The sequence below is a fragment of the Nitrospirota bacterium genome (genome assembly GCA_040754395.1).
Lineage (GTDB): Bacteria > Nitrospirota > Thermodesulfovibrionia > Thermodesulfovibrionales > SM23-35 > JBFMCL01.
Genome location: JBFMCL010000013.1, coordinates 1 through 57,671, shown reverse-complemented (window position 1 = coordinate 57,671; position 57,671 = coordinate 1). Strand labels below are relative to the sequence as shown.

At 47.9% G+C, this 57,671-nt stretch carries 56 protein-coding genes and 1 tRNA gene (1 of these 57 running past the window's edge); 38 read left to right on the top strand and 19 right to left on the bottom strand.

The features are described from left to right. Positions 1-568, top strand: partial view of a fibronectin type III domain-containing protein gene (locus AB1552_08205; protein MEW6053755.1) — the end only. The gene continues 1,145 nt to the left of window position 1, outside the view; the window shows 568 of its 1,713 coding nt (coding positions 1,146-1,713); the start codon falls outside the window, past its left edge; the stop codon is at positions 566-568. Here the strand turns inward: AB1552_08205 and AB1552_08200 are convergent. Continuing rightward, positions 551-2,182: a glycoside hydrolase family 3 protein gene (locus tag AB1552_08200; GenBank protein MEW6053754.1), complete on the bottom strand. Its 1,632-nt coding sequence runs from the start codon at positions 2,180-2,182 to the stop codon at positions 551-553. The two genes, AB1552_08205 and AB1552_08200, sit on opposite strands and share 18 nt — an antisense overlap. Positions 2,183-2,404: 222 nt before the next feature. On the opposite strand from AB1552_08200, the gene trpB reads away from it, so the two are divergent. The 5 genes from trpB to lptD all read left to right on the top strand — a co-directional run bounded on the left by trpB (position 2,405) and on the right by lptD (position 8,848). Further along, positions 2,405-3,595 carry a tryptophan synthase subunit beta gene (trpB, locus tag AB1552_08195; protein MEW6053753.1) on the top strand — a complete coding sequence of 397 codons (1,191 nt, stop codon included), beginning with the start codon at positions 2,405-2,407 and terminating at the stop codon, positions 3,593-3,595. After that, entirely contained in the window at positions 3,595-4,371 is a 777-nt protein-coding gene (gene trpA, locus AB1552_08190; GenBank protein MEW6053752.1) for a tryptophan synthase subunit alpha, read from the top strand. The genes trpB and trpA overlap by 1 nt, the downstream gene beginning before the upstream one ends. A 110-nt stretch (positions 4,372-4,481) precedes the next feature. Next, positions 4,482-5,315, top strand: a complete 834-nt coding sequence (gene accD, locus AB1552_08185; GenBank protein ID MEW6053751.1) for an acetyl-CoA carboxylase, carboxyltransferase subunit beta — start codon at positions 4,482-4,484, stop codon at positions 5,313-5,315. Next, complete coding sequence (locus AB1552_08180; protein ID MEW6053750.1) at positions 5,312-6,718, top strand: folylpolyglutamate synthase/dihydrofolate synthase family protein; 1,407 nt, start codon at positions 5,312-5,314, stop codon at positions 6,716-6,718. Before accD ends, AB1552_08180 begins: the two co-directional genes overlap by 4 nt. Before the next feature lie 36 nt (positions 6,719-6,754). After that, a complete protein-coding gene (lptD, locus tag AB1552_08175; GenBank protein MEW6053749.1) occupies positions 6,755-8,848 on the top strand; it encodes an LPS assembly protein LptD in 2,094 nt (697 codons plus the stop codon). Between the two features lie 103 nt (positions 8,849-8,951). On the opposite strand, the gene AB1552_08170 is transcribed toward lptD, so the two are convergent. Beyond that, entirely contained in the window at positions 8,952-9,476 is a 525-nt protein-coding gene (locus tag AB1552_08170) for an adenylyl-sulfate kinase (GenBank protein ID MEW6053748.1), read from the bottom strand. Positions 9,477-9,551: 75 nt separating this feature from the next. Here AB1552_08170 and AB1552_08165 point away from each other — a divergent pair, with 75 nt between their 5' ends. The 8 genes from AB1552_08165 to AB1552_08130 all read left to right on the top strand — a co-directional run bounded on the left by AB1552_08165 (position 9,552) and on the right by AB1552_08130 (position 16,697). Continuing rightward, positions 9,552-10,025 carry a hypothetical protein gene (locus tag AB1552_08165; protein ID MEW6053747.1) on the top strand — a complete coding sequence of 158 codons (474 nt, stop codon included), beginning with the start codon at positions 9,552-9,554 and terminating at the stop codon, positions 10,023-10,025. Beyond that, positions 10,015-10,848 (top strand): transketolase, encoded by an 834-nt coding sequence (locus AB1552_08160; protein ID MEW6053746.1) that lies wholly within the window; start codon positions 10,015-10,017, stop codon positions 10,846-10,848. The genes AB1552_08165 and AB1552_08160 overlap by 11 nt, the downstream gene beginning before the upstream one ends. Then, positions 10,848-11,828: a transketolase family protein gene (locus AB1552_08155; protein ID MEW6053745.1), complete on the top strand. Its 981-nt coding sequence runs from the start codon at positions 10,848-10,850 to the stop codon at positions 11,826-11,828. The genes AB1552_08160 and AB1552_08155 overlap by 1 nt, the downstream gene beginning before the upstream one ends. A 67-nt stretch (positions 11,829-11,895) precedes the next feature. Continuing rightward, positions 11,896-12,558 (top strand): cell division ATP-binding protein FtsE, encoded by a 663-nt coding sequence (ftsE, locus tag AB1552_08150; protein MEW6053744.1) that lies wholly within the window; start codon positions 11,896-11,898, stop codon positions 12,556-12,558. Further along, positions 12,559-13,434, top strand: a complete 876-nt coding sequence (locus AB1552_08145; GenBank protein ID MEW6053743.1) for an ABC transporter permease — start codon at positions 12,559-12,561, stop codon at positions 13,432-13,434. 109 nt (positions 13,435-13,543) lie between these two features. Continuing rightward, on the top strand, positions 13,544-14,677 hold the full coding sequence (locus AB1552_08140) for a peptidoglycan DD-metalloendopeptidase family protein (protein MEW6053742.1): 1,134 nt from the start codon (positions 13,544-13,546) through the stop codon (positions 14,675-14,677). Positions 14,678-14,697: 20 nt separating this feature from the next. Beyond that, positions 14,698-16,014, top strand: a complete 1,317-nt coding sequence (locus AB1552_08135; GenBank protein ID MEW6053741.1) for a S41 family peptidase — start codon at positions 14,698-14,700, stop codon at positions 16,012-16,014. Positions 16,015-16,076: 62 nt separating this feature from the next. Beyond that, a complete protein-coding gene (locus AB1552_08130) occupies positions 16,077-16,697 on the top strand; it encodes a nitroreductase family protein (GenBank protein MEW6053740.1) in 621 nt (206 codons plus the stop codon). A gap of 127 nt (positions 16,698-16,824) precedes the next feature. On the opposite strand, the gene AB1552_08125 is transcribed toward AB1552_08130, so the two are convergent. Continuing rightward, positions 16,825-18,900 carry a DUF6600 domain-containing protein gene (locus tag AB1552_08125; GenBank protein MEW6053739.1) on the bottom strand — a complete coding sequence of 692 codons (2,076 nt, stop codon included), beginning with the start codon at positions 18,898-18,900 and terminating at the stop codon, positions 16,825-16,827. A gap of 265 nt (positions 18,901-19,165) precedes the next feature. Between AB1552_08125 and AB1552_08120 the strand changes: the two genes are divergently transcribed. Then, positions 19,166-19,840, top strand: coding sequence for a ribonuclease H-like domain-containing protein (locus AB1552_08120; protein ID MEW6053738.1), 675 nt, complete (start codon positions 19,166-19,168; stop codon positions 19,838-19,840). Positions 19,841-20,072: 232 nt separating this feature from the next. On the opposite strand, the gene AB1552_08115 is transcribed toward AB1552_08120, so the two are convergent. The 9 genes from AB1552_08115 to AB1552_08075 form a co-directional block, all read right to left on the bottom strand. Next, a complete protein-coding gene (locus tag AB1552_08115; GenBank protein MEW6053737.1) occupies positions 20,073-20,783 on the bottom strand; it encodes a response regulator in 711 nt (236 codons plus the stop codon). A 105-nt stretch (positions 20,784-20,888) separates the two neighbouring features. After that, positions 20,889-21,974 carry a phosphotransferase gene (locus AB1552_08110; GenBank protein ID MEW6053736.1) on the bottom strand — a complete coding sequence of 362 codons (1,086 nt, stop codon included), beginning with the start codon at positions 21,972-21,974 and terminating at the stop codon, positions 20,889-20,891. Between the two features lie 57 nt (positions 21,975-22,031). Next, on the bottom strand, positions 22,032-22,964 hold the full coding sequence (locus AB1552_08105) for a carbohydrate kinase family protein (GenBank protein ID MEW6053735.1): 933 nt from the start codon (positions 22,962-22,964) through the stop codon (positions 22,032-22,034). A gap of 159 nt (positions 22,965-23,123) precedes the next feature. Then, complete coding sequence (locus tag AB1552_08100) at positions 23,124-23,699, bottom strand: hypothetical protein (protein MEW6053734.1); 576 nt, start codon at positions 23,697-23,699, stop codon at positions 23,124-23,126. Further along, a complete protein-coding gene (gene uvrC, locus AB1552_08095; GenBank protein MEW6053733.1) occupies positions 23,696-25,480 on the bottom strand; it encodes an excinuclease ABC subunit UvrC in 1,785 nt (594 codons plus the stop codon). The genes AB1552_08100 and uvrC overlap by 4 nt, the downstream gene beginning before the upstream one ends. A gap of 60 nt (positions 25,481-25,540) precedes the next feature. Then, positions 25,541-27,472 (bottom strand): diguanylate cyclase, encoded by a 1,932-nt coding sequence (locus tag AB1552_08090; GenBank protein MEW6053732.1) that lies wholly within the window; start codon positions 27,470-27,472, stop codon positions 25,541-25,543. Continuing rightward, entirely contained in the window at positions 27,454-27,678 is a 225-nt protein-coding gene (locus tag AB1552_08085; GenBank protein ID MEW6053731.1) for a sulfurtransferase TusA family protein, read from the bottom strand. Before AB1552_08085 ends, AB1552_08090 begins: the two co-directional genes overlap by 19 nt. A 210-nt stretch (positions 27,679-27,888) precedes the next feature. Beyond that, positions 27,889-28,869, bottom strand: coding sequence for an acetyl-CoA carboxylase carboxyltransferase subunit alpha (locus tag AB1552_08080; GenBank protein MEW6053730.1), 981 nt, complete (start codon positions 28,867-28,869; stop codon positions 27,889-27,891). Then, positions 28,866-32,285, bottom strand: coding sequence for a DNA polymerase III subunit alpha (locus AB1552_08075; GenBank protein MEW6053729.1), 3,420 nt, complete (start codon positions 32,283-32,285; stop codon positions 28,866-28,868). The genes AB1552_08080 and AB1552_08075 overlap by 4 nt, the downstream gene beginning before the upstream one ends. A 17-nt stretch (positions 32,286-32,302) precedes the next feature. Between AB1552_08075 and AB1552_08070 the strand changes: the two genes are divergently transcribed. The 5 genes from AB1552_08070 (at position 32,303) to atpE (ending at position 36,260) form a co-directional block, all read left to right on the top strand. Further along, positions 32,303-32,437 (top strand): hypothetical protein, encoded by a 135-nt coding sequence (locus AB1552_08070; protein MEW6053728.1) that lies wholly within the window; start codon positions 32,303-32,305, stop codon positions 32,435-32,437. A 10-nt stretch (positions 32,438-32,447) separates the two neighbouring features. Beyond that, positions 32,448-34,757, top strand: coding sequence for a PBP1A family penicillin-binding protein (locus AB1552_08065; GenBank protein ID MEW6053727.1), 2,310 nt, complete (start codon positions 32,448-32,450; stop codon positions 34,755-34,757). Between the two features lie 10 nt (positions 34,758-34,767). Continuing rightward, positions 34,768-35,094: a tetratricopeptide repeat protein gene (locus AB1552_08060; GenBank protein MEW6053726.1), complete on the top strand. Its 327-nt coding sequence runs from the start codon at positions 34,768-34,770 to the stop codon at positions 35,092-35,094. Positions 35,095-35,180: 86 nt separating this feature from the next. Continuing rightward, positions 35,181-35,864 carry a F0F1 ATP synthase subunit A gene (gene atpB / locus AB1552_08055; GenBank protein ID MEW6053725.1) on the top strand — a complete coding sequence of 228 codons (684 nt, stop codon included), beginning with the start codon at positions 35,181-35,183 and terminating at the stop codon, positions 35,862-35,864. A 33-nt stretch (positions 35,865-35,897) separates the two neighbouring features. Beyond that, on the top strand, positions 35,898-36,260 hold the full coding sequence (atpE, locus tag AB1552_08050) for an ATP synthase F0 subunit C (protein ID MEW6053724.1): 363 nt from the start codon (positions 35,898-35,900) through the stop codon (positions 36,258-36,260). A gap of 83 nt (positions 36,261-36,343) precedes the next feature. Here the strand turns inward: atpE and AB1552_08045 are convergent, their stop codons facing one another. Both AB1552_08045 and AB1552_08040 read right to left on the bottom strand, forming a co-directional pair. Beyond that, complete coding sequence (locus AB1552_08045) at positions 36,344-37,495, bottom strand: NAD(P)/FAD-dependent oxidoreductase (protein ID MEW6053723.1); 1,152 nt, start codon at positions 37,493-37,495, stop codon at positions 36,344-36,346. A gap of 89 nt (positions 37,496-37,584) precedes the next feature. After that, entirely contained in the window at positions 37,585-38,127 is a 543-nt protein-coding gene (locus AB1552_08040) for a macro domain-containing protein (protein ID MEW6053722.1), read from the bottom strand. A gap of 278 nt (positions 38,128-38,405) precedes the next feature. Here AB1552_08040 and hflX point away from each other — a divergent pair, with 278 nt between their 5' ends. The 14 genes from hflX to AB1552_07970 all read left to right on the top strand — a co-directional run bounded on the left by hflX (position 38,406) and on the right by AB1552_07970 (position 52,028). Next, positions 38,406-39,848 carry a GTPase HflX gene (gene hflX / locus AB1552_08035; GenBank protein ID MEW6053721.1) on the top strand — a complete coding sequence of 481 codons (1,443 nt, stop codon included), beginning with the start codon at positions 38,406-38,408 and terminating at the stop codon, positions 39,846-39,848. Between the two features lie 169 nt (positions 39,849-40,017). Continuing rightward, positions 40,018-41,097, top strand: a complete 1,080-nt coding sequence (locus AB1552_08030) for a radical SAM protein (protein MEW6053720.1) — start codon at positions 40,018-40,020, stop codon at positions 41,095-41,097. Position 41,098: 1 nt separating this feature from the next. Then, positions 41,099-42,130, top strand: a complete 1,032-nt coding sequence (hemE, locus tag AB1552_08025; protein ID MEW6053719.1) for a uroporphyrinogen decarboxylase — start codon at positions 41,099-41,101, stop codon at positions 42,128-42,130. Continuing rightward, complete coding sequence (gene hemH / locus AB1552_08020) at positions 42,114-43,223, top strand: ferrochelatase (protein MEW6053718.1); 1,110 nt, start codon at positions 42,114-42,116, stop codon at positions 43,221-43,223. Before hemE ends, hemH begins: the two co-directional genes overlap by 17 nt. Positions 43,224-43,305: 82 nt before the next feature. Further along, positions 43,306-44,613, top strand: a complete 1,308-nt coding sequence (gene rsxC / locus AB1552_08015; GenBank protein ID MEW6053717.1) for an electron transport complex subunit RsxC — start codon at positions 43,306-43,308, stop codon at positions 44,611-44,613. A 101-nt stretch (positions 44,614-44,714) separates the two neighbouring features. Further along, positions 44,715-45,710, top strand: a complete 996-nt coding sequence (locus AB1552_08010) for an RnfABCDGE type electron transport complex subunit D (GenBank protein MEW6053716.1) — start codon at positions 44,715-44,717, stop codon at positions 45,708-45,710. Between the two features lie 14 nt (positions 45,711-45,724). After that, a complete protein-coding gene (locus AB1552_08005) occupies positions 45,725-46,315 on the top strand; it encodes an RnfABCDGE type electron transport complex subunit G (protein ID MEW6053715.1) in 591 nt (196 codons plus the stop codon). Further along, entirely contained in the window at positions 46,293-46,907 is a 615-nt protein-coding gene (rsxE, locus tag AB1552_08000; GenBank protein MEW6053714.1) for an electron transport complex subunit RsxE, read from the top strand. Before AB1552_08005 ends, rsxE begins: the two co-directional genes overlap by 23 nt. A 61-nt stretch (positions 46,908-46,968) precedes the next feature. Next, a complete protein-coding gene (locus AB1552_07995) occupies positions 46,969-47,556 on the top strand; it encodes an Rnf-Nqr domain containing protein (protein MEW6053713.1) in 588 nt (195 codons plus the stop codon). 23 nt (positions 47,557-47,579) lie between these two features. After that, complete coding sequence (locus AB1552_07990) at positions 47,580-47,852, top strand: hypothetical protein (protein ID MEW6053712.1); 273 nt, start codon at positions 47,580-47,582, stop codon at positions 47,850-47,852. A 60-nt stretch (positions 47,853-47,912) separates the two neighbouring features. Further along, entirely contained in the window at positions 47,913-48,737 is an 825-nt protein-coding gene (locus AB1552_07985) for a 4Fe-4S binding protein (protein MEW6053711.1), read from the top strand. A gap of 57 nt (positions 48,738-48,794) precedes the next feature. Beyond that, a complete protein-coding gene (locus AB1552_07980; GenBank protein MEW6053710.1) occupies positions 48,795-49,481 on the top strand; it encodes a carbonic anhydrase in 687 nt (228 codons plus the stop codon). Between the two features lie 146 nt (positions 49,482-49,627). Further along, the gene (locus tag AB1552_07975; protein ID MEW6053709.1) at positions 49,628-51,442 is read left to right on the top strand and encodes a GAF domain-containing sensor histidine kinase; all 1,815 of its coding nucleotides are present in this window, start codon (positions 49,628-49,630) and stop codon (positions 51,440-51,442) included. Between the two features lie 25 nt (positions 51,443-51,467). After that, a complete protein-coding gene (locus AB1552_07970; GenBank protein MEW6053708.1) occupies positions 51,468-52,028 on the top strand; it encodes an NUDIX hydrolase in 561 nt (186 codons plus the stop codon). Here the strand turns inward: AB1552_07970 and tyrS are convergent. Further along, the gene (gene tyrS, locus AB1552_07965) at positions 52,017-53,231 is read right to left on the bottom strand and encodes a tyrosine--tRNA ligase (GenBank protein ID MEW6053707.1); all 1,215 of its coding nucleotides are present in this window, start codon (positions 53,229-53,231) and stop codon (positions 52,017-52,019) included. The two genes, AB1552_07970 and tyrS, sit on opposite strands and share 12 nt — an antisense overlap. 48 nt (positions 53,232-53,279) lie before the next feature. Further along, positions 53,280-53,720 (bottom strand): tetratricopeptide repeat protein, encoded by a 441-nt coding sequence (locus tag AB1552_07960; protein MEW6053706.1) that lies wholly within the window; start codon positions 53,718-53,720, stop codon positions 53,280-53,282. A gap of 298 nt (positions 53,721-54,018) precedes the next feature. Between AB1552_07960 and AB1552_07955 the strand changes: the two genes are divergently transcribed. From AB1552_07955 to AB1552_07945, 3 genes are all read left to right on the top strand, one after another. Further along, the gene (locus tag AB1552_07955; GenBank protein ID MEW6053705.1) at positions 54,019-54,216 is read left to right on the top strand and encodes a hypothetical protein; all 198 of its coding nucleotides are present in this window, start codon (positions 54,019-54,021) and stop codon (positions 54,214-54,216) included. Positions 54,217-54,536: 320 nt separating this feature from the next. After that, on the top strand, positions 54,537-55,217 hold the full coding sequence (locus AB1552_07950; GenBank protein MEW6053704.1) for a TrkA C-terminal domain-containing protein: 681 nt from the start codon (positions 54,537-54,539) through the stop codon (positions 55,215-55,217). A 31-nt stretch (positions 55,218-55,248) separates the two neighbouring features. Then, the gene (locus AB1552_07945) at positions 55,249-55,605 is read left to right on the top strand and encodes a PAS domain-containing protein (protein MEW6053703.1); all 357 of its coding nucleotides are present in this window, start codon (positions 55,249-55,251) and stop codon (positions 55,603-55,605) included. A gap of 225 nt (positions 55,606-55,830) precedes the next feature. Here the strand turns inward: AB1552_07945 and AB1552_07940 are convergent. The 3 genes from AB1552_07940 to AB1552_07930 all read right to left on the bottom strand — a co-directional run bounded on the left by AB1552_07940 (position 55,831) and on the right by AB1552_07930 (position 56,757). Then, positions 55,831-55,949, bottom strand: a tRNA-OTHER gene (locus AB1552_07940). A 134-nt stretch (positions 55,950-56,083) separates the two neighbouring features. Continuing rightward, positions 56,084-56,485: a type II toxin-antitoxin system VapC family toxin gene (locus AB1552_07935; protein ID MEW6053702.1), complete on the bottom strand. Its 402-nt coding sequence runs from the start codon at positions 56,483-56,485 to the stop codon at positions 56,084-56,086. Further along, complete coding sequence (locus AB1552_07930) at positions 56,476-56,757, bottom strand: type II toxin-antitoxin system prevent-host-death family antitoxin (protein MEW6053701.1); 282 nt, start codon at positions 56,755-56,757, stop codon at positions 56,476-56,478. Before AB1552_07930 ends, AB1552_07935 begins: the two co-directional genes overlap by 10 nt. Before the next feature lie 170 nt (positions 56,758-56,927). On the opposite strand from AB1552_07930, the gene AB1552_07925 reads away from it, so the two are divergent. Then, the gene (locus tag AB1552_07925; protein ID MEW6053700.1) at positions 56,928-57,209 is read left to right on the top strand and encodes an antitoxin; all 282 of its coding nucleotides are present in this window, start codon (positions 56,928-56,930) and stop codon (positions 57,207-57,209) included. Positions 57,210-57,671 lie beyond the last annotated feature (462 nt).

Genomic DNA, 57,671 nt, shown 5'->3' with positions numbered 1-57,671 from the left:
AGACGATGTCACACCAGCATCAGATATCGCCTACTATATTTACATGTCGGCTTTTTCAAAAGGCCAGAACTTTACAATCCCGAGAGATATTGTCTTAAGTGCTGCAACCGCCACTGTCACAAGCCTCTCTCCTGCCACGACATACTATTTTGTCGTCAGGGCAGCGGACAATACCGGGAATATGGAGCAAAACACGGTCGAGAAATCCGCCACAACCTTAACACCGAGCTTTGTCGACCTCCAGCCGGTGAACGCAATAATAAACAGTTTTGATATCAGCTTCGATGTGGTAAACAACGGAACAGCCAATGCGGTCAATGCAGTGGTATTCGTGGAAAGTACCGATGCCTGCGTATTCTATGACTGCAACTCTGCGATGGTTTCAGTTCCCGCAGGCGGCAGTCAGAATGTGGTCATCACACTAAGCTATATGCCAATTGAATACAGAATCACTGTCGATCCCGACAACAACATTGCAGAATCCAATGAATCAAATAACTGTATCTCTAACATTACGAACTGGTGCGGGTCTTCGCCACCAGCTTCCTGTTCAACGGGTGGGATTTAGGTAAACATACCCGGAAGGAAGCGGAAGATCATACGGCAGCCGTCCGAGCATCTGCCTCTTGCCACTGAGTATCTCCAGTCCGGTTTCGAGATATACCCTTTCAGCCTCAAAGACGACTAACAAATGTACCGGTCTGAGTTTTTCGAGAGTATTTCTGATATCTGAAGGACGGATCTTGAGCACCAAATACGGGATTTTCAGTGCATTGCAGAAAGAGACGAGCACCGCGGCATCGGGATAGTCAGCATCGATAATCAATGCATCGAATTTTCGAAGAAAATCCTCGGGGTTCAGGGACGGATAGATCTTCAGGAAATTTCCCATGGTCGTATTCATGTTTTCAGCAGTTTTGAACATGTCAACGAGAGTCTTGTACAGCAGAAGATTATTCCCTGCATACAGGACTGTTCCCGTACCGGACAAGGGAAAATCCGGCGCCCCCTCCCTTTTGATCCCGATCACGGAATGGCCGGCAACGGTTGTTGAGATATCCCTGAGACTTTGCACACCCTTGTTTTCAGGCCCTCGTGACATCAATTTTTTCTTCGCACGCAAAATCCTTCTCAGGGAGTCATCAAGGCGCTGCATCGAAATATCCCCTTGCTCAGCAGCGTGCAGAACCGTCTGAAAGACCGACTCCTGATTTTCCCTCTCATGGCTGACCATGATGATATCAGCTCCTGCCCTCAATGACTCGACTGCCGCTTTCGGTATCGGCATCATATCCTGTATTGGTTTCATTTCGATGTTGTCCACGATAATCAACCCATCAAACCCTATTTCATCCCTCAACACGTCCTTCATCCAGTAGGATGAGAGTGATACCGGGGTTTTTCCGTCACCTGGTTCACCGACAACATGACCGACCATGATGAAATCAACACCGGATCTCACCGCACTCGTAAACGGCATCAGATCTGCCTCTCGCTCCCGGGCATTCTTCCATGTTATGGACGGCAGGGCATAATGAGAATCCACCAGCGCCCTTCCGATTCCCGGGAAATGCTTTGCCGCAGAGAGAATACCGGATTCCTGGATACCGCAGATGTACGCAACGCCCAGTTTCTCTACGGTTTCAGGTGTGCTGCTGAAACATCTCGGCGTTATCGGTGCAGAAAGGATATCATGCGGTACATCAAGCACAGGAGCAAGATTGACATTGATGCCTAGTGTTCTGAGCGCGCTGCCCACCGACAGACCCACTTCCCGTGCAATTTTCTCCGAACCGGTCGCACCGATTGTCACTGCGGAAGGAGGTTTATAGTCTTCTCCCCCAACCCTGTGGACGATGCCTCCTTCCTGATCTGTTGCAAAAAATACCGGAAAACCGGATTCTTCGATACTCTCCCGGATTTGGGCGATAAGCGGGGGGATATCTGAAGCATGACGCACATTCCTTCCATAGAATACTATGCCACCGGGGCTGATTTTCTTCAGATGCATGATTTCCTGCCTGCTGAGAGTTCTCTCCCGTATCCCTATCATGATAAGCTGCCCCACCTTCTGCCTGAGGGTCATGGAGGCAATACGATCATCAATATCATCCCCTGCACACAGAACGGACGGCGAAAAAAAGAAAAGACACACTGTTATCAGAATAATTCTTCTGTACATCACAGAAAATGTATCATGGAATGATACGTCCTGTCACGCGTAAACGGAAAATTTTCTCTCTCGCCACTGGTTTCAATGAAGTAAGGTACCGGCAACCACATGATGGCTGAAATCAGAACGCTTCCTTTCCCGCAGACAGCGTGTGACAAGTGTGTAAATATTTCGCCGAGATGAGATATAATACACACCTGAGAAAAAGCCATCACCTGGTGGGAGGTGTGCATCAAAAAAAGACCTGACAGAAGGGGATATTTCGGCATCTACGGAGGCCGTTTTGTACCTGAGACTCTCATGCCTGCTCTCCTGGAACTCGAGGAAGCCTTTTACCGCTCCAGAAAAGACCGAGAGTTTCAAAAACAGCTTGCCCATCTCCGGAAAACCTATATAGGAAGACCCACACCCCTGTATTTTGCCCGGAGACTGACTGAGCATCTGGGAGGTGCAAAAATATACCTGAAGCGTGAAGATCTGGCTCACACCGGTGCTCACAAGATCAATAATGCGGTTGGACAGGTGCTGCTTGCAAAACTGATGGGCAAGAAGCGTGTTATCGCTGAAACGGGAGCCGGACAGCATGGTGTCGCGACTGCAACAGGAGCCGCCCTTGTCGGCCTCGAATGCGGAATTTACATGGGAACGGAGGATATGAAAAGGCAGTCGCTGAATGTGTTCAGGATGCGACTGCTCGGCGCAAAAGTCACTGAAGTTCCGACCGGCTCAATGACACTGAAAGATGCGATCAATGAGGCTCTACGCGATTGGACAACCAACGTGCGCTCGACTCATTACATACTCGGCACAGTGTTCGGCCCGCACCCGTTCCCGATGATGGTGAGGGATTTCCAGTCCGTCATCGGCAGGGAAACGAAAACGCAGATCCTTGAGGCAGAGGGGAAACTCCCTGATTATCTCATCGCATGTGTCGGTGGCGGAAGCAATGCAATAGGCCTTTTCCATGAATTCCTTGACAGGGAAGTGAAAATGATCGGCGTAGAAGCAGGAGGAAGGGGCATCGAAACCGGGGAACATGCGGCGCGGTTTGCGGGTGGCTCTCTCGGTGTCTTCCAGGGATGTAAAAGCTATCTGCTGCAGGACGATGACGGGAATGTCCTCGGCACGCATTCTGTATCAGCAGGCCTTGATTATGCGTCTGTCGGGCCGGAGCATTCCTTCCTGAAAGACTCAGGACGTATTCAGTATTCTTACGCAACTGACGATGAAGCTCTTTCCGCCTTCGAAATGCTTTCTATGACCGACGGCATCATACCCGCCCTCGAATCAGCACATGCACTGGCTGAAGTCATAAAGCTTGCCCCTCTGCTTCCGCGGGATGCGGTCATTGTGGTAAACCTCTCCGGACGAGGCGACAAGGACGTTCAGCAGGTTGCAAGGATTAAGGGGATCGAACTGTAATGTCAAGAATCGGGAATACCTTCAGAACCCTGAAGCAGAAAGGGAAAAAAGCCTTTATTCCCTATATCATGGCGGGGGACCCTTCCCTTGAAATAACCGAAAAAACCGTGCATCTCCTGAAGGAATGCGGAGCGGACATTGTTGAACTGGGGGTGCCTTTTTCAGACCCCCTGGCTGACGGGCCGACAATTCAGCGCGCGTCTGAAAGGGCGCTGCTGAATGGCATCACACTGAAAAAAGTGGTATCGTTTGTTAAGACATTGCGGAATACCACAGAAGTGCCCATTGTGCTCATGACATATTTTAACCCTGTATTCAAGTATGGTCCCGGACGTTTTGTGACAGACGCAACAGACGCAGGTGTCGACGGTGTAATAATCCCCGATCTGCCGCCTGATGAGGCAGGAGATTTCATCAAGCTGTCAAGAAATGCAGGGCTCGATACCATATTCCTTATCGCACCGACATCAACTGAAGACAGAATAATAAAGGTAACAAAAGCAGCACGCGGGTTTGTCTATTATGTATCCATAACCGGCATTACAGGGTCTGTTCTGACTCTTGACGGATCAATGGATACCGTGATTTCGCATATCAGGAGGCATACTGAAAAGCCCGTTGCAGTCGGATTTGGGATATCAAGGCCTGAAGAAGCATCAGTCGTTTCAGGGATGGCAGACGGGATTATCGTTGGCAGTGCAATTGTAAGGATGCTCCATGAATCTCCTGAAGCTCTCAGGCAGTATCTGGTCAGCCTGAGAAAGGCCATCCCATGAGCACGTCTGCCAGTGCGACGGTAACGTTTTCAGTGTCTTTGTCGAGGCTTTTCAGGAGAACATGCATGCTGTCTGAACATCTGCACACAAAAACAGAAAAGGTGTAGGAAATGGCGTGGTTTAAGAAGACAAAAGATATCAAGGCTGACAAAAAGGGGAAAATACAGGAAGGCCTCTGGGTCAAATGCGAAGGCTGCAAGGAAATAATATACAAGAAGGAGATAGAAAGGAACCTGAAGATCTGTCCCAAGTGCAACTACCACTTCAGGATAAGTTCGCGGGAGCGGCTGAAACTTCTTGCTGATGAGGGAAGCTTCACGGAGATGGATGAGGGTCTCATGACAGTCGATCCCCTTCACTTCAAGGATTCCATTTCATATAAAGAAAGGATACGAGAGAATCAGAAAAAAAGCACTCTTCCTGAGGCTGTAATCTCAGGGGATGCGCTCATAAAAGGGCATCCTGTCTGTCTCATCATCATGGACTTTTCTTTTATGGGCGGAAGCATGGGATCCGTTGTTGGGGAAAAGGTCTCACGGGCCGCGGAAAGGGCAATAGAAAAAAAACAGCCTCTTATTACTGTTGCTTCTTCCGGCGGGGCAAGGATGCAGGAAGGAATCTTTTCCCTCATGCAGATGGCAAAGGTATCTGCTGCAATCGGAAAACTGAAGGATAACGGAATGCTCTACATTTCGATCCTCTGTGATCCCACATTCGGGGGGGTCACCGCAAGCTTTGCTACGCTCGGCGACATCATTATTGCCGAACCGAAAAGCCTGATCGGCTTTGCCGGTCCGAGAGTCATTGAACAGACGATAAAGCAGCCGCTTCCCGATGATTTCCAGAGGGCGGATTTCCTCCTTTCGCACGGCATGATTGACCTCGTACTTGACAGAAAAAACCTGAGAGAAACCCTCGCAAGACTGTTCGAACTTCTTTTATGATTTACAATGAAACGGTCAGCTATCTCTATAATCTCCAGAAATACGGAATCAAGTTAGGTCTGGACAATATCCGCAGGCTGGCCTCTTCCCTCGGTTCTCCCCAGCAGTCTTACCGTTGTATCCATGTGGCAGGGACAAACGGAAAGGGTTCGACATCAGCAATGATCGCGTCTATTCTGCAGGCAGCAGGCTTCAAAACCGGCCTTTTCACTTCACCCCATCTCATAAGCTTTACGGAAAGGATAAGGATAAATGATACCCAGATAACTGAGGATGAAGTTGTTGCCCTTGTGTCAGAATTAAGGGATACCATTTCACTCAGCAAAGGTTTTTCTCCCACATTTTTCGAAGTGGTGACCGCTATGGCAATGCTCTATTTCAAGAGAAAAAAAATCGACATCGCCGTCATGGAGGTCGGTATGGGAGGAAGGCTCGATGCTACCAATATCGTGTCACCGGAAGTATCGGTCATCACCAGTATCAGCATGGATCATGAGGAGTTCCTCGGCAAAACCCTCGAGGAAATTGCGGAAGAAAAGGCAGGGATTATAAAGAACAGCGTTCCTGTTGTGGTGTCCCGGCAGGATGCCGGTCCGCTTGGAGTAATTGAGAAGACCGCGGAGAAAAGGTCTGCTGACATGTATCTGTACGGAAAAGATTTTTCCTCAGAACTGAAAAGAAAAGACATCACGGGGATTTTGTTCAGATTTTCAGGAGGTCGATCATGCATTATGGACGACATGGTGCTGCCGCTGGCTGGTGAACACCAGATGCTGAATGCCTCTGTTGCCCTGGAAGCAGCAATGATCGCATTAGGCAGATGCACGTCGTACATGCAGTCCCCTCCCTGTCACCCGTTACATGAGTTCCCGGAATTGTCTCAATACTTAAGGGAAGGACTGAGAAATGTAAAATGGTCCGGGAGACTTGAATTCGTGCATGAAGACCCGCCGATCCTGATCGACGGGGCACACAATGCAGCAGCTGCGACCGCACTGTCCAGGGAACTGAAAGACTGTTTCGCCGGGATGCACCGCAGGCTCATTTTGATACTCGGCATCATGGGAGACAAGGATGTGCCCGGGATCATGGGTCCGCTGCTTCCTCTTGCATCAGATATCATCCTGACCGCTCCCTCATATGCCAGGGCTGCGAGACCTGATACGCTTGCGGATATCGCCCGTTCACTCGGCTTCCCCCGCGTCACAACCGCGCCTACAGTAAAGGATGCGATTGCGCATGCGAAAACAATGGCGTCCGGTGCCATGTATGATGGAACATCTACGAAAGGCTACCCGGAAAACGCCCTGCCCCTTATAGTGATTACCGGTTCATTCTACACAATAGGAGAAGCAAAGGAAGTGCTTGGCCAGAGGGGTGTGCTTACAGGTCTTAGGGAATAGTATCAGTTGCGGCTCCTGAACCCAAAAGTGAAAAAAATGACGGGAACACATCATACCATGAATCCGTGTGATACCGTATCAGCATCTCACAAAATCAGTGAGGTGATGCTGAATGCGGGAGTTTTTCGCGGCTCTTTATCTGCAGTCATACTGTCTCTGCAGAAAGCAATATCCCCGCACAGATCCTTCGTAATATGGTCGGCTTTTTACTCTCTTTTCTTTTTTCTGTTTGCCGCTTCCGGCCTGTTTTATGCTGGCCGCTGTTTTGCCGGAGAGCAGACGGTTATTACCTCAGACACGCTCGAATACCACAAGGATACGGCATCCTATCTTGCCAGGGGGCATGTGAAAATCCAGCAGGGCGATGCAGTAATCGAAGCCCTCGAAATACGCTATAACGAGCAGACCTCAGAGGTCGTCGCAACCGGGGATGTCATTTACAATGACAGCAAGACATCGATCCGGGCAGCCCGGATTGAGATGAACCTTGAAACCGGAACAGGGACGATCTTTGATGCACAGATACTCTACAAAAAGGACAACTATCATGTCTCCGGCCGGGAAATCAGGAAACTCGGAGACAAATATTATTTCAGCCCTGAGGCGACGTTTACGACATGCGACGGACCGGTCCCTGCCTGGTGCTTTCACGGAAAAGATATTGACGCGATGATAGGAGATCGACTGAAGGCGAAAGATGTATCTTTTCGCATCATGGATATCCCGGTCCTTTATGCCCCGTATCTGTGGGCGCCAATTCTTACCGAGAGAAAATCAGGCATTCTGATGCCTGTGATAGGGTACAGCAATTCAAGGGGTCTGCACCTGAACATACCGCTGTACTGGGCAATTTCAGAAAACCACGATGCAACATTCATCCTCGACGAATATACAAAAAGAGGGCTTGGAGAAGGTCTTGAATACAGATATATTGAGCCTGGCAATATAAAAGGAAAGTGGTGGCTGTATCATCTCAGGGATAACGAACTGCACAAGGATTTCGTTGAATTCAGGGCGTTTCACGATCAGCATTCCGCTGACGGTCCCGGTGGATATATCAATGTCAATCTTATCAATGAAAAAGATTACTACCGGGAGTTTGTCAACGATATCCAGATAAGGACTCACCGTTTTCTTGACTCCACAGGAGAGGTAACTGTTCCTTTCTCCAATTCCCGTGTCTATCTCTTGTCGCAATACTGGATTGACCTCAAGACCGGCAGTCTGGATCCCGCCCAGAAGCTTCCCGAAGCAGGATTTGTGCTGAATCCCACCAGGACAGGTCATTTCCTGGTATCCGCAACAACCGCGTTCACAAACTTCTGGAGGGATGAAGGAATCCTCGGGCAACGGGCTGATATCTATCCGCAGATATCCTACTCCTTCGGCGAAGACATCTCGGTTTTGCAGACTCTCGGTCTCAGGGAAACAGCCTATTCCCTGAGAAGAGGAGACAAAAATTCCCTTAACCGGGAATCCCTCGAGTATCGCATAACAGGGCATTCCAGGGTATCGAAACGGTACGGACCCTATACCCATATCGTCGAACCATCCATCAGCTACACCTTCATATCAAACTCTGAAAACAGCCTCCCTATCTTCGACTCAGCCGAACAGATGCAAAAGACATCGAGAATTGAAATTGCATTCCTCAACAGGTTGTTCTCAGACAAGGGAGAGTTTTTGGTATTCAGGATATCAGAGGGGTTCGATTCTTATCTTGGCGACAGACCGTTTCTGCCGCTGAAGCTCGAAATCGGGATGCGGAGGCCGGTTGCAATGCGGCTTGATTCGGAATACAATGTGCACACGGGGAGACTGGAAAACATCAACTCAGATATCCGGCTTGATTTCTCTGACATATCCCTCACTGCCGGGCAGAGATACAGCAGGTCGGACAATATCAATACCTTTGTCGCGGGTATCGGGATACATCCCTACAAATCGCTTTTTATCGACAGCCGCTTCTGGTACGATGCTGAGGAAAATGAGACAAGGGACATCGCCCTGAATATCAAATACATACGCCAGTGCTGGGGTGTCAATCTGGGGTTTGTCAAAAGGCCCGGCGATTTTTCGGTCACCGTGCTTTTTGAACTGAAGGGAATCACAAGGGCACTCAAAATATAGGAATATCGCCGCTCCTGAATCAGGTAAATATGCATAGGTATGAACGGTTATGCAGCGTTTTCTTCTTTCTGACGGATTCTCATGAATACCACAGAAACAGATTCTACCTCCGCGCTATTTTTTCCATGATTCTCGCTGCAGCCTCTTTTACGGGAGTGCTGTCCGAATCAATGATGATTTCAGGATTCAGCGGTTCCTCATAAGGCACCGTAATTCCCGGTACAGGCCAGCCTTCTGTACCCTTGCGATAAATATCCCCTGGTGCGTCATGCGCTGTTTTCCGCAGTTGCTCCCGCTGCATGCACACTTGCAACGGGCATCTGAGATACACTTCAATGTATCCGGGAATATGCTGTCTTGCGAGATCACGCCATTTTCTGAGATTTCCCGTCGCATCTATGATGACATCATGGCCGAGTTTTGTAAGATTGGCTGCAAGAAATACCAATGCCCTGTAAACAATATCCCTTTCTGATTCCGAATATGTCGGCTCGGGAGTCACGATTTTCCGCAACCGATCCATCCTGAGAACAACAATGCCGGGAAGGTTTTTTTTCACTTCATCGGCGACAGAGCTCTTTCCGCTCCCGGGAAGACCTGTCAGCCACACCGCAATTGCGATTCTCATCACCTCCCCCACTTCACTTTTTTTCCCCGGGCCATATATAATACTTTGATAAGTGTTGCATAGACCATAGAGATAATGCTTGTTGGCTATAATACTAACATATCGTACAAAGACAAGATATACCATGTGCAAACAGAGGATAGTGGAAAAAATAATCCTGTGATTGTCTCGCTTCTTTACTCAAAAGGCGCAATCCTCGCATCGAAAAAGACCAGTTATGCCCACGTAATCGGCCACCCCGACCTGAACGATAAGGTCAGAAACCTGATGAAAATACAGCACAAAACCATGATCAAGGAGCTTCTGGCCGGCAAGTATACAGTCGAATCCGCGGCAGCCGGAGATGCAACGCCGAATGATCAACCATCCACTTTTCATGACGAACTCCCGGAGAGCACTTCGGTACAGGAAGAGGTAATGGCAGAAATATCAGAAAATACTCTTGTAAAGCCGGAGCAGAAAACTGAGCCGGATGAACAGATGACGAGGAGTCTCGATGATATCCTGCTTAATTTCATATTGAAGAGGGCCAAAAAAAATGAAAACTGATGTTGCTGCTGTTGATGTACACTCACTTGAAGCCAGGGCAAAGGATCTGAGGAGAGAAATTCTCAAAATGCTTACCGAAGCAGGTTCCGGACATACAGGAGGTTCCCTTTCCGCTGCCGACATTGTGACCGCGCTCTATTTCTACAAAATGCGGCATAACCCGGCAACCCCGAAATGGGAGGAACGGGACAGGTTCATCCTTTCAAAAGGTCATGCGGCACCGGTCCTGTATGCCGCTCTTGCTCTCTCAGGCTATTTTGACATGCAGCTGCTCAGGACATTGCGCAAGCTTGGAAGTCCCCTGCAGGGGCATCCATGCTCAAAGAAACTTCCCGGCGTCGAGATCTCGACAGGTTCTCTCGGCCAGGGACTCTCCATCGCAAACGGAATCGCGATGGGACTCAAGATTGATAAATCAGGTTCTCGCGTGTATTGCCTTCTCGGAGACGGAGAGATACAGGAAGGTCAGGTCTGGGAGGCTGCCATGACCGCTGCCCATTACCGGCTCGATAATCTTTGTGCCTTCATCGACAACAACGGTCTTCAGATTGACGGCCACTGCTGCGACGTAATGCACATCGAGCCGATTGTAAGCAAATGGGAATCTTTCGGCTGGAACGTCATGGACATCAACGGACATGACATGAAGGCAATCGTTGACGCGCTGAACAGCGCAGAGGCAGTGAAGCACAAACCGACCATGATAGTTGCACGTACGATAAAAGGGAAAGGGGTATCCTTCTTTGAAGGAAAAGTTGAATACCACGGGATCGCACCAACATCTGAGGAACTCGAAATGGCAATAAAGGAGCTGGAGAACTAATGGGAGAAAGGGCACAGACAACAGCGCATGCCGTACAGACTGCTGGAAGGAAACAGGTGGCCACAAGAGATGCCTATGGAGCAGCACTGCTTGAACTCGGTAATAAAAGAAACGATCTGGTTGTCCTGGATGCAGACCTTTCCGGATCGACAAAAACCGGGAAATTTGCCAAGGCGTTTCCTGAACGGTTCTTCAATCTTGGCGTTTCTGAACAGGATATGATCGGCACTGCAGGCGGACTTTCTCTCGCAGGGAAATTGCCTTTTGCTTCAACATTTGCGGTATTTCAAACCGGTCGAGCATGGGAACAGATACGGCAGACTGTCTGTTATTCCAACCTCAATGTCAAACTGGTAGCCACTCATAGCGGGATTACCGTAGGTGAGGACGGAGCATCCCATCAGGCGATTGAAGACGTGGCCCTCATGAGGGTGCTCCCCAATATGACTGTCATTGTGCCTGCAGACGGCAATGAGACCAGGCAGGTGATCAATACTATCGCAGAGTACAAAGGGCCGGTGTATGTAAGGCTCGGAAGGGCAAAAATTCCCTTGGTCATGCCGGATGACTATGTTTTCAATATTGGGAAAGCTCACGCGTTTCATATCGGAAAGGATGTGAACATCGTAGCCATGGGAATCATGGTAGGAATGGCCCTTAACGCGGCAGCAAAGCTGCAAGAGGAAAATATCGATGCCGGAGTGATCAACATGTCCACGGTAAAACCCCTCGATGCCGATGTATTGCTGAAAGCCGCGGAAAAAAGCAGAGTGCTGATTACCGCAGAAGAGCATTCCATCATAGGAGGACTGGGAAGCGCGGTAAGCGAATTTCTCTCTGAAACCCGTCCTTCAACCGTTGTCAGGATCGGCATAAGGGATGACTTCGGATGTTCGGGGAAATCAGAAGAACTATTGACGCATTACGGGCTGACTCCCGAAAATATAGCCGAAACTGTCCGCAAGGCGCTTGGAAAATGACAGGTTCAGGTTCTGACGCAATTTTAGGTAACCTTTTTTTGGCTGTATTTCATTCTTCTTTGATGAGATGATACATTTCGAAGACGTATCAAAACACTATGAAAATCATACCGCATTAAGGAAAGTAACCTTTTCTGTCGAAAAAGGCGAAATGGTCTTCATTACCGGACCAAGCGGGTCAGGCAAATCCACTCTCCTGAAACTTATTTACATGGCGGAAAAACCCGATGAGGGAAGTGTCAGGGTTTCAGAATGGGATGTCGACAGGCTCAGGGAGTCGAGGATCCCGGAGCTGAGAAGGCAAATCGGCGTGGTATTTCAGGATTTCAGACTCCTCAAGAACAAGAATATTTTTGAGAATGTAGCCCTTGCCCTGAGAATACGACGCATGGACGAAAGAGAGATAAAAGCACGGGTTTTCGATTCTCTCAAGATGGTAAATCTGCGTCATAAAACTGAAAGTTACCCTCCGACACTCTCGGGGGGTGAACAGCAAAGGATCGCGATTGCGCGAGCGATAGTCTCTGAACCAATGATCATCCTCGCTGACGAACCGACAGGGAATGTCGACCCGGATACATCCGCCGGAATCATGAAAACATTCAAGGACATCAACGCACGGGGAGCTACAATACTTATCGCCACACACAATCAGGAGCTTTTCAGAAACAGCGGGAAACGGGTCTTTAAGCTGGATTTCGGCAATTTTGCCGGAGAGGAGATCTGCTGAATGGCTGCTCCTTATGCTTTCAGAATGGCGCTTCAGAGTATCCTCCATGAAAAGTGGATCAACCTTCTGTCGATCCTGACGATCGCAGCAGGCCTCCTGTTCACCGCGCTTACGGTTCTTTCCGTCTACAATGTTGAAATGATAACCAGGAAACTACCGGAAAAATTTTCCGTGATGCTCTATCTCAGGGATAACCTGTCAAAGGAGGAGACCGACAGCATTGTCAGTGCTGCACAAAAAGACCCCTCCGTGATAAAGGCAAGTCTTATTCCAAAAGATGAAGCACTGAGAGAACTCAAGTCAACACTGAAAGACGCTGAAATAATCCTCGGCGGAATCGGCGAAAACCCCCTCCCCGACACAATAGAGATAAAGCTGAAGCCAGATGCGGTGGGGCCTGAGAATATAAGGCGATTGACTGAAAAGTTGCGTGATTTCAGGGGAATCCAGGAAATAGAATACGGGGAGAGATTTCTTGCATCTATCTACTCGCTCAGGATGGGGATCAAAACTGCGGGGATGATCGTCGTGGTGATTATGGCTGCCGGGATGATATTCGTCTGCTACAGCACCGTGAAAATTCTTTTTTTCAGGAAAAACACTGAAATTGAAACCTATAAGCTCCTCGGAGCGACAAAGGGTTTCATCAGGGCGCCGTTTATCATAGAGGGCGCTGTAATAGGCATGGCAGGCGGTTTTCTGAGTTTCATCGGCATGCTCGCATTGTATTATTTTGTTGTGCTCAATCTGAGCCTTTCTTTTCCCATATTCAAGATGGTACATTTTCCGGTCGAAGCCTCCTTCGTCCTTATCCCGGCAGGGCTTTTTCTCGGAATAACCGGATCTGCAATAGCTATCGGGAGGATCAGATATTAGCTACCTTTTCAGCACACAAAAGGGATTTTCCGTAGGAAAAAACAGGCGGATACGGTATGCGGGAGCAATAAAATTTCACGCCCTGCTGATACTGTGTTCTGCATACTGCATGGTATTCCTCTTCCCCTTTCTCCTTCCGGCGTCTCACTGCTCTCTGGCCGAAACACCCCAGGAGGAATACAAACAGATACAGAAAGAGATCCGTTCACAAAAGAGAAAAATCGAGCAGACCAGGAAAAAAGAATCATCGGTCCTCTCAGAGATAGAAAATATCAACAAGCAGCTTAAGATAGTTGAGTCGGATCTCAGAAAATACAGAAAACGCCTTCAGGCAACCGAGTCCCAGATTGCCAGGGTAGAGAGCGAAATTGCGGAGAAGAAAAGAAAAATCGAGAGTCACAGGGAGTGGATCAAGCAGAAAATAAGGTCCATTCACAAATACGGCAATTACACAGACACCATGATGCTGTTCATGAGTGCCGAGGACATCTCTCAAGTCATGAGGAATATCAAGTATCTGCAGTTTATTGCAACCAGCGAAAACAGAGTATTGAACGATTACAAAGCGAATCTGGAGAATCTCACCATACAGGAAAAGAAACTTGTAACCCTGAAAAAAGAACTCTCCAGAAACCGGGAAAAAGTCAGCGCTGAGGAACAATCCCTTGCAGAAAAAAAAGAGGACAGAGAAATATTGCTTGTTTCAGTGAAAAAAGAAAAATCTTCCTATACAAAGATGCTGAAAGAGATGGAGCAGGCATCAAAAAAGCTCCTTGAAATCATCAGGGAATCAGAAAGGGCTGAACGGGAACGCAGGGAGATCCTCTCTGACAAAAACTTCTCAACCCTCAAGGGGAAGCTCCCCTGGCCGGTGGACGGCAGGATAGTCGTCCGTTACGGTTCTCAGAAAGACCCTCAGTTCAATACCCCTATATTCAGGAGCGGCACTTTTATTGAAGCGACACCAGACGCAATGGCCCGATCCGTGCATGGCGGCAAGGTGGTTTTCGCAGAATGGTTCAAGGGGTACGGCCAGCTCGTGATTCTTAACCATGGAGACGGGTATCATTCCCTATACGGAAGTTTATCAGAGATTTTTGCAAACGTAGGAGATATAATAAAGGAAATGCATGTCATAGGACGTGTAGGCAATTCCGGCATCGTGAATTCCGACGGCCTGTATTTTGAAATCCGGTATAAAGGCAAACCACTTGACCCGTTACAGTGGCTGCAGAGACGATAACGCTTTGGAGGATGAAACGCATGGGAAAAAGGATGTTTGACAAGAAACCGCTCCTGACGGTTTTTCTTATACTATTTGTCGCCTCAGCAGGCATCTTCATCGGAAGGTGGACACTGACCAGTGTACAGGCTGAGGTCGAAGGATATGAAGAGCTCAAGGTATTTTCAGAGGCACTTTCACTGGTAAGGAAAAATTACGTCGAGGATAGCAAACCAAAAGACCTGATTTACGGCGCTATTAAAGGAATGGTGAATTCTCTCGATCCTCATTCTGCCTTTATGACTCCAGAACAGTTCAAGGAGATGCAGGTTGATACGAAAGGCGAATTCGGAGGAATTGGAATACAGATAGGAATAAAAGAAGGCATGCTGACGGTTATCGCACCGATAGAAGATACCCCTGCATACAAGGTAGGAATCAAGGCCGCTGATAAAATCATAAAGATCAATGACGAATTCACGAAGGACATGAGTCTTCAGGATGCCGTCAGCAGGATGAGAGGCGCTCCTTCAACATCGGTCAAGATCACTATACTGAGAGAAGGCTGGAAAGAAACGAAAGACTTCACTATCTTGAGACAGATAATCAAGATCAAGAGCGTGAAATCGAAGGTTATCGAAGATACCATCGGGTATGTAAAGATAATTCAGTTTCAGGAACAGACCTCGTCTGATCTTTCGAATGCAATGCAATCTCTTGTAAAACAGAAGATCAGCTCTCTTATTCTTGACCTGAGGAACAATCCGGGGGGACTTTTGAACAGCGCTGTTGACGTCTCAAGCCAGTTCCTGCCTTCGGATAAACTGGTGGTCTACATGAAAGACAAAAAAGGTGAAAAGGTTGAGTATCGGAGCGGAAAAAACAATGCAAACACCCAGTTACCCATGGTAATACTGGTCAATCAGGGCAGTGCAAGCGCTTCCGAGATCGTTGCCGGTGCGCTGAAAGACTGGAACAGGGCTGTGCTGATCGGTTCCCAGACGTTCGGCAAGGGATCCGTCCAGTCAGTGGTCCCGCTTGCCGACGGCTCAGCGCTCAGGCTAACGACAGCCCGGTATTACACACCCAAAGGCATTTCCATACAGACAACCGGCATTACACCCGATATCATGGTGAAACAGGAATTAAAGGAAGGGGAAAAAGGGCGGCCCGTCATTAGAGAAAAAGATCTCGAAAGGCATCTGAAAAATGGTCAGCTTGATTTCGAAGACGTTCAGGAAGGGTCTGATGAAATGATACCTATCGAGATTGACGAGAAAGAGGATATTCAGCTGCAAAGGGCTATCGACCTGCTGAAGACCTGGAACGTCTTCAGGGAACTGCCAAAAGCCTCATAGCGGATTCGGACAGTGAGTGCAGGCCTCCCCGTTTCCGTGGATATCGAAAAACTCACACGGTCATGCTGCTGACGAAAGATGCAATAGAGAGAAGACGAAGCATCAGAAGATTCAAGCCTGATTCTGTACCCGATGAATGCATAACGGCTGTCCTCGATGCTGCGCGACTTGCTCCGTCAGGATGTAATGCCCAGCCATGGCGATTCAAAATTGTCACTGACAGCAATACCAAAACAGCTCTGTCTGAAGCAGCTTTCGGACAGATGTTTATCGCAAATGCTCCGGCAGTATTTGTATGCTGCGCTGATATAAGAGGCTATCTGGAAGGCATGGTGTCGGGAATCCAGGATCTCGGCAGAACAGGTGCCGTCCAGAACAGAATTATCAAAATACTCCTCAGCCGGGCAGAACAGATGGATTCCCAGTTGAACCTCATGAGCAAAGAACAGCTTGGGTCCAGGATTGCTTTCAATGTTGCCATTGCGGTTGAACACATGGTTCTGAGGGCACTTGACTTCGGTCTTGGCAGTTGCTGGGTCCGGCTGATCGACGAACAGAAGATTCGTGATATTTTTGGCTGGGACGAGAATATATTTGTTGTAGCCCTGCTCCCGCTGGGATACCCGGATGAGTCTCCTCGACCGAGGAAAAGGCTGAGGCTTGAAGATCTCATACTGGAATAGCTGCATGCCTGCATGGTATGCAGGCAAAGGGGCTGCAGATATGCACGGGGGATGATACCCCGTGCACATGGTTTTTACTATGCGTTTTCACGTTATCACAATACCTTTTATTCCGTACGAGTGTCTCTCACCGAGGAAGAAAATTGGCCGTATTCTTCCCTGGTTTGAAAAGATTCTCCACCGTCTTCTCTTCTTCTGTGCCCTGTCCTTTCCCGTGAGAAAAATATCCGCCTCCGTCTCTGGCTGAACTACCAGAAGGCGTTTCTTTTGGCTTCTTCTGGAGCTGCAGTCCCATTCCTCCCTGCTGTACAGATTGCGGCATCGTCCTTCCTCCCCGTACTGTTTTTGCGTGTTCCCGGGTCTTCATCTGCGCCTGCAGCTTCTCCCGTTTCTCTTGTCCTGCCGGCAGCCTGCCGATGTGTTCCTTTTGTACGCTTTTCCGCTTTTCCTGCACAGCACCCTGCATCCCGGGAGTACGCAGCTCTTGCTGCCGTAATGACGGGTTCCCGGTTCTTTCTTTTGGAGCAGACTTCGGTCGTTCGGCTGTTCGCTTCTGTTCCATTACACTCCCTGGTTCATGTGCCTGTGTTGCTGCATTGCCTGTCTGCTTTTTCGGCACTTTCTCCGGCCTTTCCGGAATCTGCCTTTTCACCACAGGTATTTCCGGCACTCCCTTCTGATCATATGCACTTCCGTTTCTTCCTTTCTGCATCTGGCCCAGATTCCCGGGCATATCTGTTCTGACAGCAGATCTCTCAGTGCCCGTCTTTTTCTGAGGAACAATTTGTTTTGGACGCTTGGTCTTCACGATCTTCATCGGAACCGCAGGGCTGCCCCTCTTGAATACCGAGGTATTCTCTTGTATCGCAACAGGCCTTTTATGCATTCCATATCCCCAGACTTTTTCCGTCAGTTTCCGTGCCGGCAAAATTTTTGCGGGCACTGACCGTTCCGGATATGGCATGACACTTATCCTGACCGGCTTAATGTCAGGTCTGCCGGGAAATCCCCTGATTCCGGCAAGAAAAGGATTATCAGGGGCATTGATAACCTTGACCTTCTTTCCTGTAACGAAGGTGTCCCTGCTGACAACAGTTACCGCGTTTTTCACTCTTGCGTTCACGTAGATGTTTGTGATATTCACGTTCTTGATATTGACCTTTGTCAGGTTGACGCTGTGCGGACCATAATTGCCGTATCCGTAGTATATCTCCCCCGGGGCAAGAGGAACCCAGGAGACGTATGTCGGGGTGTAGATCCAGGCAACGAGGCCGGGGGTCCATACTACTGCATTCGCAGGAGGAGGTACCCAAAACCATCCAGTTCCTGTCCTGAATGCCCATCTCCCGTAATGATAGGGAACCCAGCCCCATGGTTCATACGATATCCAGACGTATTCCCCATGACGCCATACCCACCGTCCTGACCTATATGGAGACCAGTTTGTCACAACAACAGAGGGAGCCCACACATATCCATAATGCGATATATACGTCCATCGGCCATGGTCATCAAAATCACAGCTGTAGATACCGAGCTCCGGAGGAAGATATCGTGAACTGACAGCGCGCGCAAACCTGGTATCCCGTGTACTGTTCCACCTTGCCCAGTCATCCTTCGGCCGTAAAGGAGAAAGCTGTGCATAGCTGTTCTCTCCAACGGCAAGCATATGCCCTTCGCTTAGCCTTGTATTACCGTTTTTGCTTTCTACAAATACGGTTCCATCCAGCGAAGAAACTTCGGTATAGCCGTTTTCGTATACATCAATTCCGAATTTCGATGACCTGTATGCCATAACGGATACCAATGGGGTATCCGCCTGGAATACCGTATTGCTTCCCGAGGAGTCCCTGTATCTCACATAGATCTTTCCCTGGGGAATTGCCACCTGTATCACGATCCCGCTTCTGTCCCTCCTTATGCCGGTAATACCGACTTCGGTAAAGCTGTCAGCGCGCAGATACGTGCCGCCGTCAAACTGGATTTCCGCCCTGCTTCCTTCAGGAACCCACAATCTGTCCCCTGGCATTAACGGCATATTGATTGAGGCAGCAATCCATTCATCTCCCGTATCTTGGGTAAGCACAAGGACTTCTCCCTGCATGAGACTGAGACGGGCTGTTCCGAGAATATCGGCATGTGCAGGAACACCAAAGCACAGCAGCAAAAACAGCATTGTACAGATAATCATTTGTTTTTTCATGTATACCTCCTCTTATGAGAATTAGGTTTTTCGGTATACAATTCAGGCGCTCACTATTTTTAAGCATTATCTGTGCCAGATGATTTTTTTGAATAATGTCAGCAAGTTTTCTGACAGCGAAAGCGTCAAAGTTTCTTATATGAGGATACTCTTGATGTTTTGGGAAATTTTTCCGGATTTCCTGAATCCACTTATGTGAACTATCCTGTTTTTGGGACTTTTTTCTGGAAACTCAGAAACAGGGATAGTTATAATAGGTATCACTATGTCCAGGATAATCTTCGACATTGAGACCGTCGGGAAGGATTTCGAATCTCTCGAGATACCTGTACAGGAATACCTCATGAAGAATGCCGGGACCGAAGAAGAGAAGGAAGAGATCAGGAACCGTCTCTCTTTGTATCCGCTGACAGCTGAAATAGTTACGATAGGGCTATTTGACCCTGACCTGCAGAAAGGGTATGCGTTTTTTCAGACTACCGGTGCGCCGCTCCTCCCCTTTGAAGAAGATAACATTGTCTATGAAACAGGAACAGAAAAGGATATCCTCGAGAAATTCTGGAAGATCGTAAGAAAATATCATCAGATCATAACATTCAATGGCAGGGGGTTTGACTGTCCTTTTATCCTGATTCGCTCTGCCGTACACAGTATCAAACCTACAAAAGATTTGATGCCGGGGAGATACAATGATGCACACATAGATCTTCTTGACCAGCTTACATTCTATGGTTCTTTCCGCAGAAGGTTCAGTCTCGATATGTGGTGCAGGGCCTTTGGCATAAAAAGCCCGAAGGAAAGCGGCATCACCGGATATGAGATAAAAGATCTCTACAAGGCAGGACGATGTCTTGATATCGCCAAATACTGCGTCGGTGACGTCATTGCAACAGGAGAGCTTTTCAGCTGCTGGAACAAATACATACGTTTTTCGCCTTAGCCTGTATTATTCATAAATTTTTTACTCAATGCAGAAGAGATGCGGTATCAGCGCGGATTTACAGAGTGTTCGATGCCTTAAAGCGAAGAACACTCTGTACCTCGGAGGTCTGCAACGCAGACCGAGAATGAGCGATGATACTGCATCTCTTCTGCTATTCCACGTTTCATGAGTAATCTGTGGTAGTCGAATAATTCACTGATTTTTTGATCAATCAGTACAGGGGGGCACTTTAGTCTTTCGGTTTCCTCTGTAAAACAGCCTTAGTGACTTGAATTAACTTCGTGGGTGATGTTACCATTTTATTGAGAAACTCATCCGCACCCGCGTCAATAACCTTCCGGATGACATCGTCTGTACCGCGCCCCGAACAGACAATCACCGGCAAATCCTTCCAGATCGGGTGCAATTTCAATATGGAAAGCACTTTGAACCCATCCATTTTTTCCATGAACAAGTCAAGGATTATGAGGTCGGGAGAAAATTCAGCAAGGCTCCTCATCGCGTCTATACCGTCAGATGCCTCTTTCACAGTGAATCCTTCCGACGAAAGCCTGCTCTTCAGCTGGCTCCGCAGTTTTTCGTTATCTTCAATCAGAAGGATCTTTTTTTCGATTTTTATCGTGTCCGGTTCTGCGGTGATACTCTCAATTAATCCCCGGAGCTTTGCCTTCTGCTCTTCGGTCAATTCGATAAACATGACACCCATCCCGATACCCGCCTGAAAATACTGAACCCTTGCCTTAACTTTTATTTTCTCTCCTCTGAAGGGTATTGTTACGTCAATTGCATCTCCCTGATTGAATTGCTGTACTGCACAGAGATACATGCCGCCTTCACTGATATCAATGCTCGAAGCCTGCATTATCCCGTCAATCAGCACATCTTCCCTGAAAGGGTATCTCCTGAATTGCCTGCGTTCTCTTGGGGACTGGTTATCCATCAGGCTCCTATTATACAATGTACTCGGTCAAAGTGTGCACATACGGAGAAAAAGTTTCAGTTCCCGCTTCCGGATCAGGAAAAGCAGGAAACACGGATTCCCACGTTACTTCAGATAATCATTAACGTTTTCGATCTTAAATCTTTCGGTATCAAGTACACTGTGGACAAATCTGAAGATGCGTGTCCGTTGTTCTGGTGTAATCTCAGGATAGAAGACGGGGTTTGCGACAACGGCGCCGCGGAAGGCAAAAAAGGGCGCGACAATTCCGGGCATATCCGTATCTCCGGATTCCTTTATATATTCATCAAGAAAAAACTCCAACCCTTCAAGATACGCTCCTCTTATATCGCCATACTGTTTTATAGAGAAGAAAATATAATTTATCGTGAGTGCAGTTACATCATCCGCCGGTTCACCCCACGGCCCCCTGCTTCTGTCAAGAAGAACGAATTCAGTATCACCAGTCTTTTCTGCACCGGGCGTGAGAGGCGATCCATATGCTTCTTTAAACCATATATTGCCGGGATGGAAATCCCCGTGTATCTGTGAGAGCCTTGCATATTTCGGTTTCAGTCTCGCATACCAGTCTACCGATTTTTTTATGACATCAGCCATGTCTTCATATGTCAGGGTTCCGTCAGGATAGGTGTCAAATACCCCCATCAGACACTCTCCATGTCCGACTGTGTCCCTCAGCTTTCTCCAATAAAGGGCCCTTGAATCTTTTTTTACCGCATGAATTCCGGCCAGATACGAGGCCATCGCGTGTATCCTTTGTCTATCTCTGTCTCCAAGGTGCGTCTTGTTTGCATACGCGGCAAGGTCATGAAAATAATGTGCCCCTTCTGCCCGTTCCATCAAAAGATAATATTCCTTTCCTCCGCCGATGGATTTTATGGAACCGTCCTCCATCTCTGACAGCACATCAACCGCCCTCACATGCCCCGGAAGATTCTTGTACTCATCGAGGTCAAGCAGAAAAACAGCTGCCCTGTCCGAAGGATAATCATGCCCAAGTCCTTCCGGGATGAGTGTTTTTACCACATACGACCGTATGCCTGAAGACGTTTGCATCTCTATGAGAAACCCGGACCCCTGGACACCTGATCCGAGCTTGGAAACCTCCATATGCATCACATCCGAAAATATCTGGAAAAGGTATGCCCTAACTGCGGCCTCATTGATCATAGTGACATCTCTTGAGAATTACTTCCCAGTATAGTTGACAGAAAAGATAAACTCCTGTTAGAGCTCTCCGAAATTGCTCCTGTATCTTCCGATGAAATCATCGCAGGTAAAACGATGTTCCTGGGTGCCGTATTTCTCTATCGCATATGTAGCTGCCACAGCTCCCATCCGTGCCGAAACAGCGATATCCTTTTTCAACGCAATCCCTTTTATAAGTCCTGCCCGGTATGCGTCCCCTGCTCCGGTCGGGTCAACAACCTCTGTAACCCGCACAGCAGGAACTGCTTCATCATAGTTGCCGGTGCTAATGAGCGAACCTTTTTCTCCAAGGGTGGTGATTATTATTCCGGCAAGACCCAGAAGCGCTTTCTTGTCCAGTCCGGTTATTTTCATTATCACTTCCAGCTCATAATCATTCGATATCAGCATCATCGATCCGTCCAGCCAATCCCTGAGAGCCTGTCCTTCCCACTTCGAGAGTGATTGTCCGGGGTCGCAGATGAAGGCGATTCCCTTTTGCCTGCAGACCTCTGCATACCCGGTCATGTCCTGAAGATTGCCGGGAGCTATCAGGACTACACTGTCACCGGAATCCACATTGTTGAAGCGGTACCCAGAAGGGTACTTCATGGCTCCGGGATTGAAACCCGTGATCTGATTGTCTGACATATCAGTCGTAATATATGCTCCTGCAGTAAACTCTTCTTCAATGATCTTTATCCCGTCAAGAGGAATATTGTTTTCTTTCAACCATTCAAAATAATTCCGGTAATCCTTTCCGATTGTTGCAATCACGCGGGGCTTCTCCTCCATGAGGCTCAACGAGTAGGCGACATTTCCTGCGGTCCCACCGAATTTTTCTGACATCCCGTTGACGTTGAAACAGACGTTAAGGATGTGAATCTTGTCCGGAAGAATGTAATCAGAAAATTTTCCGGGGAAATTCATGATCCTGTCATACGCGAGTGAGCCAGAAATATAAATATTCATAATCCTCCTGAAAAAAGCCTTTCACGGATCGATGCACCCGTATCATCAGGCATGCACAGCACGTGGAAAGGTCCCGCATTCCCTGCTCCGGAAATGCGCAAGTCTCACGAGCTTTTCGGTATACCTGTTGTCATGTCCTGCCCTGAAAGCAGGCAGTGTCTACTGGAGCGAGTTAAGTTCAGCTTCGATGTCGTATCTCCTCTGCACAAGTTCTGATTTCTTCTGCTGCACATCCCGAAGGTTTCTCCAGAGCGGTTCCAGATCCTTTTCCATCTGCTTGAGCTGAATGATATTATAAATGGACGACTTTCCCTGCCGTTCGTTTATCTCTGCAACCAGCTTTGACTCCTCCTCGTTTACAGCCTTTATATCATTGATAACCGAATCCAGTTTATTCAGCAGAGTGTTTTTTTTTGCACTTTTTTCATCCACTGACTGAGGTCTTTGATATGATGTTCCCGTGCGTTCATCGGTCTCCCTTTGCTGCAGTTTTTCCGGCTCCTCGTCTACACCGGTAATCTTTCCGGTCAGTTCCTTTCCTTCGATTCTTGCGATATCCCCTTTCAGGATCGTTACGGAACCTGCATCAAAATTAATGATGACCTTTTCTCCCTGCTCTGCATATGAGCTGACACCCGTGATTACCGATCCGTTATTGAGATATACGGTATACGCTGATACTGGATATGCCGGAACCAGCAGAAAGAGCAAAACAAGTACTGCAGTTTTTTTCATCTTCTCCTTCTCAATTCATCCAGAAGGTCCTCTGCAAGTTTTTGGTGAAAACCCCTCAGCTTTGCGATGTCTTCAGCAGAAGCCTGCCTGATACCTTCTATACTACCAAAAACCCTTAAAAGTTCAAGCCTCCGCTTGCTGCCGATTCCCCGTATCTTTTCAAGCGGGGATTGCAGAAGCCCTTTCTCCCTCAGTTTTCTGTGAAAACCGACAGCAAATCTGTGCGCCTCATCACGAATGCTCTTCAGGAGAAGAGATGACGGTTTCCCATCCTCGAGACTGACCGGTTCATCATATCCTGCAAGGTACGCCCTGTCGGGGTTTTTGGCTACGGCAACCATTTCTGCCGCCTTGTTCCGGGAAGGGGCATATCTGCTGAGAACCCTTCTGGCAACTTCGAGGTGTCCTTTTCCCCCGTCAACAAGAATCATGTCGGGCAGATCGCCTTTCAGGTTGTCCGTGATTCTCCCGATGATTTCTTCCATCATCGCATAGTCATCAATTCCCCTGACTGTTTTTATCTTCAGCTTCCGGTATCTCTCTTTCTGGAAATCCCCTCCTGACCATACAACATATGCTCCCACAGCTTCATCCCCTGAAATGTTCGATACATCGAACGCCCCGATATCGTCAGGGGTTTCCGAAATCCCAAGTCTCCCCGCAAGATCATGCAGTACTGCTTCTGTGTTTTTTTCCTGCCTTGCCTTGTGCATAAAACCCGCATTATCGGAAGACATTCCGACAAGCTTTTTTTTCTTTCCGTACCCCGGAGAGGTTATCCTGACCTTCATTCCTCTGCGCTGGCTCAGCCATGCAGCAAGTGATTTTGATTCAGCCGGGATGACGCGTGTCACGATTTCCGGCGGAGGGATCATTTCTTTCGCATAGAACTGCATGAGAAAGGTACGCATAATCTCTTTTTCCGAAAAATCCTCAGTGCCCTTCAAAAAAAACTCCCTTGATCCGATCATGATACCGTTCCTTATAATAAAGACGTTAAACGATACATCGCCGCCTTCACGGTAATGTCCTATCACGTCCATATCCCCAAGTTCCGGAGCAACAATCTTCTGCGTTTCCCATGCCTTTTCGATCGCACGTATCCTGTCCCTTATTTTTGCAGCCTCTTCGAAGTTCTGTTCTTCTGCGAGTCTGGTCATCCTCTGTCTGAGCCCGTCAACCAGATCCTTTTTTTCTCCTCTCAGGAAAAGTTTTACCTCTTCCGTGAGTTTTGCATACTCCTCTTCGCTGATATTTCCCGTACAGGGTGCATGACATCTTCCCATCTGGTGCTGGATGCATGGCCTCATCGGCTTATCAAGCGGAAAACGACAATCCCTTATCTGAAAATTCCTCCTGATGAAGGAAAGTGTTTCCCACATTGAGCCTGCCGGTATATATGGGCCGAAATACAGTGCCCCGTCACGGGCTATTTTTCTTACAACCTCAAGCCTCGGCCACTTTTCATTGACGGTCAGCTTCAGATAAGGATAGTTTTTGTCATCCCTCAGAATTATGTTAAACCTGGGTTTATGCTGCTTGATGAGATTCGCTTCAAGAATAAATGCCTCGAGCTCATTCCCGGTAACTATATAGCTGAGGTCGCGAACCTCCTGCATCATAGAATTCTTCCGCGAATCACGTGCAGGGGTTTTCTGGAAATAACTGCGGAGACGTTTTCTGAGATTTTTTGCCTTTCCAACGTAGAGAACCTTCTGGCGTTCATTCCTGAACATATACACGCCAGGTTTGTGGGGGACACCGGAAAGATCTGTACGCATTTATTGATACCCTTGAGCCATAACCAATTTTCCCGTCTGGGAGCCTTGCTACTATCTTAACTAATCTGTACCGGCAAAGTTTGCTTTTTCTTTCTTCTGCTTGTACATGAGCCGGTCAGCTTTCGCAAGGAGTTCTTTAATAGAACATGGGGCTTCGGGATCATACCGGGATACACCGATGCTGACAGAGAGGGGATAGTCATGCGTTCTGTTCTGATTGTATGTCCTGAGACTATCCACCAGCCGTGCGGTAAGGGTCTCTGCATTTGCGTCCTCTGTCTCAACCGCAAGTACGACAAACTCATCGCCTCCGATACGGGCAATAAAGTCCGATTCGCGAAAGGTTTTTCTGAGAATGCCGGCAAATTCTGTCAGTGCATGGTCGCCTTCATGGTGACCAAAGTTATCGTTGATCCATTTAAGGTCGTCCAGGTCTGCAAAAAGAAGCAGTATCTTTTTCTTCATCCTGTTTGCGATCTTCAGCTGCTGGTCTGCAAAGGTAAAAAACCCCCTGCGGTTGTACAGGTGGGTCAGTTCATCCGCGAGAGACAAAATACGCAGTGCTTCCTCTGTATGTTTGCGCTCTGTTATATCGACGAGGGCACCGACAATTTCACGCGGCCTTCCCTTATCATCCAGGATCAGGCCTGCCTGGTCGCAAAACCAGTTATATGATCCATCCGCACATTGCCAGCGATACTCGATAATAACGTTCCCCTCATCACCTATTGACTGAAATTTCTTTATAACCCTCTCACGGTCATCGGGATGGATCCTCGAAAGCCGCAACAAGGGATCTTTCACAAAGGCTTCAGGGAGAAAACCCGTAATACGGTCTATCTGTGCACTCACCCATATCGTACCGAAAAAAGCCGGAGGCTGCATGGTATAAAATGCGATCGGGAGGGAACTGAGAATGAGGGACTCACGGCCTTCCTTTTCCCTCAGCATGTTTTCAGTGAGTTTTTTGTCGGTTATATCAATTCCTATCATGACAAAGTAATTCATTGCGCCGGAGGAAAACCGGAGAAACGTTAACATATAGGGGATCCTGACGCCGTCTTTTGCCAATAAATATATCTCGGCAGTGGTCTGTCCTTTGACAGCAACCTCCCGGAGTTTCTCCTCGACCTCTTTTTTATCGTCCTTATCAACAAAATCCACGGGCTGCATCTTTCGCATCTCCTCCGCTGAATAGCCGGTCACTGATTCAAAGTTTCTGTTCCACCGTACCAGCCGGAGGATCCCGTCCATAAGGCAAAAGATGCATGGCATGCTGTTGATTGCCGAGTCAATAATACCCTTCTCCTGCTGCAGACTTTTCTCCGCCCTGACCCGTTTTCCTATCTCCCGTGAAATATTTTCAATAGTCTCATTCGTCACTTCCTTGAGAGATTCAAGGAGTTCCACCTTTGAACCGCCAGATACCCTCGTCTCCAAATCCCCCCGCGATACCCTGTGCAGCACTTCGAAATGCTCTGCAAGACCTATGGCAAACTCGTGTGAGAGATCGACAATCTCTCCGATTTCTCCGGCAGTCATATTGACCATGCGTTTCAGTTTTGAAATTAATTCTATCCCTGAATTATCGTGCATTCTGACCGAGGGGTCTCCTGAGGAAATCTTTTTTAATGCTTCAAAGACTTCCGATAATCCCAATGCCATCTCCAGGCTCATATTTTCGAGTTCTTTGTCTCTTTCCTCTACCATCCTTCTGAAATGCCTGAACTGCCTGCTTACCACTTTAATCGTCTCTTTCATTGAAGGGACATCCATATTCATATGAAAGACCCTGCAGCCGAGGCACAGTTCTATCTTCTCAAGAAACTTGCCCTGCGTCCTCTCGCGGCAAAGAGTCTCGCTGATCAGCCAGCATTTCAAATTTCCGGTCAAATAGACAGGGCATGCCGTTTTATTACAGTGAAAGAATTCCCAGCACAGCACCTTATCCGGTATCTTTTTCCTTCTGGGTTTCAAAACTGGATCTGGCATCTGATTCTGCCCGCCCCTTCATCATTGATCGACAGCAAGGTCTTTTTCAATCTCTTGCACCACGCACGGATATCTCTTTCAAATGTAGGACAGTCACCTATCACCTCAAGAACTTCTCCGGCCCGTATCTCCGGCGATTTTGCAGCAACCTTCAAGACTGGCTGTGGACACTTGAGACCGATGGTATCCAGAACAACCAACGACATTTTTTGCATCTCTCCACCTCAACAGCATAAATTTTGTTTAGTATTAGAGGGTTATACATGTACGTCGCATGCTTTCAAGCATATACGCTTGAAAATCGCAATAGTTTACTATAGCATATGCTATATTTTTCTTGTCAACTTTTTTTAACTTTTTGCGTCGGGCAGATACTACAAGATGCGGGGTGTTGGCGGATTATCGCAGATGAACGGCTAACCGGTCTCTTCCAAGAAACTTCCTATTTTTCTGAACCTCCGGTATCTCTCCTCAAGAAGCTTTCCCGGAGTTTTTGTTTTCAGTTCCTCAACAGCAGCGATGATATACTCAGAAATGCTCTTCGCTGTCCCTTCAGGGTCCCTGTGCGCTCCTCCGAGTGGCTCAGGGATAATTCCGTCTATGATCTTAAAGTTCAACAAGTCCTGTGCAGTCAGTTTAAGCGCATCCGCGGCCTTAGAAAAATCCTCCGGCCCAAGGTCTCCGTTCCTTTTCCAGAGAATGGCTGCACAGCCTTCCGGCGAAATAACGGAGTAGGTCGCGTGCTCCAGCATAAAGAGTCTGTCGGCAACACTTAGGGCGAGCGCCCCTCCACTGCCTCCCTCCCCGATCACTACTGCGATGATGGGCGTTCTGAGCCTCGACATCTCCATGAGATTCACGGCAATAGCTTCAGCCTGACCACGCTCTTCTGCACCGATTCCTGGATATGCTCCCGGGGTATCAATAAACGTAACAACCGGCCTTTTGAATCTTTCCGCAAGTTTGAGCACACGGAGAGCCTTGCGGTATCCCTCCGGATGCGGCTGCCCGAAATTGCGGAATATCCGTTCGTTTGTTCCGCGTCCTTTCTGATGCCCTACAAGAACGACAGGGATATCGGTTAACTTTGCGATCCCTGCAACTATTGCCGGGTCGTCAGAAAACCTTCTGTCACCGTGCAACTCGATAAAGTCGCTGGTCATCATATTGATATAATCGAGCGTATATGGCCTGTCTGGATGCCGTGCCAGAAGCGTCTTTTGCCAGGGTGTCAGAGAAGAAAATATCTCTGACCGAAGGTCTCTCACCTTTTTTTCGAGTTTTTTGATTTCACTCGAAATATCAATGTCTTTTCCATCGGACAGTCGCCTGAGTTCCTCTATCTTCAGTTCCAGATCCTCAATTTGCCGCTCGAATTCCAGATAGTACCGGATCATTGAAAGATGACCGTCCCTTTGCCGGATATTTCTTCTATTCTGCTGACCAGCCTGCTGTCATCAGATATTTTTATCCCTGTCGCTATGAGAGTTTCGGTATTGCGATGGCATATCCTGAAATAAAGGGGATATCTCCCGCTGTCCCCCGAAAGCAGAACCGACCTCAGCATCTGAAGATTCGGACACTGCCCTTCGGGAATCTTCAGGGTAATCTCTGCCTTGCCGCCCGATCGTGCATCAAGCTCGTCCAGACCGGAAATTTCTCTGGATACGATTTTCATCCCTTTTTCGGTTTTGTCGAGGGTCCCCCTGATCACTATCGGCATGTCTTTTTGCAGAGTATTAATGCTGCTTCTGTAAAGGTCAGGGAAAACGATGATTTCAACCTTTCCTGTAGGATCTTCAAGGGAACAATAGGCCATTATCCCGGCTTTTGACTTGGTCTGAACTTTTTTGATATTCGTTATGATTCCGCCTATTCTGACTTCCTGATCCTCCTCAATTTCGTCAAGTTCCGCTATGCTGATTGTGCCAAGCTTTTCGAGCTGCCTCCGGTATCTCGTTAAGGGATGCCCCGTTATATAGAAACCCAGCGCCTCTTTCTCAGCCTTCAGAAGTTCCTCTTTACTCCATTCCCCGGTGACAGCCGGTTCCTCATCGGAAAAGTCACCGAAGATACTCTGCTGGCCTGCCGCCCTCGCAGCATGCCCTCTCGAACTTCCGTTAAGCGCGGCACTCATGACGTTCATCGCCTGCAATCTTGTAGTTCCAAGGGAATCAAAGGCGCCTGCCTTAATAAGACTCTCGATCACCTTTTTGTTCACCCTGCGCTGATCGACCCTTCCCATGAATTCTGAAACAGAGGTGAAGAGTCCGTCTCTGCTTCTCGTATCAATTATTATCTCGATGGCCGACGCCCCTACGCCTTTCACTGCCTCGAGACCGAACCGTATCGAATTTCCCACCACCATGAATTCCTTCCCCGAGAGATTAATGTCAGGAGGAAGGATAGTGATGCCCATTTCCCTGCATCCTGCTATCAGCTTGACAATCTTGTCGGTGGTATCCATATCCGCACTGAGCGTAGCTGCCATAAATTCCACCGGATAATGTGCTTTCAGGTAGGCTGTCTGGTAAGCCACATACGCATAGGCAGCAGAATGCGATTTATTGAAGCCGTATTCGGCAAAATACGCCATGAGGTCGAAAATCTTCACCGCCTTTTTTTCCGAGATTCCTCCTTCACTGGCACCCCGGATAAAGGCTTCTTTCAGCTTTTCCATCTCTTCCGGTCTTTTCTTGCCCATTGCCTTTCTCAGGATATCAGCCTGTCCCATGGTAAAACTGGCAAGTTTATTGGCGATCCTCATTACCTGCTCCTGGTACAGGATAACTCCGTATGTCTCATCCAGGATTTCCTTGAGCTGCGACAGGTCGTATTTCACCGGTATCAGGCCTTTTTTCCTTCTGATAAATTCGTCGATCATGCCGCTCCCCATGGGACCCGGCCTGTACAGGGCAACAATGGCGATAAGGTCTTCAAACCTGCTGGGCGATATCTTCACAAGCAGATCCCTCATACCGGAACTTTCAAGCTGAAAGATGCCCGTCGTATTGCCTGAACTTAACAGTTCATAGGTCTTCCGGTCGTCAAAAGGGATATCCCTGAAAGAGAGTTCCTTGCCGTTGTTTCTTATATATTTGAGTGTTTCGTTGATAACGGTCAGAGTCTTCAGACCGAGGAAATCAAACTTCAGCAGACCTATCTTTTCTATAGACCCCATGTCAAACTGTGTCATCACACTCCCGTCCCCCGGGTTCCGGTACAACGGCGTATAATCCGTCAGCGGAGCAGGCGATATCACAACTCCTGCAGCATGAGTGGATGCATGTCTGCTCAGCCCTTCAAGCCGCATTGCGGTATCAAGGAGCTCTTTGATCTGGAGGTCTGTTTCGTAAAGTGTTCTCAGCTGCGGGTCAGCTTTCAGGGTTTCCTCAATAGTGATATGCACCGTATTCGGTATAAGCTTTGCGATCTTGTCTACATCTCCGTAGGGGATATCAAGCGCCCTGCCGACATCTCGTATCGCCCCCTTTGCTGCCATGGTACCAAAGGTAATGATCTGCGCTACATGATCTTTCCCGTATTTTTCCGCAACATATGCAATAACCTCCGGCCTCCTGTCTTTGCAGAAATCAACATCTATATCCGGCATGCTGATTCTTTCGGGATTGAGAAAACGCTCGAAAAGCAGATTGTATTTGACGGGATCAATGTCCGTAATGCCCAGACAGTACGAGACAAGGCTGCCTGCTGCAGAGCCCCTCCCGGGCCCGACCGGAATCCCCCATTTCTTTGCATAACTGATAAAGTCCCATACTATGAGAAAGTAGGACGAATAGTCCATCTTTTTTATAATGTCGAGTTCTCGTGCGAGCCTTTCCCTGTACAGGGGTTCCGGCTCATGCCCAATTCGGTGCGTTAGTCCCTCCGCTGCAAGTTTTCCCAACAGTGAATCCGGCAACTGACCGTCTTCGAGTTCATATTTCGGCAGCAAATTTTTCCCGAGACTGAACTCGACATTGCACCTCTCCGCGATCGCACGTGTATTGGTAACCGCCTCAGGTATGTCCCTGAAGGCGTGCTTCATTTCTTCAGGTGATTTAAAATAGAATCCGTCTGACTTGAAACGGAGCCGGTTCGCATCATTCACGGTTTTTCCTGTCTGAATGCACAGCAGGATGTCATGTGCCTTGGCATCATCTCTTCGCAGGTAGTGGCAGTCATTTGTAGCCACAATGCCGATATGGAGGTCCTTTGCAAGTTCTACAAGCTTCCTGTTCAGCTCATCCTGCTCGGGCAGGCCGTTGTCCTGAATCTCAACAAAAAAGTTATCCGGACCGAGGACATGCTTGTACGCAAGCGCCTTTTCCCTTGCCTGATCAATCATGCCCATCTGTACATAATAGGGAATCTCTCCCTTCATGCATGAAGTAAGACCTATCAGCCCGCCGCTGTATTGCGCCAGAAGGTCATGGTCGATTCTCGGTCGGTAGTAAAACCCTTCGGTATACGCCCGGGTAACAAGCGTAACGAGATTCCTGTATCCGCTGTTGTCCTTCGCAAGGAGAATGAGATGAAACGAGGACTCCTCCGTGTCATGCCCCTGTCTCTTTTCGAACCGGCTTCCGGGAGCGATATAGACTTCACAGCCGATGATTGGTTTTATCCCTGCCTTTGTGGCATAACGGTAAAATTCTACCGCACCGAAAAGATTGCCGTGGTCAGTTATTGCAACTGCGGGCATCCTGAAGACATTCGCCTGATCGACAAGCTCTTTTATTCTTATCGCTCCGTCAAGTAGGCTGTATTCAGTATGCAGGTGGAGGGGAACATAATCTGAATGTCGATGCATAATAGAATATTACCCTCATGAACAGTTTCAAGTCAATGGCATCAGTCGCAGTCGTTCCGCACACAGATGATGTCACCGGCACGGAGATGTTTTTCTTCATGCAGAAGCAGCAGTCGGGCAATTTTGACAGCTTTTTTCAATCAAGAGTATAATGGTGATGTAATGAAATCCAAAATCATTATTATCCTTGCCGCAATATCCATCCTTGCAGGCATATCTGCCGGGACCTATCTTGCCATCAGCATGGGACTTCCGTCTCTCGAGGAAATAAAAGAATACAAACCGTCTGAAGGCACGAAGATTTATGCAGATGATGATGTGATGATCGGGGAACTGAAGGCTGAAAAGGGAATATTCGTTCCCATCGGCAAAATCCCTGACCACATGATCAACTCCGTTATTGCAGTGGAGGATTCAAGGTTCTGGCGTCATAAAGGCATTGATTATCTCGCCATCGGAAGGGCGATTATCAAGGATATTCTCTATGTCGGCCTGAAAGAGGGAGGCAGCACGATTACGCAGCAGCTCGCCAAAGTCATGTTTCTCACCCCGGAAAAAACTCTCAAGCGGAAACTCCGTGAAGCTGTCCTTGCGATAAAAATCGAAAAAGATCTGGAAAAAAAAGAGATTCTCGAGCTGTATCTGAACAAGATCTATTTCGGTCACGGGGCTTACGGCGTTGAAATGGCCTCGAGGATTTATTTCGGCAAGTCAGTCAGGGACATTACGCTGATTGAAGCATCTCTGATTGCAGGCCTCATTAAGGCCCCGACCTTTTATTCACCGTTTAATGACCTTGCAAAGGCGAAAAATCGGCAGCGGATTGTCCTGAACCGCCTGGAAGAAGAAGGGTATATTAAACGGTCTGAAAAAGAACAGGCGATGAAACAGCCGATAACACTTTCGAGCATGAGAAAGGGCATGGAGGCAAACAACTATTTTATTGACTACATAAAGAAATACCTTGAGGAGAGATACGGGATTGAAAAAGTCTATAAAGGAGACCTCAGGGTATATACAACGCTTGACAGAAATGCGCAGACAGCTGCCTCACGAGCGGTACAGCAGGGACTCAGGGAACTCGACAAGAGAAGGGGTTGGCGTGGTCCTGTCGAACAGAAGAAGGACGTTGACATTGAAAAAGAACTGAAAACAAAGGAACTGACTTCTGTCGTGGTCACAAACCCCGGTGATATATCGAACGGCCTCGTCCTGAAGGTCGCACCACGGGAGGCAATCATAAAGACACGGGGCATTATCGGAAAACTGTCCGTTGAGGACGCGAGATGGGCCGCAAAGGTCATTGATCCGGGAAAACGCTCGAGTCAGGTGCTTAAGGACTTTACCTTATCAAAGATACTGAAACCCGGCGACATCGTGAAGGTAAGCATCAAAAGCATCCGCGGGAGCAATGTTCAGCTTGCTTTGGAACAGGAGCCAGAGGTTGAAGGAGCACTCGTTTCATTGGAGCAAGACACCGGCTTCATCAGGGCAATGATCGGGGGATACGATTTCGTCAGGAGTGACTATAACAGGGCCATCTATGCCAAGCGGCAGCCGGGGTCCGCATTCAAGCCGATCATTTACGCAGCAGCACTCGAAAAGGGGTTTACTCCGGCAAGCATCATCATGGATGAACCGGTCACTTATCCGGGCGGCCCCGGAGGGAAATGGTCTCCTGCAAATGCGGACCATAAATTTTATGGACCCACGACGCTCAGGGAAGCGTTGACATACTCGAGAAATGTGGTTACGGTAAAACTTGTTGACGCTGTCGGTATTAACAATATAATGGATTTTGCACGGCGGATTGGCATCGAAGGAGATATGCCAAGAGACCTGACGCTTGCGCTGGGTTCGCTGAGTGTCACGCCGCTTGATCTTGCCTTGTGCTATAGTGTATTCGCAAACAGCGGCATGAAAATCAACCCGATCGCGATCAAGTATATCACCGATTCAAGAGGAAGAATTCTCGAAAGCAATGAACCTGAAGCCGAAGAGGCGATAAGTCCCCAGACCGCCTTCCTTACAACTTCACTGATGGAGGATGTGGTGAAAAATGGCACAGGTTGGCGGGCAAAATCCCTCGGCAGGCCTGTTGCGGGAAAAACCGGGACTACCAACGAGTACAGGGATGCATGGTTTGTGGGCTACACGACGAACCTCGTAACCGCTGTGTGGGTAGGATTTGATGACACAAGACCTTTGGGTTCGCAGGAGACCGGTGCCCGCGCTGCATCTCCTGTTTGGGTATTTTATATGAAAAGTTATTCCTCCGGAGATCCGGAAGAATTCTCCGTCCCCGAGGGTATTGTAAGCCGGGTTATCGATCCGGCAACCGGTCTTTTGTCCAGAGAGGATTCCTCGGGCATAAAGGAGTATTTCAGGGAAGGTTCCGAGCCAAGACTCATGGCTCCGGCCGTAACTGTGCGTAAGGTAAAGGAAAAGGAAATAAACCTGAATTTTGATTAGGGGGTAAGCTATGAAAAAGATGATGAGGAAAATGTTGCAGGCCGTATTCGTCCTTATGATTTTTGGCAGTTTTCTGTCCGCTGCATTCGCAGCTGCAGAGGAAAATCCCTATGACAGGGCGGTCGAAGCATATTTACAGAAGGATTATAAGACCGCTGTCACATATCTCAGGGAATACGTGGAGAAAAAACCTGATCCGTATGCGTATTACCTTCTCGGGTACGCACTTTACAAGATGAAAAAACATGCTGAATCTGCAAAATATTTTGATGAAGCGTATGTTCTTGACCCGAATATTTCCCCTCTCTCGGTAAAGAAAAAACTGGAAAAAAAATAATATGGAAGATTCTTTCTAAGCCTATTGACTTTTCAAAATAAGGTTATGTAATATAACTGCGATTTTAATCCTCAGAGGAGGTTTACATGGAAGAAGTCCTATTAATGGATGCAATCATCAAGCCCGAGGTAATACCTCACAATGTAACACATGCCTTTCTCGTTTCAATAATCCTGATTGTCCTTGCGCTTATGGTAAAAGGTTCCCTGAAGCTGGTTCCAAAAGGCATCCAGAACTTTATTGAGTTTATAGTCGAACAGGTGTTTAAATTGGTCGATGATACTATTGGCCACCATTACAGCAGACAGCTGTTTCCTTTCATTGGCACAATATTCTTCTTCATATTATTCTGTAATCTGATGGGGCTGGTACCCGGGTTTACCGCTGCAACTGCCAATGTAAATACCAATGCGTCCATGGCAATACCCGTGTTTCTTCTGTATCACTATTTCGGTATCAAGGTACACGGTGTAAAGTATATTAATCAGTTCCTTGGTCCTATCCGCACCCTTGCGGGAATTCCCCTTATGATCTTAATGTTCCCGATAGAGATTATCGGGCACTGTGTACGTCCCCTGACCTTGACTGTACGGCTCTTTGGCAACATGACGGGCAAACACGTACTGCTTCTCGTTCTTGCGATAATTTCTCCCTGGTTTATCCCTACGGTGATTCTGGGGCTCGGTCTGCTCGTGAGTGTTGTGCAGGCTCTTGTCTTCACCCTGTTAACCATATGTTATTTCGGTGGTGCCGTTGAAGAGGCACATTAATTCAATATCTTTATGAAAGGAGGAAGGCGAATAATGAAGAAAGCATTGACTGTATTACTTCTCACCCTCTCACTGATGTGGATTCTGGCACCTCTCTGCTTTGCAGAAGAAGCTGCTGCCGCCACAACCGGTAAAAGCTCTAATGTCTTCTACTATGCCCTGGCTGCACTTGGTTGCGGTCTTGGAATGGGTCTCGCAGCTCTCGGTACCGGTATCGGCATGGGAACTGGTTTAGGTGGTGCTTGCGAAGGTGTCGCAAGGAATCCCGGAGCATCCGGCAAAATCACCACAACCCTAATCATCGGTCTCGCAATGATTGAGTCTCTTGCTATTTATGCACTCGTCGTAGTCCTGATCCTCATCTTCGTGAACCCGTTCGGAAAACTCCTTCAGTAAGAGATAAAGGCGCAAAAAGGGGCAGGATGAAAAGTCCTGCCCCTTTTTTATATCCTCTTTCTCATAAAGAAAGACGTACTATTTCAGGAATGCACCTCTTTTTTCCCGAAGAGCTTTGCGTTGATTAAATGCCGTATCAGATAATTCACGATATCCTTGTGCCAGTCAAAATGCGTATTTTGTATCACCGGCAGAATACCATCCTTTTTGGCAAGGTCGATCAGGAGATTGATATGGTGATCCGACAATCTCGAAAAAATATTCCGGATTACTTTGCCTGCCTTCAGTTCGGGCTCCAGCCTTTTTCTCCAGGCCTTTTCATATTCTGCAAATATTGTTTCTCCGTAATCACCGCATCTGAAAGCCTTCATAATCGTCTGCACCGCAATCTCCGCACCAAGCAGCCCGAAATAAATGCCTCCTCCCGTGGTAGCTTTTACCTGACCAGCGGCTTCACCGACTATCACAAGCCTCTCACCATAGCTCTTGGGGATTCTTGTGATAGGAACAGGGCTGCATTTTACGCGTTTTCTCGTGTTCAACCTGTTCCTGATAAAAGGTGTTTCCATAAATTTGTTTATTAACTCTACGGGGTTTTTCTTTACAATAATTCCTACTTTCGCTGACTTGCTGTTAGTCGGAACAACCCACCCGAAAGAACCGGGGGCAATCCCCTCCCCGAAATAGACTTCAACGTCATCGAGATCACTCATTATCACATCTGCCTGTGCACCGAATAAAAAACTTGCCGGTCTCCTGAATGTAAGAGGAAGGGAATGCAATTCAAATCCGGTCGCTATCACCCCTGCCTTTGCCCTGAATTCCCGATGCACCCCTTCAGAGGTCGTCTTTGTGATAAAGGCGCTGTCCGTAATATGTATTGAGTTTACCGCTGTGTCAACACAGGTTATTGCACCCTGTGTAACCGCCATTTTGTTTATTTCTCTGTCGAAGAGACTCCTGTCAACAACATAGGCAATGGGAACGGCCGAATGATATCTCAGGTAATCCCCTGACGGAGCAATAGCCCTTATGGAGCAAATAGCACGCAAAACGACATCTTCCTCCAGATCTAGTTTCCTGAGGCATGCTTCGCTCACAATGCCTGTACAGTTCACATCCTGTCCTATCACTGATTTTTTTTCTAATATGGCAACATCAAGACCTTCCTTTGCAAGAAGAAACGCCGTATAACTCCCGACAGGTCCGGCTCCGATTACGAGTACGTCATGCACAACTCTTTCCCCCTCTTTAAGGCTGTCTGGCACTACACGAGTAAGATTTTACAGGTCAGATCGTTTTTTTTTCAACCTCTGGCGCACAATTAGCCGATTTTTTTCAATTCCTCTCTGAAATATCCCATAGTAACGTCATCATAAATGCAGAATTCGATCACTTCGAGGCTGCTTTCCGAATGTTCCCTGAGATAGCCGACAGCCGTCGTAATCAGAACCTTCGCACATCTGTCCTTCGGAAACCCGAAGATACCGGAGCTTATCGCAGGAATTGATATGCTCCTCAGATCCTTCTCACCAGCGAGGAGCAGACTGCTGAGAACAGCGCTCTGCAATTTTTTGTCCTCATCTCCTTCCCCCATTCGTGGTCCGACGGCGTGTATAACGTATTTTGCTGGAAGTCTGCCCGAAGAAGTGATTGCAGCACTGCCGACCTGAACATAGCCGATTTGATCGCTCTCTTCCTGAATAACCTGTCCCCCTTTTTTGACAATTGCGCCTGCCACTCCACCGCCATGCTGCAGGTAGGTATTGGCAGCGTTTACAATCGCATCGACATCGCGTTCGGTGAGATCCCCCTGAACAAGACGCAATATCCTGCCGTTGATTGTATACTCGGCAATTACTTTCATCAGAAACCTCCTTTTCAGGGCATTTTTCCGGTTCGACTCTCACTATTCCCTTATGATACAATATAGCATAATACGATCGGAGGATATACATACCAGCACTTTACGGACATCTGTCGGGTCTCAAGACTGTTTACCTCAACTCCCTTGAAAGAATATACAGGAGAAAAGTATCCCGCGACCTTATCACTCCCGAGCTCGCCCGATACCTCACTGAACTCTCCTCCGAAATAAACCGTCAGATCGGTATTCTTATCAACAGGTCAGGCAATATCACCCATGTGATTGTAGGAGATGCAAAAAGCATACTCATACCCTTACTTGATGACTATCCGCTTGGAAGAAAGGCACTGCGAGGCCTCAGACTCGTTCATACCCATTTAAAAGAAGAACCCCTTACCCAGGATGACCTTGCAGACCTCGCACTGCTCAGGCTGGACCTGATCGCTTCGATAGGCGTCAGAGATGGCTTTCCGGGGAATATCTGTGTGGCGCACCTGCTGCCGGAAGGCACGAAACAATTTGAGCTTCTTCAATCACAGAATTTCCATACATTTGAGTTTGTATTTTCTGGTTTTATCCGTTCGCTCGAAGACGAGATGGAGAGGTCCAGGGTCTTCAGCCCGGATGACAAGCGTGAAAAGGCGATACTCGTCAGTGTATCGACAGACCCCCGCTATGCGCAGGAAGATTCTCTTGAAGAACTGAAAGAACTTGCACGGTCGAGCAATGTACTCGTCCTGGACGCTGTCAGCCAGAGGCCGAAAAAAATCAACCCGAGATATCTCTTGGGTGAAGGCAAAATGAAAGACCTTGTAATCAACGCACTGAGCAAAGGAGCTACGATGCTGATATTCGATCAGGAACTGAGTCCTTCCCAGGTAATGGCGATCAGCGAACTTACAGAACTGAAGGTTATCGACCGGTCTCAGCTCATTCTGGATGTTTTTGCCAGGCGCGCACACAGTCGTGACGGAAAAGTGCAGGTGGAGCTTGCCCAGCTGAAATACCGGCTTCCGAGGCTGACAGGAAAAGGTACCGCAATGTCACGCCTTATGGGCGGCATCGGCGGGAGGGGTCCAGGTGAGATGAAACTTGAAATTGACAGAAGGCGCGTAAGAGACCGGATAGGCATTCTCGAGAGTGAACTCAAGTCACTGGCCAAGGCAAGACAACAGAGAAAACACAGGAGAGTGGCAACGGGCATTCCGATTGTCTCGATAATCGGCTATACGAATGCCGGCAAATCAACTCTGCTGAACTCTCTTACGAAAAGTTCAGTGTTTGTTGAGGACAAGCTTTTTGCAACACTCGACACGGCAAGCAGGAGGCTCCGTTTCCCGAGGGAAAAAGATGTTCTGGTTACTGATACAGTCGGATTCATCCGCGATATCCCGAAAGACCTCATGGCCGCATTCAGCGCGACTCTCGAAGAACTCGAGGATGCCGATCTGCTCCTGCATCTTGTGGATGTGTCAAATGCCCGCTTTGAACAGCATATCACTTCTGTTGAGAATATCCTCGGGGAACTGCATCTGGAACACAAGCAAAGAATTCTCGTCTTCAACAAAACGGACAGGATAGCCGGGGAAGAATCAAAGAATATCGCCATGAGATACAAGGCGATAATGATTTCAGCGCTCGACCCCCGGACCTTTGACCCGCTCCTGAGGTCCATAGAGGAAGCCATATGGACAGAAAAACTGGCAGAAGCCGTGATATGATTCATGGGAGATCCAAACATCGTTCATGAATACAATGGCTGCGATTATGGTAACCCGAAAGCATTGATCATGCATATACCTTCATGCGGAAAATTCCGTGTGTCTCATGCATACGCAATTCTCCGGCATGAAATATTTCGCATAAAATAACAACAAGGAGACCCATTACATGGAATTCAGTCCGAAGTGGATCGCGTGGGAAATCACGAGGAGATGTAATCTGCGGTGTGTGCACTGCCGTTCGTCATCGGAACTCGAGGTAAATTCCCATCCCGATTTTTCCACGGAAGAGGCTTGCAGGATCATTGATGACATTGCAGAATATGCGAAACCTGTTATGGTTCTCTCGGGTGGGGAACCGCTCATGAGAAATGACGTGTTCGATATTGCCCGATACGGTACAGACAAGGGACTGCGGATGTGTCTTGCGACAAACGGCACCCTTGTGACCGGGGAAGTATGCAGAAAGATAAAGGATTCCGGCATCAGGATAGTGTCTCTCAGCCTTGACGGTTCTTCGGATGCAGTCCATGACGAATTCAGGAGTCAGAAAGGCGCCTTTGACGGTACCTTACGGGCTGCAAAACTCTTCAGGGAGCACGGCATAGAGTTTATCATCAACTCGTCCTTTACGAAGCGCAACCAGGAAGAGATCCCGAAAGTCTACTCGCTGGCAAAAGAACTCGGCGCTACCGCATGGTATCTGTTCATGATCGTTCCTACCGGGAGGGGCGAAGAGATCATGAGCGAGCTCATTTCAAAGGAGGATTACGAAAACATCCTCGAGTGGCATTACCAGATGGAAAAAGGGGAAAAAGATCTGCTCGTCCGGCCTACCTGCGCACCGCATTATTACAGAATCGTCCTTCAGAAGTCGAAGGAGGAAGGTTCCGGTTTTCAGAGAAGGACGCTGAAGTTCTCCACCGGCGGCTCAAAGGGATGTATTGCCGGGCAGCTCATCGCGCTCATCGACGTGGATGGCAATGTGCTGCCCTGCAGCTATTTCCCGAGACCCGCAGGCAATATAAGAACACAGTCCTTTAAGGATATCTGGGAGAATTCCGAACTTTTCAGGGAGCTTCGCGATTTCAAAAAATACAGGGGCAAATGCGGCTCATGCGAATATATCACCGTCTGCGGTGGGTGCAGGGCACGGGCATACGCGGTACATGGCGATTATCTTGAAGAAGAACCGTTCTGCGGGTATACACCGGTCAAACTGAAGCGTAAAACAAAAAAGGAGGGATAGTATGAACGATGTATTTCTAAGGGCATGCCGCGGCGAAGAGGTTGAGTATACCCCTGTCTGGCTTATGCGACAGGCAGGGAGATATCTGCCGGAATACCAGGCAGTCCGTTCACAAGTAGATTTCCTCACTCTCTGCAAAAACCCTGAGCTCGCTGCCAAGGTAACACTTCAGCCGGTTGATATCCTCGGGGTCGATGCAGCCATCCTTTTTTCTGATATCCTTATTCCCCTTGAAGCCATGGGAATGCGGCTTGAATTCACCGACAAGGAAGGACCTGTCCTGAGTGAACCTGTACGGAACAAGGCCGCCGTCGATAGGCTGCTCATTCCTGACCCGGAAGACGACATGCCGTTCGTCTTCGATACCATAAAGCTCCTGAGGCAGGAGCTTGCGCACAAGGTTCCTTTAATAGGCTTCTCAGGCGCCCCTTTCACGCTCGCGACCTACATGATCGAGGGCGGGACATCAAAGAATTTCCTCCATACCAAAAAGCTGATGTTCCAGTACGACATAGTGTTCAGCTATCTCATGGAAAAGCTGACCGATACCGTAATCTCCTATCTTTCCGCACAGGTCAGAGCCGGTGCCCAGGCCGTGCAGCTCTTTGACACATGGGCGGGGATACTGACACCTGTTGATTACCGGCAGTTTGTGCTTCCCTATGTAAAAAAAGCCATATCTGAACTGAAAAAGGAGGGAGTTCCCGTAATCTATTTTGTGAACGATTGTGCCGGCATTCTCCATGAGATCAAGAAGCTGAATGCGGATGTCACAGGAATCGACTGGAGAATCGACATATCTGACGCGATCAAGAAACTCGGGAAAAAATCGGTTATTCAGGGAAACCTTGACCCCTGTGCACTCTTTCTCCCCAGAGAAACACTTGAAGACAGAGTGAAAGATATCCTCTGGAAGGGAGAATTCACCAGAGGGCATATCTTCAATCTCGGGCACGGCATTCTGCCCCAAACCCCTGTAGAAAGTGTAATCGCAATGGTAGAGGCAGTGCATACGTATGGAAGGAACAAATAATGCTATGCCACGCCACCGTCACGCATCGGCAAATGAGATCCGAAACGCACACAGAAGTGATGTAACCGCGGATTCCGGCAATATCACAGGGGTTATCCTGCTCAATCTCGGGGGACCTGATTCCCTTCGCGCAGTAAAACCCTTTCTGTTTAACCTGTTCTCCGACAGGCAGATCATCAGGCTTGGCCCCTCTTTCATGCAGATTCCGCTTGCCTGGCTGATATCCACCATCAGATCATATAAGACCAGGGAATTGTACCGCATGATCGGAGGAAAGTCGCCGATTCTCTCCATCACCACCGGCCAGGCAGAGGCGCTCGAAAAATCACTCAATCAGCCGGCATTTAGTGATCAGCACTCCCCCTCCCCCGCACATACTTTCAGAGTCTACACCGGTATGCGTTACTGGCACCCGTTCATAGAAGACGTCGTTTCGCTGATGTATAAAGACGGGATAAGGAGAATAATCGCCCTGAGCCTGTATCCCCAGTATTCAGTTACCACGTCAGGCTCGTCAATTTCAAGGTTCACCCAGGTTGTATCTGGCTATCAGACCGAATACTCCTGCATATCATCATGGCACGAACACCCTTTGTACATCCAGGCGCTTGCAGAGGTAATAGAAAAAGGTATTCAGTCGTTTACCAAGGATGCGGGCAGCGACGGCGATGTTTCCCGCGATACTGTCCATGTCCTTTTCAGTGCACACAGCCTTCCCCAGAAAATCATCGACGAAGGAGATCCGTACCAATACCAGACTGAAGAAACGATACGGAAAATCACAGAACTGATTCCACTGCAGTGGCACCTGAGTTATCAGTCGAAGAGCGGTCCGGTAAAGTGGCTTGAACCTTTCACAGATGCAAAACTTGAAGAACTTGCATCGAAAGGCATAAAAAATATCCTTATTGTACCGATAAGTTTCGTTTCAGATCACATAGAGACACTCTATGAAATAGATATTCTTTTCAAAAAACATTCTCTCAAACTCGGGATCAATCTCAAAAGGGCTGACTCGCTCAATGTGCACCCCGTTTTTATCAATGCCCTGCGGGAACTCGTGATGCAGAGCATGAGAGAATCCGGCTGGTAACCCTTGACTTTGTCTCTCATGCTGTGGTAAAAAGGAGAGCTTTTTTTCTTTCTTAATCTCTTCAGCCGATCGGAGATATTTCATGGCTATCTCTCTTTTCAGGGGTGGGATACACCCTCCTGATAAAAAAGAACTTTCTGCTCACAGGCCAATTACTCCTGTTACTCTCCCGCCGAAGGTCGTCATTCCCCTGAGCCAGCATCTGGGAGCACCTTGCAAACCAGCGGTTGTGATCGATCAGGAGGTAAAGAAAGGGCAGTTGATAGGTGAAGCCACCGGTTTTGTGTCAGCACCTGTTCACTCGTCAGTCTCCGGCAGGGTAATCGCAATCGGAGAATTTCCCAATGCTATGGGGAGAATGGTCATGTCTGTTGTTATCGAAAGTGACGGCAGAGAGGAATGGTCCATTCTCAGGGATAATCCGGACTATATAAGTCTCTCTCCCGATCAGATCAGGGAAAAAATAAAGGATGCCGGCATTGTCGGCATGGGAGGTGCGGCATTTCCCACAATAGTAAAGCTGTCTCCGCCGAAGGAAAAACCTGTCGATACCGTGATCCTGAACGGTGCTGAGTGTGAACCGTATTTAACCGGAGATTACAGGCTGATGATCGAAAAGCCCCGGGAAATCATTGAGGGTCTGGTTATTCTGATGAAGGTACTGGCGGTGAGCAGGGGATTTGTAGGGATAGAGGACAATAAACCGGAAGCGCTTGCAGCGATGAAGAAGGCAGCGGGTGATTCCCGCACTATCGAAGTGTGTGCCCTTCCCGCAAGGTACCCTCAGGGTGCGGAAAAGATGCTCATTAAGTCGATAACCGGCAGGGAGGTGCCACCAAGAGCGCTCCCCATGGATATTAAGGTCGTGGTACAGAACGTCAGCACATCCTTTGCCGTTTATGAAGCAGTTAGGTACGGCAAACCTCTGATAGAAAGGGTAATCACCGTAACAGGAGAAGGCATCGCAGAGCCAAAAAACCTTATGGTCCCGGTGGGGACTCTGATATCAGACCTTATTCGAGAATGCGGGGGACTAAAGGATGAAGAGATAAAGGTCATCTCAGGAGGTCCCATGATGGGATTTGCAGTTTCTTCCCTCGATGTCCCCGTAACAAAAGGCACTTCAGGAATTGTTGTGTTACCGGAGGGAGGGTTCTTTCACGCTGAGGAATTCGGACCCTGCATTCGGTGCGGGAGATGCATTGATGTGTGCCCGATGGGTCTGATGCCCTCGATGCTCAGTATCTATGCAGAAAAGGGCTTCTATGAAGGTGCAAAGGAATATAACCTCTTTGATTGCTTTGAGTGTGGCTCATGTGCGTTCGTGTGCCCTTCTAAACGGCCTATCGTGCAGCTGATAAGGCTTGCGAAATCACAGGTAAAACCATAGCGAAGGTGCACGAAGAAGCGCGATGGGAAAATGTATGACTGTTCTGATTACCCATCATACTTCTTACTTTCGTTTTGCGCAATACTCATGACGGAGGATTCGTGGAATTAACAAAACACCCGCTTTTTGTTTCCGTCAGTCCGCACATCCGCAGTGACGAAACAACCGGCAGGATCATGTGGACTGTGTCAATTGCGCTTCTCCCGGCGATGATCATGGGTGCGTATTTCTTCGGATTAAGGGCAATACTTACTGTCGCCGTCTGTATCCTGGCTTCAGTGCTGTCCGAATATCTCTACCGGAAGGCGCTGAAAAAACCTTCAACCGTCAGTGACGGAAGCGCGTTCCTGACAGGACTTTTGCTCGGACTGAACCTGCCTCCCTCGGTTCCCTTCTATATTCCGGTTACGGGGTCGTTTGTCGCCGTTGTTATTACCAAACAACTCTTCGGAGGACTCGGATACAACATATTCAACCCCGCTCTCATCGGAAGGGCTTTCCTGCTGATTTCCTTTCCTAAACTCATGACGGTCTGGAATGCGCCTGCCGCATCCTTTGTATCGTTTGATGCGCAGACGTCTGCGACTCCGCTTGGTATCATGAAAGAAGAAGGTTTTTCAAGGCTTATTGAGGTCTTCGGAAGTCAGGGAAACCTCTACTGGCAGCTTTTCATCGGACACCGGGCAGGATCAATCGGCGAAACTTCTGCGGCCGCGCTTCTGGCCGGTGCGGCATTTCTCTTCCACAGGGGGTATATCACCTGGCATATTCCTTTTTCATTCCTCGGCAGCGCAACACTGCTCGCCTGGATATTCGGCGGCAAAGGTTCTCTTTTTACCGGAGATCCTCTGTTCCACCTTCTGAGCGGCGGTATGATTCTGGGTGCGTTCTATATGGCCACTGATTATGTCACAAGTCCTTCCGTGAAGAGCGGTCAAATTCTTTTCGGCATCGGATGCGGGTTTCTCACCATGCTCATACGCCTGAAGGGAGGCTATCCTGAAGGTGTCATGTTCGCAATTCTCATCATGAACTCTTTTGCGCCGCTCATTGACAGTGGGGTTAAATCAAAAGTATTCGGAACACTTAAGAAATGAAGAGGTGACGGTACGTGACAGGAAAGGACATATGGAAGATCACCCTGAACCTGGTAGTCATCTACCTTGCAGGGGGCCTTATCCTTGCCCTGGTGTATGCCAGAACTTCGCCAATCATATACAGGAACGCGGTGCTCGCAAAGGAAGTAGCACTCAAGACGCTCGTACCGGAGGCGGATTCTATCGAAAAACTGGGGGACTGGACTATCCATCAAAAAAATGCGGAGTACTTTATCGCAAAAAAAAATGGCGCAGTAATCGGATACGTCGTCCAGTCCTATGGCAAGGGATATTCAAGCTATATTGACACGCTCTTTGCAGTCGACCGGGATTTCCGGGTCAGAACGATCAGTATTCTCGGACATGCAGAGACTCCCGGCCTGGGGGATGAGATTGAGTCATCAAGCTTCAGAAGCCAGTTTTCCGGCAAGGACATTGACCATTTAAAGGTGTTGAAAAAGGACACTTCTTATTATATACAGGCAATCTCAGGGGCAACCATTTCAAGCAGGGCTGTCTCCGAGGATGCGGTAAGAAATGGCCTGGATTTCCTCATAAAGGCTGTTACAAGTGAAGGTGCTCATGGAAAAGACAGAAGCGACTGATTACGCCGTCCTCATCAAGAACGGAATATTCAGGGAAAACACGATCTTCAGGCTTGCACTCAGCCTATGCCCTTCCATTGCGGTAACAAACAACCTGAGAAACGGTTTCCTGATGGGGTTTGCGGTACTGTTTGTGCAGGTGATGGTCAATATTACCATCTCGCTGATGCGCAGCTTCATACACCCCAGGATACGCCTTCCTATCTATATGCTCATCATCTCAGGATGGGTAACGGTTACAGATATGTCAATGGCCGCTTTCGCACCCGAGGCTTACAGGCAGATGGGGCTGTACATCCAACTGATCGTCGCCTTTGCATCGATACTTGCACGTGCAGAGATGTTTGCGAGCAAGAACACTTTCATGCCTTCCATGTTCGACGGTATCGGCATGGGGCTCGGTTTTATGTTCGCCCTCTGCATTATAAGTTTTTTCAGGGAACTTCTCGGCAAAGGGTCCTTGTGGGGCGTTGAGATCCTCCATGCACAACCCCTTTTGATACTTGTGCTGCCTGCAGGCGGATTTTTTGCCGTCGGCATACTCATGGGATTTTTTAACTGGATAAGTCTGAAATACGAAAAAAGACAATGAGCACCCGGCACAATATTACATATAGTGTCCGGCCGCCCGATATACGATAAAGGAGCATACAATGGAATTCTCTAAACTCTTCGAACTCGTCGTCGCTGCTTCACTGATCAACAACTTTGTCTTTACCCGTTTTCTCGGCCTGTGCATTTTTTTCGGCGTTTCGCGGAAAATGGAAACTGCGGTCGGCATGAGCATCACGTTCACTTCCGTCATGATGATAAGCGCCGCGCTGAGCTGGCTTATTTTTACCTACGTTATGGTCCCCCTCGATATCACCTTTCTGAAGATTATCATATTCATTGGCATCGTTGCGGGATTTGTTCAGGCTTCCGATACAGTTATGCGCAAGATCTCGCCCGGTCTTTACTATAAGCTTGGTATTTACCTTGCGCTGATTTCCACCAACTGCATTATTCTCGCGGTCCCGCTTATCAATGCAGGAGAGAAGTACAGTTTTATCGAGAGCCTCGCCTTTGCTTTCGGCTCGGGTGCAGGTTTTTCTCTGGCACTGATAATCATGGCGAGTATCAGGGAAAAACTTGAACTTGCGGATGTCCCGGCGCCTTTCAGGGGAACCCCAATCGCATTTATTGTTACGGGGTTGATCGCACTTGCGTTCACAGGTTTTTCAGGATTAATTAAAATTTAATGTGGTACAATAGCAATTGCTAAATGACTGAATTTCTGGAACTGATCAGTGATCTCGCCGACCTGCTCAGGTTCGCCGACGTATCCGGTCTCCTCATTCCTGTCGCCGGTGTGGGCGGAGGGATTGAAGCGCGGGAGCATGTCGAACTCCTCCCCCTGATCAAGTACACCCTGCTCTTTCTCGGGGGAGTCGGGGTCGTATTCGGGATAAGCCTTGCATTAACCGCAAAGAAGTTTTCCGTCAGGATTGACCCGCGCGTCGAAAAAGTGATGGATGTGCTCGCGCATGCACATTGAGGTGCCTGCGGGTTCGCAGGGTGCGAACAGTATGCTGAAGCAGTCGTCTGCAATCCGGAGATTCCGCCGAATCTCTGCATACCCGGAGGGGAAAGGACATGTGAAGCAGTCGCCCTCATTACAGGTAAAAAAGCCGAAACAAGGGAACCTCATTATGCGAGAATACTGTGCAAAGGAGGATGGAGCAAATCCCTGAAAAAATACCTCTATGAAGGAGTCCAGGACTGCAGGGCCGTCATCCTCGCAGGAGGCGGTGACAAGTCGTGCAGATACGGCTGCCTGGGGTACGGGACATGTTCAAGGGTATGTCCTTTCGATGCGATCACCATGACGGATGACCATCTCCCCTACGTTGACATAGGGAAATGTACAGGGTGCGGGAAATGCGAGGCAGCATGCCCTACGAGGGTCATTGAGGTACTCCCCGCTTCCCGTCAGGTGCTTGTTGCCTGCCACTCGAGGGACACCGGTGGCGACACCCGAAAAAACTGCCAGACTGGCTGCATCGCGTGCGGCATCTGCGTGAAGGTCTGTCCCTTTGATGCCCCTTCAGTTGCACAGCACCTTTCAGGGATAGACTCGAAAAAATGCACGGTATGCGGGCTCTGCGTGCCCAGTTGCCCTACTGATGCCATCAGTGATTTTATCCCGGCAAGACCGAAGGCATTCATTCTGGACAACTGTATCGGCTGCAGAATCTGCGCAAAAGTCTGCCCGGCAAACGCGGCTTCGGGTGAGCATAAAAAGAAACATTCTATCGATCAGGGCAAATGCATAGGGTGCGGCATATGCACGGCAAAATGTCCTGTTCAGGCGATAGACGGTACCTTTAACGCATCACAGGTATTCGCTTCTGCCGCAAAGAAAAAGACGAAAGCTGCCTAGCAACTTTTTTTTCGGCCCCTCTTCGAGGGTCTTTAGATCAATTTTAGGAGGAGATGTATGAAATTCTTGAAAGTTTTGTCTGCCTTACTTATGGTCGCCGTTTTTTCAGGTTTCGTGTTCGCAGGAAGCGCCGGCGATGAAGCGCTGCAGAAACTGATGGATGGCAACAAGAGATATGTCGAGGGGAGTCTGGGCCAGAAAGACATCGGGGACACTAAGAGGAAGGAATTGCTAAAAGGGCAGAAGCCGTTCGCGATTGTCGTTACGTGCTCGGATTCAAGGGTCGCGCCTGAACTGCTGTTTGACCAGGGGCTTGGCGATCTCTTCGTAATCAGGGTTGCAGGCAATGTTGTTGACCCGATAGGTCTTGGCAGTATTGAATATGCAGCCGAGCACCTTCATTCCCCCCTGCTGGTCATTCTCGGACATGAAAAGTGCGGTGCTGTCGGAGCAACGATCGATGCAAAAGGAAAACCTGAGGGCAACATCGGTGCAATAGTCAAAAAGATACAGCCTGCTGCTGCAGCTGCGAAGAAAAAGGGCGGGTCCAAGGATGAGATCATGGAGATCGCAATCCATGAAAACGTAAAGAACGTATACAAGGACATCATGAAGAACAGCAGCATCATCAGGCATCTCGCCGATGCAGGAAAATTGAAGATCGTCGGCGGTGAATACATGCTCTCGACCGGCAAAGTCGAAATGGTAGAGCTTCCTGCAATTTCCAAGGCGAAAGGTCATTAATCCGCCGTGCATATTGTTGTCCGGGCCTGTGTCTAAACACAGGCCCTTTTCGCAGCTCCTGCGGGGCGATAAAGTTGAATAACACCCTATCTCTCTGATATTATTCTATTTACACAATATCTTTTGTTATAAAAATCTCTAATACGATGGAAAAAACACTCATTCAGTGCCTTAAAGCAAGTCCTATCATTGCCGGACACACCTTTTCCGAACAGGAAATTGCTGACCTCGCGGTTTTTCTCAGAAAAAACTGCCTCTCCCTGTATGTGGAAGAGGTGGTAAGGATGGTAGAAGAGGTCATCAACATCAATCCTGCGCTGGAATGGAAAGAGATACTGGAAGCTGCCGCTCAGAAGATCGTGGTATTTCTCCGGGCTTCTGCCGCATCCATCCGCATCTTTGATCCTGAAACTGACAAACTGGTAGCTTTTGGTTCACATCAGTACAAGGAGACCGGAAGATTAAAGAGCATCCCGGTGGAAAAATCTGTCGCAGGCAGGGTCATAAAAAGCGGGAAAAGCTACCTTGTTCCGAATATTATGCTTGAACCTGATTATACGAACAAGGATATCGTGAAGGAGCACGGGTTTAATTCTCTAATGGCGATTCCCATGATCATTCCCGGATTTCTGCATAACGAAGCGTTGATTCAGGGCACCATACAGATATATTACCGTGAGAATAACAGGGAATTTGATCCTCACGAGGTAGCCAACGCCGAACTTCTGGCCAGAAGGATCAGCTATGTGCTTGCAAAGAAGCGCATCCTTGACCTGCAGAAACTGAACCTTCAGAAAGAGAAGATTGTAGAAAAAATTTTCGTAAAACTGAGCCACAGGGAAGGCATCAAGATGAGGGACGTATTCAGAATGATGATCCCTGAACTGATTGATATCATCCAGGTGCAGAGCTGCACATTATTTTCTGTCAGCCCTGACAGAAAGCATGTCCAGATCGAACTTGAATATCCGGTCGGCCAGGAAAGCCACGAAATAAGCTGCATGTATGCCATTCAGGAACACCCGTACTTCAACGCACTGATAAACAACACGGAAAAGCGCGGAGACTATGAATATGAAAGATTCGATGCGTCATATATCCTGATCAAGGACCCCCTGAAGAGCTGGTTATCGAACGACGAGCTGAAGCGTTATGCCTCGAAACAGAACGTGAATTCCGTCCTTCTGATTCCCATGAAGGCACAGGAGGAAATAAATTATTTTCTCGTTTTCTATGCAAAAGACCGCCGTCAGGAGTTCACGGAGCACGAGATCGAACTGCTCAGTTTTTTCGGAAAGGAGATTATGAAGGCGCTGAGAATCGAAAAGCTGGACGATGTGCTGCACGATTTCAAGAACCCCGCGATTGCTATTGCCGGATTCGCCAAAAGGGCAAAGAAGCTCCTTGAAAAAAAAGATATACAAAACGCAAGGGAAAAGATCGCAGAATATCTGGAGATTGTCATCCAGGAAACAACCAGAATGCAGGAACTTGCCATTTACCCGAATATTGAAGGCAGGGAAAGAGTCATAGACCTCACTGAGGTGCTGAGAAGCCGTTTCAGAATCAATGAGGAGGCGATCAGGGAACAGAGACGGCTGAACCTCACCCTTGTGCATGACGAGCTTGAGCATGGCCTGCTTATCTACTGTTCACCCTTCGGGGTTGAACGGGTTCTGGATAACCTGCTTGATAATGCGACCAAGGCAATACCGCAGGAAGGAGGGCTTCTGCGCATTAAAAGCTACCGTCTTGATCAGAAGGCATGTTTCGAGATTCAGAATACCGGAAAAATCCCTGAAGAAAAAATCGAACAGATCAGGAAAGGCGAGGTGGAGGGACGCGGCCTGAATATCATATACCGGTTCATCAAGGCAATCCATGGAAACCTCGAAGTCTTCACTGATAATGACTCCACTACCTTCAGGGTTATGATCCCCCTTTATCAAGAGCAAGAATAATCCTGCCCTTCATGAAAGACAGAATTTGAACACTTCAATAAAGATTCTGCAGAAAAAAACGCTGTGCGAAGGAAGATTTCTCAGGTTTCTTCTCTCTTCCTATTCTGATACATCAGGAACGTTAAGGGAATGGGAGTATTTCGAGAGGATGCACTGTAACGGAATCGTAGCGATTGTGCCGGTTACTGATGACCGCGAGGCTGTGCTGATACGGCAGTTCAGACCCCCGGTAAACGGATATGTAATCGAGTTCCCCGCAGGGCTGAATGACAAGGGAGACACCCTTGAGGAGGCTGCCAGAAGGGAACTGCGTGAAGAAACCGGGTATTCTGCAAGAGAGATGATATTCCTGGCTAAAGGACCGATGTCTTCAGGCGCATCAGGAGAAATACTCACGGTATATCTTGCAACCGGACTGTCATTTTCCGGCATCGGGAAAAGGGACGAAACGGAAGATATCGAGATTCTGAAGATTCCGGCAGAAAATCTTTACCCCGCTTTGGACATGCTGAGGAAAAAGGGGGATTTTATCGATCTGAAGATCTACGGACTGATGGAACTTGCGAGGAAGTACTTAAGTCTCTGACTTTACCCTGAGAAATTTTCTTTTACCGACCTTGAAAAGGTACACCCCCCGGGGAATTTTTCCGTCAGGGTCAGTATATTTGCTTTCATTGATCATCACCCCGCCCTGCCTGATGAGCCGTATGGCTTCGCCGGTACTCGCCGTCAGGCCGGAGAGTTTCAGTATCTTCGGCACCCACATTTCTTCTTCCTCCCAGACAATTGGGCATTCCCGGACCTCATCCGGGAGTCCTTTCTGGCTGAAGATATGTGCGAATTCTTCTTTGGCAATAAGGGCCTGTTCTTTGCCCCAGTATCTTTCGACGATCTCGATCGCGAGGTTTTCCTTTGCATGTTTCGGATGCACCGTACCCCTCTCAATGCCCTCCTTCAGTGCAATCAATTCCTCAAGAGAAATGTGGCTCAGCAGTTCATAATATCTCAGCATGAGCTCATCGTTTACCGACATCATTTTTCCGTACATCTCTTTCGGCGGCTCCGTTATCCCGATATAGTTCCCGAGGCTCTTGCTCATCTTCTTCACTCCGTCCAGCCCCTCGAGGAGCGGCATAAGGACAATGCACTGGGGTGGTTGTCCGAATTCCTTCTGGAGTTCTCTCCCGACGATAAGGTTGAATTTCTGGTCCGTGCCGCCCAGTTCGACATCGGCATGGAGCGCGACAGAATCATATCCCTGTATCAGGGGATACAGGAACTCGTGAATTCCGATAGGATTCTGGTTGACCCATCGCTGTTTGAAATCCTCCCGCTCGATCATCCTCGCAACGGTATACATGCTTGTGAGCCTGATCATCTCCCCTGAAGTCATGTGCGACATCCACTCCGAATTGAATACTACTTCGGTTTTATCCGGATCGAGGATCTTGAATATCTGTTCCCTGTAGGTTTTCGCGTTGTTCAGCACTTCTTCTCTCGTGAGGGGCTTCCGCATTTCACTCTTTCCGCTCGGATCGCCTATCATGCCGGTGAAATCGCCTATGAGAAAAATAGCCTTATGCCCGATCTCCTGAAACTGCCGCATCTTTTCAAGCAGCACCGTATGACCGAGGTGGATATCCGGAGCGGTCGGATCAAAACCTGCCTTTATCCGGAGGGGCTTGTCCTTGGCATAGGAATCTTCAATCTTTTTGACAAGTTCAGCCTCGACGATAATCTCAACAGCTCCCCTTCTGATAATGTCTAACTGTCGTTCTGGTTTCAGCATGGCCATTATAATAAAATGTGGACAGGGCAGACGTCAAATACTCTCGCGTTAGCGCAATCTCAGCCGTGAAAGAAAAAGGCCGAGATACTTGTTCACGGGATTGCTTCTTTTCAGAAAAGGGATTACCGGGGGCTTCCTCAATCCGAGCCTGTGCAGCTCATCAATGATATACGGGTTCATTTCATGTTTCAATCCTTCCCTGAATGCGTCAACCGCAGCGGTTTTTTTCCTGTCGATGAGGTATATCCTTCCGAGATTGAGATAGTGCACCGCATTGGAGGGATCTTTTTTCACTGCATCTTCGCACAACGCTATGGCCTTTGCAACCTGCCCCCGTTCTTTCGCAATACAGTAAGCTAAATACGAACATACCGCGGGACTGTCATCGATCCTGAATGCTTTCTCAAGAAACGCAAGCGCTGCGAGAGTATCGCCTGCATGCACAGACTTAATTCCCCTGTGGAAAAGCTTTTCAGCTTCGCCCTGCATGTACTATATTAGCGGATTTCGGAAGATTGTGCATCCAAAAGTTGCAGACTCATCCGCAGAAATCCCTGCCAAAAGAAATTCTTCTGGTTCGCAGATTAACAGGGCCGGACAGTGCTACTCCCGCCTTTTCGGATGGGGTATTCAGGACATACCGAAAAGGTGTCCGGGATGTTTCCGAAAGTCCCTTCATTTCCCTGCAATGTACCGCTGTGAAGAGTCAGAAACAGCGATGGGACATCCGGAATTGCTATAATAATATAATAAGATAATGCGCTCACGGAAATAATAGGGATGGCATATGACCGCAATCGACAGAATACGTAAAGAATATGACACCGCCTCTGCCAAAAAGCAGGAACTTACCGAGAGACTGCGACAGACGGAAAAAGCCGACCCTGATAATTTCTATGAGATATGGCTGATACGCGATCAGATTGCCTACTGGGAGGGCAAGTCCGAAGGTCTGAAATTTGCCCTTGACCTTCTTGGCGGTTAAGCCATCCGCTTCTGGATATATCCGCATATCTTTCGTGATTCTTTTTTCCGGGCATACCCGCAGCAGCATCTGACAAATACCCTTGCATACGAGCCCCTCCCACAAGGGGCAAGGGGTTTCGGGGGTTTATAAAAAATGGAAGTGAAGCACTGCTCTGTATCTATTTATGTCAAAATAACAGGGCATTCGTCAATCCTACCTGGGTCGGGGGGGTATCTTTCTCCTGATTGTCCTGTCCTCAGAAGAATGCATTGTGTTCCAGAATCCATCTGATAAAATATTCATAAGTAAAATGGAGGAATATTGAGGAGGAGGTGGATATGTCCGGATTGTATTTTCTGTTTCCGACCTTAGTCGCTATCTTTTTTTCTTTTCTTATTGTGAGAGTGGGGGCAATTGCGTTAATGATGACCGGTATAGACAGACCGAAAGCGGTTTTTCAATCACTCTCAGCATTCACCGGGACAGGGTTTACCACACGGGAAGCTGAAATGGTTGTATATAACCCGTTAAGACGAAAGATCATCAGCATCCTCATGATCCTTGGGAATGCAGGAATCGTTGCAGTGATTATCTCGGCTACTTCATCTGTCATGACGAGTAAAGCACATGAATTGCCGATTCATTTCATTCTGCTCGCACTCGGGGTATATCTGATATACAGGTTGGGCAAATCAAGGGGTTTCATGCAAAGTCTCGAAAGCTACATCAAGCGGAAACTCGTTCGAATTCCTGTTTTCGAAGAGGGAACTGCTGAAGATCTTCTCCATTTTCTTGAAGGATATGGCCTCATAAAAAAGACTGTAAACAAAGGCTCCCAACTTGTCGACATATCGCTTGATGAATGGAGATTCCGTAATCAGAATATCATTATTCTGGGAATCGAGCGGGGCAGAGAATGGATTCCGGTCCCCTCAAAACATCATGAGAAGGTTAAGGAAGGAGATAAGCTGGTGCTGTACGGCAACCTCAAAAGCCTGAGAGAAATCCTTGATGAGTAAATATATACACTCAGTAGTGTCCGGTTAAAAAGTGATTGAACATCTGCCGCAGAAGATATTTCTCAAGGACAAGAACTCAGTATATATGTCATGCAATGAGAATTTTGCAAGGGATTTAGGAATCAACCCTGATGAGATCGCCGGCAGGACAGATTACGAGTTTTTTCCTCGGGATCTGGCAGAAAAGTATAGAGAAGACGACAGAAAGGTGTTAACGTCGGGTCAGACGGAGGAAATCGAGGAAAAGCACCTCCTTCACGGGGAAGAATTCTGGGTATCTACCGTCAAAACACCTGTGACAGATGAGCAGGGCAATGTCATCGGAGTATTAGGAGTTTTCAGGGACATCACAGAACGCAAAAAGATGGAGAAAGAGATGGCTCAGTGAATTCAAGATCTTGAGGATTTTTATCAAATGGCTGTCGGCAGAGAATTGAGGATAAAAGAACTCAAAGAGCAAATTGAAGAATTACAAGAGCGGCTTGTGAAATATGAAAAGGTTGATAACGGATTATAAGTCGATCAATTATGGCGATAAAGCCATTCCATCCCCTCTGCAATAACTTTTTTGCAGCCGATGGATGCGCTATCTACTTAATTTTGTTACTTTCATTGGCGGTCCCAACGGGATTCGAACCCGTGTTTTAGCCTTGAGAGAGCTAATAGGCAGAACCGACAAGTGCTTGAAAATACCGGAAAAACCCTTATAAATTAAATCTTTAACTGCCCTTCCCTTTTCTATATGTTTCTATATGTTTATATCGTTTTTGATATGTTTACTTCACGTTTTCTTCACGGTATAAGTACTGCGTTTTCGATATACTTTTTGAGATTTCCCTGTTAAGATGCAAAGCTGGCAATGGGTATTATATGATTTCAAGCTTTAACCCCTCGATTTTTTTAAAGTCTCTTGTGTTTGCGGTAATAATAGTATAATCCAGTGAAAGGGCAGTGGCTGCTATGATCAGATCATGACTTCCAACAGTGATGCCCTGTGTAGCAAGGGATGCCCAAAGCCTCGCATATGTTCTTGCCACTGAAATATCGAGGGGAAAGACCGGGAAAAATTCGATAACCTTTTCTACAAAGGCCTGCCGTTTTATTTTCCTTATGTGCGTATCGGCACGTTCGACCCCATGGAGCAACTCAGCAATCGTGATAACACTTATACCAAACAGCTCGTCCTCACGACCTGCAACAATACGGGAAATATCATAACTCTTGCGTTCAATCGAAATAATTTCGCTTGTATCAAATATCACTCCCATGCCGTTGTCTCCGGGACAGGCGGCTGTGACTTAATCCCCTTTTCAACATCTTTCAAAAATATTTCTGAATCTTTTCCGAGTTTAGGCAGAGCGTTAATTACCAACCTCAAATCCTTCAGTGTCCGGCCGGCAGTTGCTATCTTGATCGGCACAATGGCTGCAGCAGGCTTGCCCCCTCTGATAATCGTATAACTCTCGCCTTTATACTTGACGGAATTAATTATCTCAGAAAAAGCTCTTGCCGCCTCGGTTGCATTGATTGTCTTTGCCATTTCTAACCTCCCATAATCTGATAATCATATTTTACACAATTTATCGGTTGGCTGCAATAGATTGGCTGATTCACAAACAGAAGAAACTCAGAACTCTTGCGCTTTATTATTGTATTGTCAACAGGCACACATTAAATATTAAAATAGTAACGTGGTTTTTGATTGGGATAATGACAAAAATGAAACTGACAAAAGAAGAAAAGGAATTAATGGAATCGCTTGAGAAAGATGAATGGAAGACTGTTCCCGACCTGAAGAAAGAAATAAAAAGGTCAAAAGCGTATGCAAAAGCAACCATAACAAAAGACCAGCGGATGAATATCCGTATAGCGAAAAAAGACCTTGACGCCTTAAAGGTAAGGGCGATAGAGGAGGGAATCCCTTACCAAACACTGGTGTCAAGCATTATACATAAATTTTTATCAGGCAGACTAGTTGAACGGCACTCATAATACGCACGCTTCATTGTTTGCGTTTGTTGCACATACCTATAGAAGGACTAAACCGCTTGCGCGGTGGTAACGAATAGACTGCGTTTTCTGTTCAGTACAGAGCTTTCCTGAGTTGCAATCGTAAGTCTGATAAATCCCCCCTTGTTGATCAGTCCAAGTCTTTTTACAATCTCCTTTGTTTCACCGCTGGCATAAGTCGGCGCATATCGATTCAAAGGAGATCGTATCATGGACACATTAAGAGAAAAGATGTTGGCAGAGCTTCAGTTGAGAGGTATAACACCGAGGACCCAGACTGCATATCTAAGAGAGATAGCCAATTTAGAAAAGTATTTGGAGTCTGGTCAATAGGTGTGTAAAAAGCATTTAGGCGGCCATCCTTTCAAGCACCTTGGTTTCCTGCTTCAATACACCATCGACAAAAGTCCTTCCTTTATAAACATCAGCCAATAACCAGTATCC

Coding starts and splice junctions, on each gene's coding strand:
- AB1552_08200 (MEW6053754.1), bottom strand. CDS start 2,182: ATGTACAGAAGAATTATTCTGATAACAGTGTGTCTTTTCTTTTTTTCG.
- AB1552_07955 (MEW6053705.1), top strand. CDS start 54,019: ATGACCGCAATCGACAGAATACGTAAAGAATATGACACCGCCTCTGCC.
- AB1552_07980 (MEW6053710.1), top strand. CDS start 48,795: ATGAAATTCTTGAAAGTTTTGTCTGCCTTACTTATGGTCGCCGTTTTT.
- atpB (MEW6053725.1), top strand. CDS start 35,181: ATGGAAGAAGTCCTATTAATGGATGCAATCATCAAGCCCGAGGTAATA.
- AB1552_08145 (MEW6053743.1), top strand. CDS start 12,559: ATGGCTGCTCCTTATGCTTTCAGAATGGCGCTTCAGAGTATCCTCCAT.
- AB1552_08090 (MEW6053732.1), bottom strand. CDS start 27,472: ATGCCAGATCCAGTTTTGAAACCCAGAAGGAAAAAGATACCGGATAAG.
- AB1552_08170 (MEW6053748.1), bottom strand. CDS start 9,476: ATGAGAATCGCAATTGCGGTGTGGCTGACAGGTCTTCCCGGGAGCGGA.
- AB1552_08140 (MEW6053742.1), top strand. CDS start 13,544: ATGGTATTCCTCTTCCCCTTTCTCCTTCCGGCGTCTCACTGCTCTCTG.
- hemH (MEW6053718.1), top strand. CDS start 42,114: ATGGAAGGAACAAATAATGCTATGCCACGCCACCGTCACGCATCGGCA.
- rsxC (MEW6053717.1), top strand. CDS start 43,306: ATGGCTATCTCTCTTTTCAGGGGTGGGATACACCCTCCTGATAAAAAA.
- hemE (MEW6053719.1), top strand. CDS start 41,099: ATGAACGATGTATTTCTAAGGGCATGCCGCGGCGAAGAGGTTGAGTAT.
- AB1552_08125 (MEW6053739.1), bottom strand. CDS start 18,900: ATGAAAAAACAAATGATTATCTGTACAATGCTGTTTTTGCTGCTGTGC.
- AB1552_07995 (MEW6053713.1), top strand. CDS start 46,969: ATGGAATTCTCTAAACTCTTCGAACTCGTCGTCGCTGCTTCACTGATC.
- AB1552_08100 (MEW6053734.1), bottom strand. CDS start 23,699: ATGAAAAAAACTGCAGTACTTGTTTTGCTCTTTCTGCTGGTTCCGGCA.
- trpA (MEW6053752.1), top strand. CDS start 3,595: ATGTCAAGAATCGGGAATACCTTCAGAACCCTGAAGCAGAAAGGGAAA.
- uvrC (MEW6053733.1), bottom strand. CDS start 25,480: ATGCGTACAGATCTTTCCGGTGTCCCCCACAAACCTGGCGTGTATATG.
- AB1552_08180 (MEW6053750.1), top strand. CDS start 5,312: ATGATTTACAATGAAACGGTCAGCTATCTCTATAATCTCCAGAAATAC.
- AB1552_08065 (MEW6053727.1), top strand. CDS start 32,448: ATGAAATCCAAAATCATTATTATCCTTGCCGCAATATCCATCCTTGCA.
- atpE (MEW6053724.1), top strand. CDS start 35,898: ATGAAGAAAGCATTGACTGTATTACTTCTCACCCTCTCACTGATGTGG.
- AB1552_08115 (MEW6053737.1), bottom strand. CDS start 20,783: ATGGATAACCAGTCCCCAAGAGAACGCAGGCAATTCAGGAGATACCCT.
- AB1552_08060 (MEW6053726.1), top strand. CDS start 34,768: ATGAAAAAGATGATGAGGAAAATGTTGCAGGCCGTATTCGTCCTTATG.
- accD (MEW6053751.1), top strand. CDS start 4,482: ATGGCGTGGTTTAAGAAGACAAAAGATATCAAGGCTGACAAAAAGGGG.
- AB1552_08030 (MEW6053720.1), top strand. CDS start 40,018: ATGGAATTCAGTCCGAAGTGGATCGCGTGGGAAATCACGAGGAGATGT.
- ftsE (MEW6053744.1), top strand. CDS start 11,896: ATGATACATTTCGAAGACGTATCAAAACACTATGAAAATCATACCGCA.
- AB1552_07960 (MEW6053706.1), bottom strand. CDS start 53,720: ATGCAGGGCGAAGCTGAAAAGCTTTTCCACAGGGGAATTAAGTCTGTG.
- lptD (MEW6053749.1), top strand. CDS start 6,755: ATGACGGGAACACATCATACCATGAATCCGTGTGATACCGTATCAGCA.
- AB1552_07990 (MEW6053712.1), top strand. CDS start 47,580: ATGACTGAATTTCTGGAACTGATCAGTGATCTCGCCGACCTGCTCAGG.
- AB1552_07950 (MEW6053704.1), top strand. CDS start 54,537: ATGTCCGGATTGTATTTTCTGTTTCCGACCTTAGTCGCTATCTTTTTT.
- AB1552_08070 (MEW6053728.1), top strand. CDS start 32,303: ATGAACAGTTTCAAGTCAATGGCATCAGTCGCAGTCGTTCCGCACACA.
- AB1552_08135 (MEW6053741.1), top strand. CDS start 14,698: ATGGGAAAAAGGATGTTTGACAAGAAACCGCTCCTGACGGTTTTTCTT.
- AB1552_08040 (MEW6053722.1), bottom strand. CDS start 38,127: ATGAAAGTAATTGCCGAGTATACAATCAACGGCAGGATATTGCGTCTT.
- AB1552_08155 (MEW6053745.1), top strand. CDS start 10,848: ATGGGAGAAAGGGCACAGACAACAGCGCATGCCGTACAGACTGCTGGA.
- AB1552_07930 (MEW6053701.1), bottom strand. CDS start 56,757: ATGGCAAAGACAATCAATGCAACCGAGGCGGCAAGAGCTTTTTCTGAG.
- tyrS (MEW6053707.1), bottom strand. CDS start 53,231: ATGCTGAAACCAGAACGACAGTTAGACATTATCAGAAGGGGAGCTGTT.
- AB1552_08165 (MEW6053747.1), top strand. CDS start 9,552: ATGCTTGTTGGCTATAATACTAACATATCGTACAAAGACAAGATATAC.
- AB1552_07925 (MEW6053700.1), top strand. CDS start 56,928: ATGACAAAAATGAAACTGACAAAAGAAGAAAAGGAATTAATGGAATCG.
- AB1552_08085 (MEW6053731.1), bottom strand. CDS start 27,678: ATGTCGTTGGTTGTTCTGGATACCATCGGTCTCAAGTGTCCACAGCCA.
- AB1552_08105 (MEW6053735.1), bottom strand. CDS start 22,964: ATGAATATTTATATTTCTGGCTCACTCGCGTATGACAGGATCATGAAT.
- AB1552_07935 (MEW6053702.1), bottom strand. CDS start 56,485: ATGGGAGTGATATTTGATACAAGCGAAATTATTTCGATTGAACGCAAG.
- AB1552_08075 (MEW6053729.1), bottom strand. CDS start 32,285: ATGCATCGACATTCAGATTATGTTCCCCTCCACCTGCATACTGAATAC.
- AB1552_07975 (MEW6053709.1), top strand. CDS start 49,628: ATGGAAAAAACACTCATTCAGTGCCTTAAAGCAAGTCCTATCATTGCC.
- rsxE (MEW6053714.1), top strand. CDS start 46,293: ATGGAAAAGACAGAAGCGACTGATTACGCCGTCCTCATCAAGAACGGA.
- AB1552_08080 (MEW6053730.1), bottom strand. CDS start 28,869: ATGATCCGGTACTATCTGGAATTCGAGCGGCAAATTGAGGATCTGGAA.
- AB1552_08130 (MEW6053740.1), top strand. CDS start 16,077: ATGCTGCTGACGAAAGATGCAATAGAGAGAAGACGAAGCATCAGAAGA.
- AB1552_08120 (MEW6053738.1), top strand. CDS start 19,166: ATGTCCAGGATAATCTTCGACATTGAGACCGTCGGGAAGGATTTCGAA.
- AB1552_08110 (MEW6053736.1), bottom strand. CDS start 21,974: ATGATCAATGAGGCCGCAGTTAGGGCATACCTTTTCCAGATATTTTCG.
- AB1552_08160 (MEW6053746.1), top strand. CDS start 10,015: ATGAAAACTGATGTTGCTGCTGTTGATGTACACTCACTTGAAGCCAGG.